Genomic DNA, 55,711 nt, shown 5'->3' with positions numbered 1-55,711 from the left:
ATAGACCGCCGTCCGCGAATCGTAGCCGAGGGCCGCAAGATCGGGCGCCTTGCCGAACAGGCCGCTGTCGGGCGTCAGCGAGGCCAGCTTGATCTTGTCGGTGAATTTTTCGAAGAAATTGCGGTTATCGACCCGTGAACCAGTGTCGGCATACGCTTGGCTGGATGCGATCTGGGAGGCGAGATCGGCCTGGACCGGACGCGAGCGCGGCATCGGGATGGTGTCGGCGCGCTGCGAGGGCCTCGCCTCCTCGGCCGCAGGCCGATCGTCTTCTTCGGTCAGGATCGAGCGCCAGTCGTCGCCCTGGAGCCTCTCAGCCAGCATGGCCTTGGCATCGCGAAGCTTGAGCTGGACCGCGTTCAGGGCGGAGCGCTCCAGCGTCCGGAGGCCGAGTTCGCGGGCCGGCGGATTGCCGGAGGCCGAAGCGAAACGATCCTCGAATGAAGGGGCATTGGCCGGCGGCAACGCGGCGGAGACCAGTGGGGACGAATCGCCCATATCCGCGACCCACGCGGCGGCGCCAAGCGCCAGCGCGATCGCTGCCAGAGACAGCAAAATCGCTTCGGCTCGCCCGACACGGCGGCGCGACAACAGCCTCCCGGCATGTGCTGCGTCGGAAACCATCAGATCCCCAAATCGACCCCGGGGGTGCCCAACCCCCACCCGGAGACTCTATACCAGCTACCACATTGGGAGCCAAAAGTTAGGCATAATCGCGGCCGGCAAGGGCTGGCAACGGGTCCGGCAAGGCTTTCCCAAGGTATCCAATGACCGATCCTTTCGATCTCGAGCGCTTTATCCGGGCCCAGGACCCGGTCTATCGCGACGTGCAGGGCGAGCTGGCCCGGGGCCGGAAGCAGACTCACTGGATGTGGTTCATCTTCCCGCAGGTCGCCGGCCTCGGCGTCAGCGCCATGTCGCAGCGCTACGCGATCGGCTCCCGCGCGGAGGCCCAGGCCTATCTCGCCCATCCCGTCCTCGGGGCGCGCCTGATCGAATGTACCAGGCTCGTGCTCGCCGTTCAGGGGCGGACCATCAACGCGATCCTGGGCGCGCCGGATGATACGAAATTCCGCTCGTCGATGACGCTGTTCGGTGCGGTTTCCAATGAGCCTATTTTCGGCGAGGCCCTCGCCCGCTACTTCGCCGGCGAACGCGATCGCGCCACGCTGGAGATCCTGGCGAAGCTCGACGGACGGGCATCCGGCTGAGTTGACGCGAGCGGCAGCGTAAACCCGAGATTAATACCGGCTGCCTATCTTCCGAGCAAAATAATTCTCCCCGCGCCAATTGCCGGACAGATCATGAAAATCGGTACGCTCCTGACCACCGCCATCGTCTCGCTCTCGACCGTCGGCGGCGGCCTCGCCGTCTACGTCGCCGTGACCAAATACCAGATGATGGAGCGGATCGGCGAGGCGCAAGGCCGCCTGGCGATCGTCCGAGCGGCCAGCGACATCCCGCGCTATCTCAACCCGGAGCGCGGCTTTTCCACCAACATTCTCTACGGCCCCGCCACGATCGACCCTGCGCTGCTTGCCGAACAGGACAAGCTGCGCAAGCAGACCGACGGTGCTCGCGACAGGATGAACGCGCTGCGCAAAGAGCTGCCCGGCTCCTTCGAGGACGGCAGCACCATCGGCAGCAACATCGACGGCATCAATGCGAAATTCACGGCGCTGCGCGAGGCCATCGATAAGGCGCTCGCAGGGCCGGCAGAGGCCCGCAAGGACGCGGCCAAGAAGATCGTCGCCGACAATGCCGTGCTCAACAGCGGCGTGACCGCGCTGCTCAACGAGCAGGTCCGCCGCATGGCGATTCTCAACGGCGACGCCTACCGGCAGGCCAGCTACGCCAACATCGCGATGACGCTGCGTGACATCGGCGGCTTCAATTCCAGCCTGCACAAGAATCTCGTCGGCGGCAAGAAACCGGCGACCGACGCCGAGAAGGCCGAGATCAGCCGCTCGCAGGGCCGCAACGATCAGATCGTGATGACGCTACAGGAACTGCGCGGCAATCCGGCGACTCCAAGGAACGTCGCCGCTGCGCTGGAGAAGTTCAACGCGGTCTATGTCGAGGAGTTCGGCCGCGAGCTCAAGCTGGTGAAGGACGGCGCGGTCAGCGGCAAGTACGAACACGACGTGGACACCTATTACGCCGCCACGCAGCGCGGCCTCGGCACCATCATCGACGTTCGCGACGCCTTCTATGATAACGCCGAGCAGATCCTTGCCGGCGCCTCCTCGGCCGCACGCACCAGCTTCACCTTCGCCCTCGTCGGCCTCCTTGCCGTGCTGGTCGCCAGCGTCGGCCTCATTGTGGTGGTTCGCCGCCGCGTCTGCGCCCCGATCGTCAGCCTGACGAGGCGGATGTCGCGGCTTGCCGATGGCGAGGTTGCCGACGGCATCCCCGGTGCCGAGCGCTCCGACGAGATCGGCGCGATGGCCGCGGCGGTTCAGGTGTTCAAGGACAACATGATCCGGGCCGACCGGCTCGCCGCCGAGAAGCAGGCCGAGAACGACGGCAAGATGCGCCGTGCCCAGGCGCTTGACGACCTCACCCGCGCCTTCGAGGCCAAGGTCACCGAGCTGGTCGGCGGCCTGTCCCGGGCCTCCGCGACGATGGAAAGCACGGCACAGTCGATGACCTCGACCGCGGCCCAGACCAACAGCCAGGCCGCAATCGTCGCCGCCGCCTCCGAACAGACCTCGACCAACGTGCAGACGGTTGCCAGCGCCACCGAGGAGCTGACCTCGTCGATCGCTGAGATCGGCCGTCAGGTCGCGCAATCCACCGAGATCGCCGCCCGCGCCGTCGACAATGCCCGCCGCACCGGCGATACCGCGCGCACGCTCGCCGAGGGCGCGCAGAAGATCGGCGACGTCGTCACGCTGATCCAGAGCATCGCCGAGCAGACCAACCTGCTGGCGCTGAACGCGACCATCGAGGCCGCCCGCGCCGGCGATGCCGGCCGCGGCTTTGCGGTGGTTGCTTCCGAAGTGAAGTCGCTGGCCGGCCAGACTGCCAAGGCCACCACCGAAATCTCCGAGCAGATCACCGCGATCCAGAGCGCGAGCGACGAGACCGTTGCCGCGATCCGCAACGTCGCCGACGTCATCGCCGAGATCGACCAGATTGGCGCTGCGATTGCCGCCGCGATCGAGGAGCAGGGCTCGGCCACCAAGGAGATCGCCCGCAGCGTCCAGGAGGCCGCCCGCGGCACCCAGGAAGTCAACAGCAACATCTCCGGCGTGCAACGCGCCGCGGATGACTCGGGAGCCGCCGCCCGGGAGGTGCTAGGCGCCGCCGAGCAGCTCTCGACCCAGTCGCGCGATCTCGCCGGACAGTTCGACCGCTTCCTTGGCGAGGTCAGGGCGGCGTAAGACGTCTCAATAAGGCGGCGCCTTGCGCGCCCGCTGCGCCTTGGCCGCCTCGATCCACCACGCAAGATCGTCGGCAAAGCGCGGGAACGAGCGTTCCAGCGCCTTGCCGCCGTCGCCGATCGGCTCTCCGTCGTCCGACAGCGTCTGCGCGATCGGGCCGACGCCGATCGTGCTCGACACCACCACCATGCCCATCTCCGACAGCGTGCCGTGCCAGGCGGTCGCGGCGCGCGCGCCCGAGAGCCGGCCGGCCGAGTAGCTCGCGATCGCAGCCGGACGCCAGAACCATTCTTCGAGGAAATGGTCGGTGAGGTTTTTCAGGCCGGGCTGGATGCCCCAATTGTATTCGCCGGTGACAAAGACAAAACCGTCGGCGCCGCGGATCTGTCCGGCCAGCCTTTCCAGCGCCTCCGGCGCGGTGCCTTTGGGATATTCCTTGTACATGCGGTCCAGCATCGGCAGGCCGATCGTCTTGGCGTCGATGAATTCGACCTCCTGGCCGCGACCGCGCAGACGATTGATGACGAAGTTCGCAAGGCGGATGCCCATGCGGTCGGAACGATAGGAACCGTAGAGGACGAGGATGCGATTGCTCATGATGGGCCGCATCCTAGCATGTCGCTGAGGCGCGGAGCGATTCTCTTTGTCGCGGCGCTTGAGTGTCGCGATACTTGAGCGTCGCGATGCTCGAGCGTCGCGGCGCTTCAGTGCGTCGCGCGATATCTGGCGCGGTGCGGAATGGACCGGCAGGCCATGCCGTCGGCCAGCAGCTTCATGTCCTCGTGCTTGCCACTGCGGATCAGCCGGCCGAGCTCCTCGGGTGTGAAAGGAAGACTTGGATCGTCATCGATCGGGCGCCGCATTCGCGGACCAAATAAACGTCGAACCAGGCTAGCCAGCCGCCGCATGTCAATTCCCTCGCGCCAGCAACAAACCTCTTAGTCTGCATATTGTTCCTCCCGCACCTTCGAGATTGCAAGAGGCCGCTAACGACTCCGCGCCAAAAAAATTCCGCCGGAGAATAATCTCCTTCACGTCGTGCTATTCGGCAAAACCCACGTAGCGCACGAACTCGTCGTTATGTTCGCGGTCCGAGCGAACTGCATTCGCGGCAAAGCTGTCGTCGGGATAGCTCAGCGCAACGCAGGTCATGATCACCTCGTCCTCCGGAATCTCCCTGCCCGTTCGACCGGTGTTGCGGCAGAGCGCCGGTTGCCGATGCGGCGCGCAAAATCTATGCTGACCCGCAAGCAAGACCAAGAACCCCGCGAGGAGATACGCCATGGCCGCGCCGCTAGATCCCGTCATCGCCCAGATCATTCCGCTCATGCCGATGCGCGATCCCGCCACGATGACGCCACAGAGCGCCCGCGACTCCTTGCGCGCACTGGCTGCCTCGCGTGCGGCCATCCCGCCACCGCGCGTTGATAGCGTGCGGGATATCAAGGTGAAAGGCGGCGCTGGCCCGCTCGACGCACGCGTCTATCGGATCGGCTCGACACCTGCACCCACGGTGGTGTTCTTCCATGGCGGCGGCTGGGTTGCGGGCGATCTCGAAACCCACGACCGGCAGGCGCGCAACCTCGCGATCGAGACCGGCGCGGTCGTCGTCTCCGTCGACTATCGCCGTCCGCCCGAGACGCGCTTTCCCGGCGCCTTCGAGGATGCCTTCGCCGCCGTCAGTGACATCTTCAACCGCGTCGCGGAATTTGGCGGCGATGCGAAGCGCGTCGGCGTGGCCGGCGACAGCGCCGGCGGCAATCTCGCGGCGACCACCGCGATCGCTTGCCGCGATGCCGGCATCAAGCTTGCCGCGCAATTGTTGGTCTATCCCGTAACCGACGTCCTCGGTGCTTATGCCGATGCGCGCGAGAACGCGCGCTATCCCTCGCGCGCCGAGAATGCCGATGGTTATTTCCTGACGCGTGCCACGATGGAATGGTTTTGCGGCCATTATCTCGCCGATCCCCGCCTTGCTTCGGACTGGAGGGTCTCACCCCTGCGCGCGGCATCTCTCGCCGGTGTCGCACCCGCGGTCGTGACCACCGCCTGGTTCGATCCCCTGCGCGACGAGGGCGCGGCCTATGCGCGGGCACTGGAGGCGGCCGGCGTCCGCGTCAAGCACCATGAGGGTCCCGGCCTGATCCATGGCTATTTCGGCATGGGCGATGCCTCGGACGTCGCGCGCGCCGAGGCGCAGCGTGCACGCGCCGACTTCAAGGCCCTGCTCATGCGCGGCGTCTGACAGCGCTAGATGCTCCGCGCCCGCTGCTCGCCAGTGTGCCCCCAGGTTTCGTCCCAATCCTGGCCGGCAGCGTCGACGACGCGGCCGTCGGCTTCGAAGAACTTGTTCGGCACCTGGAAGATCGCCAGGATCAGGGCGCCCTCCGGGCACCAGGCGGCGTGCCGGCTGCCTGCCTCGCGCCAGATGAATTCGCCGGCTTTGCAGGCGATCCCCTTGGCCGGCCCCTCCTTGTCGACGAGCGCGCCTTCGATGACGTAGCTCTGCTCGATGCCGACATGCTCATGATCGGGCAGCACCGATCCCGGGGCAAAGCGCATCAAGGCGGTCATCAGACCGCTGCTGCGGTCGAACAGCAGCGTCTTGGCTTCGCAGCCCGGAAGCGTGTCTTTTGCCAATCCATGTCTTGGGGACGAACCAGATGAGAATGCCGATCCGCGGCTGCCTGGTCTTCGGGGCTCACGGCGTCCATCACGATGCTCCCTCTCTCTCAACTGTTCGAAGCTAGCAGGATCGCCCCGCCCGGTCAGCGAGCAGTGCAACAAGTGGGGGCGTTTGCCGATCGCGCCCGAAAAATTGGCAGGCCGACCGGACGGCGCCCGCTCATCCTGCTTGATTGCGCCATGATTCCCGGCTCCAATCTTCCCGCCATTCTGGTTTAGGGAGACACCCATGATGAAGCGGATTTTGCTCGCAGCGGTCGTTGCCACCTTTGCAGCGGGTTCGGCCTTCGCCGAGGACACCTGCGAGAGCAAGGCGGTCGGCAAGGACGGCAAACCGCTGGCCGGCGCCGCCAAGACCTCGTTCCTGAAAAAGTGCAAGGCCGACGCCTGTGCACCCAAGGCCGTCGGCTCCGACGGCAAGCCGCTCGCCGGTGCCGCCAAGAACAGTTTTATGAAGAAGTGCGAGGTCGGCGCGTAACCGCGCGCTGCCTCTCCTCCTTCGCCCCTCTGAATCAGAGCTTCACCCCCGCTTGAAGCGATAATCAAACGCGCCGTCCAGCGGCTTGATCCATCCCGCCGTCGGCGCCGGAAAATGCACCGGCAGAATCAGCGTGTCGGTGTCCGCAACCGACGCGAAGAATTTTCGCCGCGACACTGCCGACTGCTTCGGATCCCAGTCCGGCTTCGCCGACCATTCCGGCTCGCGGCACTGGATCTGGTGATGCATGAGGTCGCCCGCGACCACCGCGCGCTGGCCCTTGGAGACAATGTTCACGCAGCAATGGCAGGGCGAATGCCCAGGCGTCGGCGTCAGCGTCACAGTGTCATCGAGCGCGTAGTCATCATCCACCAGCAGCGCCTGCCCGGCCTCGACGATCGGCAGGCAATTGTCGCGAAACACGGTGCCGGGCGGGTTGCTGCCCTTGGCATGCTCGGCCTCCCAGGCCGCATACTCGCCCTTGTGAAAGACGTATTTCGCGTTCGGAAAGGTCGGCACCCAGCGCCCGTCGCGCAAGGTCGTATTCCAGCCGGTGTGGTCGATGTGCAGATGCGTGCAGAAGACGTAGTCGATCTGCTCGAAGCCGATGCCGAGCGCGAACAGTTCGTTGCGCCAGCGCTCCTTGCCCGGAAAATCGAACGGCGGCGGATGGCCCTTGTCCTCGCCGGTGCAGGTGTCGACCAGAATGGTGTAGCGCGGCGTGCGCACCACGAACGTCTGGTAGGTGATCACCATCATGCCGCGCTCGGCGTCGAACACTTCGGGCTCCATGGTCGGCAGATGGCGCTTGAACACGCCCTCGTCATAAGCCGGGAAAAAGTCCTGCGGCCGCCGCCACGGCCCTTCCCGCTCGATCACCGCATCGATGGTGATGTCGCCGATCCGGAGTTGCTTCATGGTTGTTTCGCTCCCCTTTTTGAGAAAGCGTAACGCACGGACTCGATGCCTTCAACCCGGCTGCGCATAGGTCTCCCATGCCTGGATCGCCGCAAATCAACCCCAAACCCCGCGGATCATGATCACGGAATAGGAATACCTCGTGGGCAGGAAACTGAAATTCGCGACGGCGGCCATGATTGCCGTCGCTGCTAGCCTCTACATCAACAACACCAGTCTTCTGGCGCCCCATCGCGACGGCAAGCCGGTATTGCTTGCCCATCGTGGCATGGCGCAACGCTTCGACGAGCGCGACCTGAAGAGCGACACCTGCACCGCCGCGCGAATGTTGCGGACGACGCACGACTATCTGGAAAACACGCTGCGCTCGATGCGCGCGAGCTTCGAGGCCGGTGCCGATGTCGTCGAACTCGACGTGCACCCGACCACCGACGGCGAATTCGCCGTATTCCATGATTGGACGCTCGACTGCCGCACCGATGGCCACGGCGTCACGCGCGAGCAGAGCATGGCGAGGCTGAAAACGCTCGATGTCGGCTACGGCTACACCGCCGACGGCGGCAAGACATTCCCGTTTCGCGGCAAGGCGTCGGAATGATGCCAACGCTCTACGATGTGTTTGCCGCCTTCCCCGACCGGCAGTTCCTCATCAACGTGAAGAGCCGCGACGCAAGTGAAGGCGAGAAACTTGCCACCGTACTGAACGCGCTGCCGGCCGAGCGCCGCCGAACGATCATGGTCTATGGCGGCGACGAGCCGATCGACGCGATCCGGCGCCTCAGCCCCGACGTCCGCACGATTTCACGCGCCGCCATCCGAACCTGTCTGATCCGCTATATCGGTTATGGCTGGACCGGCCTGGTGCCTGCGGCTTGCCGCAACGCCATGGTGCTGGTGCCGATCAACGCTGCACCTTGGCTATGGGGCTGGCCCGATCGCTTCCTTGCACGGATGAACGAGGTCAACAGCGCGGTATTCGTGCTCGGTCCCTACAGCAGCGGCGAGTTCTCCACCGGCATCGATACGCCGGAAAGTTCGCGCGGCTGCCGCAAGGCTATTCCGGCGGCATCTGGACCAACGAGATCGAGACAATCGCCAAGCTCGCGGGCAAGAGCAAAGATTAGCTCCGCAATCCCGGGGCCTCCTGCCCGGTGCGTGCGACGTATTCCGTGTAGCCACCGCCATATTGGTGGATGCCCTCCGGCGTCAGCTCCAGCACGCGGTTGGATAGCGTCGCCAAAAAATGCCGGTCGTGCGAAACGAACAGCATGGTGCCTTCGAAATCCGACAGCGCCGTGATCAGCATCTCCTTAGTGGCGAGGTCGAGATGGTTGGTCGGCTCGTCCAGCACCAAAAAGTTCGGCGGATCGAACAGCATCTTGGCCATCACCAGGCGCGCCTTCTCGCCGCCGGACAACACCCGGCAGCGCTTCTCGACGTCATCGCCGGAGAAGCCGAAGCAGCCGGCGAGCGCGCGCAAGGAGCCCTGCCCCGCGGTTGGAAACGCGTCCTCCAGCGACTGGAACACGGTGCGCTCGCCGTCGAGCAAATCCATCGCATGCTGGGCGAAATAGCCCATCTTGACGCTGCCCCCGAGCGCCACCGTGCCTTTGTCCGGCTCGCTCGCGCCGGCAACCAGCTTGAGCAGCGTCGACTTGCCGGCGCCGTTGACGCCCATCACGCACCACCGCTCGCGGCGGCGGATCATGAAATCGAGACCATCATAGATGCGCTTGTTGCCATAGCCCTTGTGCACGTTCTTGAGCGCAACGACGTCCTCGCCCGAGCGCGGCGCCGGCGGGAAGTCGAACGCAACGCTCTGGCGGCGGCGCGGCGGCTCGACGCGTTCGATCTTGTCGAGCTTCTTGACCCGGCTCTGCACCTGGGCGGCATGCGAGGCGCGCGCCTTGAAGCGCTCGATGAACTTGATCTCCTTGGCGAGCATGGCCTGCTGGCGTTCGAACTGCGCCTGCTGCTGCTTCTCGTTCTGCGCCCGCTGTTGCTCGTAGAATTCGTAATCGCCGGCGTAGGTGGTGAGCAAGCCGGAATCGATCTCGATCACCTTGGAGATCACGCGGTTGATGAACTCGCGGTCATGCGAGGTCATCAGCAGCGTGCCTTCGTAATCGTGCAGGAATGTTTCCAGCCAGATCAGGCTTTCCAGATCGAGATGGTTGCTCGGCTCGTCGAGCAGCATCACGTCGGGACGCATCAAAAGGATGCGCGCCAGCGCCACGCGCATCTTCCAGCCACCGGAGAGCTTGCCGACGTCACCATCCATCATCTCCTGGCTGAAGCCGAGGCCGGAGAGCGCCTCGCGGGCGCGACCGTCGAGCGCATAGCCGTCGAGCTCCTCGAAGCGGTGCTGCACCTCGCCATAGCGGGCGATGATCTCGTCCATCGCGTCGGCCTTGTCAGGATCGGCCATCGCAGCCTCGAGCTCGCGCAGCTCGGCCGCGACCTCGCTGACGGGACCTGCGCCATTCATGACTTCGGCCACGGCGCTGCGGCCGCTCATCTCGCCGACATCCTGGCTGAAATAGCCGATGGTAATGCCGCGATCGGTCGAGACCTGGCCCTCATCGGGCAGTTCCTCGCCGGCAATCATGCGGAACAAGGTGGTCTTACCGGCGCCGTTCGGACCGACGAGGCCGATCTTCTCGCCTTTGTTGAGAGCGGCGGAGGCTTCGATGAACAGGATCTGGTGGCCGGCTTGCTTGCTGACGTTGTCGAGGCGGATCATGCTTGTCTTTGGGGGAATTTTTGCGTTGCAGCGTCATAGGCCATGCCGGCCGCCAGGGGAAGCCCGGCGGGGCTCGAATCCTGGCGCGTCGGCTAAGGCGCGTCCATCTCATTCGCCGCCGCTGCAAATCACTTGGCGATTTTGTGTCCACCTTGGAGACACCTCGGCACCCGAAATAATCGTCCTCGGTGCTGGTCGCATGAGCGTCAGAACGGAGCCACACGTCGCGTCCGGCGCTGGTTCGACAGATCAGAGATTTGTCCTGTGATTTTGTCCTGTGATATTGAGATTCGCTTTCCCGACACCAGGAACATCGCAGGGCCGGCGCGTATTGAAGGACCATCAGAATACGCTCGACGGAGGCCCTCATGATTGGGACAATGCTGAACGAAACAAGGCTGACCAATTTGGCGACAGCGTGCGCGGCCCTGGCCCTCGTGCTCGCCACGGTTCCGGCAACGGCGCAGGAGGCCGGACGACCGAGAGTCGGCACACTCACGTGCAACATATCGCCCGGAGTCGGCATGATTGTTGCCGGACAACGGCAGTTGAGCTGCATCTATGCATCGGCGAGAGGCAGGGCGCGCGAGGCTTATGAAGGCACCGTCAGCACGCTTGGTCTCGATATAGGGGCCACGTCCGGCGGTCAGCTCGTTTGGGCCGTTTATGCACCGACCGCGGTTCGCCACGCCGCGTTGGCCGGAACCTATGCGGGCGCGACCGCCGGCGGCACTGTTGGCGCCGGAGTTGGTGCCAACCTCCTTGTGGGCGGGTCGGATCGCACGATCGCCTTGCAACCGGTATCCGTTCAGGCGCAAACAGGTGTGAACATCGCGGCAGGCATATCGCGAATGGAATTGCGGCCGGCCGCTGCGCCAGTGCGCCGCAGGGTGCAGTGACGCCGTCGCAGGCGAGTTGAAGCAGCAGTGGCGCCTTATCGGTGAGTCCGGGTCTGCCATGGCCACCGGTGCTCTCAGGACGTCACTGCTGGCTCATCGCAAAGATGCCGGAAAGTTCGCTTCGCGCAAGCAGAGTGCTCTCCTTCCGGCGAGGTCCCACAAGCCACCAGCTTAGGAATTTGCCATTGAATTGACGGCTTGCACAATGGCGGCGGGATCTGCGTACGTGACCATATGCCCGGCATTCGGAATGAGGTGAAGATCGGACCGAAGCAGCGCCTGATGTAAATCTTGCGCTTGTTTGTGTTCGATCACCTGGTCCTCTGTTCCATGGAATATTTGCACTTGATGGGCCATGGTCGAATAATAGGATTGGAATTGTGTCGCAGTTGGAATGAGGAGTGCACTTTCCTCCGCAGCCGCCCTCAACTGTGTGGGTCTGAGAACGAGAGACGCTGGAAATTCATTCTTGAACGTCTGCGGGACAGAACGGGGCGCGAAGATCTTACGGAGAGCTCCCGGCAAGACGGCCCACGAAATGATCGGCGCGACAGTGTAACTGACCAAGTCGCCCAGGACCGGTATGGCTGGACCGGACATCAGCCACACGTCCAACCGGACGGTCGGGAAGTAATACCCGGACGCAAGCACAAGACCCCGGATCGGATAATCCTTCCGCACGCCGAGAGCGATAGCGACAAAGGCGCCCCAAGAATGGCCCAGCACCACAGGATCACGGATCCCGAGTTGATTGAGCGCCTTCACCAATAGAGCTGCTTGAGCTGCTGCGGTCCATATTCGGAGCCGCGGCCGCTGACTATAACCAAAGCCCGGACGGTCGAAGCACACCACGCGATTGCTGCGAGCAAGAAGATCGACCAGGCCACTGATCGTGAAGTCCTGAATCATGGATCCGTTGCCATGGAGCAGCACAACACAAGGAGCCGCGGGATCGCCCCGATCGATATAGTGGAGTACCACGCCGTCGCACTCGAGGAACTTGCCGATTGGTGGATTCCTCCACGCGGCCAGTTTGGAGAAGCCGACGTTGCCGATGATGAGAAGTGCTAATAACAAGGCGACGATGAGCCATACGGTTTCGGCGGTGGTCATTATAGAGCCTTGATGATCGATGGGTCAGAACACGAGACCCGCAGTGCCGAGCAGATCAACCAATCCATCAAATAATTGGAAGTTGAAGCGCTCGTTCCTGCGCGCAACGGCGGAGGATTGATTAAAACTTGCTCGCCCCGGAACGGTCCAGAAATGCCCACGTTTGCTCGCGTAGGATCGCACCTGTGACGGAGAGCATAGGATCCGACCTCACCAACAACAACGATGGAGCAACAAATGGCCAATCCACGCCAGGAGGAAAAGTCTACCCAAAGCCCCGAGGACACAATCCGCCGCGCCGCCGAGAGGACCGCGGAGCAGACCAGACGGATCGGCTTAGCTACCGCTGAGGCCGGCGAGGAGGTGGCCCAAGCCAGCAGCCACCTGCTGCGACAAAATGCCGAGATGCTGCAAAACACTTGGCGCTTCGGCGTCGACATGGCCACCGCGATGATGGGCCGTTCGACTGATCAGCTTGGTCGCACGTTCGGTTTGACGGGCAATGAAGCGCAGCGGGCAACGGAACGCTCGGTCCGCAACGCCGAAGCAATCATGTACTCGACGACCGCAGTCGCCAAAGGAATGAATGGCGTCTCACGCGAGTACTTTGATTTCGTCCGACAGCAGATCGAAAGGACTATGGACCGCATGAATGACCTCTGGCGCTGCCGAACTCCTCACGACTTGGCGGCCGTGCAGACTGATCTGATGCGCGACACGATCAGTAGCGCCTTGGATACCAGCCGCCGGATGGCGGACATGTCTCTGAAGGTGGCTGACGACGCCGGAAACCATATAACCCAGACTATCGAACGCATGCGGCAGGCTGCCTAGCACGCCGGCATAATCATGGCGCACGTGCGCGGCTGAACCTCAGCCGCTCATGTGCCTTGCTGGAACTGCGGCCTCACCGCTCCAGATTCCTCAACGCACTGCATCAGCGCGGAGTAGACGACCACGTCAGCGGCTAAATCGCCGCTAGTCGCCTTTGAATCCGTTGCTCGGTCAAACTGCCTCCGAGCGGCCAGACGAACCACGTCGCTCCTAGCACTTTGCCGCGGACTTGTGAGCCGTAGTCTAGGAGGATGTCCGATTTGGGAGCACGCGCCGCTGTCCAGGCACCGCAGCCCGCATCCCGTTGACCGTCAACAGCCGATATCGCAATAGCCTCAGTGTAGTTCGGCTTGGGGCCGTAAGCTGCCATTGAAGCCGAAGGCACATTGACTCGATCCTGACCGGCTTTCTTCCCGATGTCCTAAAGTCTATCTTGGTTGAAAGGCACGAGGGGCAGCGAAATGCTACCAGCACCCATCACTTATTGCTTCTACCGTTGTCGCGGGCTCTGCCTTCACACTTGGGTCGTCGCGACTTTCGCAATCATGATGGCCTCCGCTCCACTGCAGGCTTCAACAGCACCAAGAACCTCAGCGTGCGGATACCTCACTGGTCTAATTGATAAGGCACCGCCATCAGGGCCGTTGTTCCTGCCCAGCTATCCGACCGTCGAAACGGGGCCTCTGCATGGCGCCGCCTACCTCTATGACAATGCGGTAGCCGCCATCGCATTGGTCGGTTGCGGTGAGCAAGACAAAGCGTATCGGATTGGCTCGGCGATTCTCTGGGCCATCGATAACGACCGCACCTGGCATGATGGACGGCTCAGGAACGCTTACGCCGCGGGTTTGGTGGCGAATGGGCCCGTAAAACTTCCAGGTTGGTGGGACAATACTCAGAACAAATGGCTAGAGGATCGATATCAGGTGGGCAGCGATGTTGGTAACATGGCATGGGCCATGTTGGCGTTGCTGTCGATTGATGTGAACACCGGCTCTCGATTCCGCGATGGTGCCGCACGGCTTGGCGCCTGGGTCGCGCAATGGGCCGATACGCGCGGTACTGGCGGTTTCACGGGCGGTACGTTTGGGCACGAGCCGACGCCGGAAGTGCGGACATGGAAATCGACTGAACATAATACTGACCTCGCTGCCGCGTTTGGCCTTCTTGCCATCCGTACAGGCGATTCGCGCTGGCGCGATAAGGCGATGGTTGCTGAGTACTTCGTAAATACGATGTGGGATCCGGGGTGCGCCTGTTTCGCCGCAGGACTGCTGAAGACGGTGTCACGCATAATCCGATTTTGGCTCTGGATGCCCAGATCTGGCCTTTAACAGCGCTTCACGGAGCGGCCGGGAAATTTGCATCGGCAATAACTACCGCCGAACAGCGAATGAGTGTTGGCGGAGGCTTCTCTTACGGTGAAGACCGGGACGGTGTGTGGACCGAAGGGACGGGCCAAATGGCTCTCTTGATGAAATTGCTCGGCAGGACTGAGAGGGCAGAATCGTTGATCGCTATCATCGAATCCCAGAGGTCGCCCGATGGTGGGTTCTATGCGACGACTGTCCGCGCGTTACCGACGGGGTTCGTGTTGGACACCGACCCGACCAAGCCACGACATTATTTCCGATTGTCACATCTTGGCGCAGCTTCGTGGGCTGCCCTCGCGGGATGTGGGTTCAATCCCTTACGATGACGAAAGGACTTCCCTAGCTGAGCCGCAGTGCTTCTCGTCTCGGCCGTTTTGGTCTGTTTTGATTTCGATATGTCCGCAAACGGTCAAAGACGGCCTTGGCCAGCTTGCATGACCCTGTTCGGGTCACCTTCAGGAAGCAGACCTCGCGGCGCTCTGAGCTAAGGGCCCGGACACCAACAGGACGATGTCAAAGACATGACAGCTTGTCGTTGTCATAGTCCGGCGCGTTTTAGCCTTGCATTGATCCCCGCTACCTCAATCCATCCCGCCAATGACGCCAAGAAACGAACCGCCGAAGAAAGAGGCAACAAGCATCATGAGATAGGTCGTCGCGGTGGGAGCAAGTTCTGGCTCGTGTTGAAAATGATGAAATCCGAGCAGCCCCAGCAGACAAAACCCCGCGCAGATTGTCGGCCAAAACGCCCGCCGCCGTGCTGCGAGCCGCTGGGCCGGGCTAGCCCACTGAGGCTGTGATAGATTTCTGGACCGACGAAGCGATACCGCGGCACTCACGACTACCACGACCAGACAGGCAGTGAGGAAGTACATCAGACATGTCCTCAACGCCAACCGTGGGCATCTTTGAAGACCATAGGCTGAGCCTATAGCGTGAATTAATTGCCACAACCCTAAAGCGATCGAGAAAAACGTCAGGCGCGTCGGATTGCTATAGCTGGCGAACTATGAACAAGCCGTGTGTAGACTTCTTGACGCGCCGCTTTGGCCAACCTCTGCCGTGGGATCACCGCCCGGCAATGGTCTGTCGTCCCTCCGGTACCCGACATTCAGCTCTCGTTGCCGAACGTCAGCCTCGGGCCAAATGCAGACGCTTAACGTTTGCTGGCAAAGAGCTTGCGCTGCGCGAGATTTACGTAGGAATCGGGCCAGTCGACCTCTCTCTTGGATGCCGGAAGATATCGCTTCCGGTCCGCGTACTCGTAGTACAGCGTTCCGTGGATACCTTGCGCTTCGCGCTTCAAAATAGGGCGCTCCCATACGGGCGACAATATTCGCAAAGCCTGCTCTTCCCCTACGCGTTCGGTAAAGTCCTCGACCAACTCTATGTCTTGGCCCGCGCCGGAAAAGATGGCAGCGAACTCATCATCAGTCGCTTGAAACAAGCTGAACGTCGCGTTCACCGCGCGATCTATGATCTGAATGTTCTTCAAGCTCCGCTCCCCGGAATCCGCAACCATAGGCTCTCTAGTACCGATCTCCCAAAGTCCGCAATGGGTCAGAAGCACCCGTCAACGCAACCATCGTACAACGTCCGGTTTCCCGCAGACAGCCGACATGGGGCGGCCCTTTCGTTGTTCAACTGAGGGCCAACAGCGGAAGTCGCGCACATTCGATCAGCGTTGCCGCAGATAAGTCCTTGGCTCCGATTTCATTTCGGCAGCCCGGGGCAATGTGCCAGCATGCCGGTTGATGGAAACGCTGTTCGGGGATGAAAAAAAGGAGCTTCCGATTTCGGCGCAGCGGAGTTGATATCCCACGGGATCACCACGTGGTGCCCTGACCTTCCGCCGCCACTGTGGGGCCAAGTCGCTCGGGCGGTGGTCGCATGGTGGTCGGCGCACGAGACGGAAAGTTCCACTCCGGCGGCCTGCCTGTGACTGCGCCCGTACAGGCAAATCGCGGAGCGACGCTCCGACGTCGGCTTTTCGGGGAGCACAAGCATCATGGATGAAATCCTGCGTTGGGTGGCGACAGTCGGCACGATCGGCGCCGGGCTGATCCTAGCTGCCCGGGCGCGGCCACTCATTACCGGCTGGGCCTTCGTCGTGCTGAGCGGTGCATCGGTGATCTGGATCGTCGTCGGCTATCTAACAGCGGAATATGCGCTGATGGTGCAAAACGTGGTGGTGACACTTATCAACGTGTTCGGCGTCTACCGATGGCTGATCTGGAAAGGAAATGTGTGAAAACGGTCTGCCTGCGCGCTCTGCCGCCCTCGCGCGCACAGGTCAAGCTTAGCTCGGCGGCCTCTGTCCGGTCTACCTCGCACAGCCGACACGGCGACGGCTCACCCGGTGTTTCGGCTCGGGGCCACAAGCGGAGCTCATATGAGTGTCAACCTGATGGCAACCATAGGCAAGAGAGTATGCGAGTACAAACAGGTTGACAATCATAGATTGCCACCCCGTCTCGCGATAAGCTTGCCTCTAAAAAGGGATCTCAATGAGCAGCAGTCGCATCGCTGCGCTACTTCTGATGACAATCGCTTTGCTGGTGGTCGCAATGATGCTCGAGTCCTATTGGGATTGTCGCCTTCAGAAACGGCGATCCATGACAGAATGCATGCCCGGCCGCCCAGGACCGACAGGACTTTATTGACTAGACGGATTAGACCAGCGTGAATGCATTGACGGATGGTAGTCTCCACAACAGACCTGCACGTCTCGGCCAAAGTTTGATCGTCGCAGATGACCGCCCCCAATGGATGATGACATCGACGATAGTGGATGGCGATTAGCCAGTTCTGGCTTCCTCAGAGAAGAGTGACGCCGCTCGGGCCGGTGCAGCGCAAGCCTGCTTTGGGTCAAAAGCGCCGGTCGAGGCAAGCATGGCGCGGCGTCCGGTTTACCGCCCATAGCCGACATTACAACAGGATCAGCATGGCTCGGCTAAGGCCCAACACGGATGCCGAACAGGTTGCCGACTTGGCTGCGCCAAATTGCAGGTTACGATTGAACGCTTTTCAAGCCACCAAATGCTCGGAGGTTGCCCAATGACACGACAACTTGCTTTTTTGATGCTTTCAACAATTTTGGTCTCGGCTTCTGTAAATGCTCAGGACGGGCAGCGAGAAGCGGCCATTCGCGCAATCGTCTCAGATCAATCAGCCTCATGGAATGCTGGTAACGCCGCAGAGTTTTGCCAATCGGCCGCTCCTGATATCTCAGCGTTCAATACGTCGGGAGCGGACATGTCCGGCAAAGCGCGTTTTTGCCAACGGCAACAGCAAATTTTGACTGGCATTTTCAAAGGCACCACGAAGAAGCAAACAATTCGGCGGCTACGCTTCATCACGGACGACGTGGCAATTGTAGACATTGATAATGAAATACATGGTCTGATGACCACACCAAGCGGTGCGCCAGTGACAGGCGATGGTGTAAGTAAGACACTCTTGATGGAAGTCTTTGTTAAACGGGACGGTCGCTGGTTGATGGAGGCATTTCACAACGTCGACGTTGCGGCACCAAAATAAGCGCGGCGGTTGGTCACAAACAGACTGATTTTTCCGCCTTGGGTCACTTGCTGACATCGCTGGGAACGACACGTAAAGCTCGCTTCACCCGAGCAAACGGACATCCGATATTTGTGAGTAGACCCCCTACGCGCGCCGCATCAGCTTCAGCGAGGCGGCAAGGCGCAGGCTGCGCTTGCCGGCGAGCGCGATGCCTTCGAGCTCGCCGCTGTCTTCCGTGCAGGTCCCCGAGAAGCCGATCCCCACCTCCAGGCCGCCAAACACGGGATTGTCGTCTTTCGCCGGCGTATGCTCCTGGTTCAGCATCTCGCCCTTCCAGCGGCCATCCGCCGAGGAGTAGGAGCCGAGATAGTAGAAGAACGCATCGCCTCCGAGGATACGCCCGTCCATCAGCAGCATCACGCCGGAGAGGCCGGCCTCGACGCCGTCGAGCGCGCGAAGGTGAATGGAGTACAGCCCGTTGACGATACCGCCGGGACCGACGGTGCCGCGCGGCGGCAGCGCCCCATCATCGAGCGGCGCGAGGTTGGCCCAGAACACGCTGCCCGGCATCGGATCGGCCTTGCCCTCGAACAGGATCGTCGATCCCTCCGTCCTGCCGCGGACCTTGATCGCGGCGATATCAGCGCCCATCAGCGGCTTGTCATTGGGATCGTCGTTGTGGCGCTCGGTGATGACATTGGCTTCGATCGCGCCATCCCTGACGTCATAGGTCCCAAGATGCGCAAAGGCGGAATTGCCGCCCAGCAGCTTGCCGTCATGCATGCACATGATGCTGCGGCCGAAGGCACCGTTGATGCCGTATTCAACCTTGTAGAGCCCGTTGAGCAACGTCTTGAACCCAAAAACCGAAAAAGATTTACGGGCTAGCTAGCATCGTCGCCGCATTGAAGTCATCGGCTTTTCCGCGCAGGCCCGTCCGCGACCGACCGCCGTCATGATGCCATTATGCACCTGTTTTGCCCGACGGAGCAAGTCGCCTTCGGAGTAGCCGAAATTCCACAAGCTTTTCAACCCCATCGCTACTGTGCATGGGGTTGTTTTCGCATGTTTTGTCTTGCCGGCTCCTGGACGGCATTCGCCGGCCATCAATGCCGCTTGAAGTATTGCACCTCGCGCTCGTGCTTCTCGGCCGCCGCGCGGCTCTTGAAGGTGCCGAGATTACGCCGCTTGCCGGTCTTCGGGTTCACCTTGCGCGAATAGAGGCGATATTCACCGGATGCCAGTTTGCGGATCATGGTTGCATCTCCCAGTCTGCCCATGGCAACGACCGGCGCATGGTCCAGTTCCCGGGCACCCGGCTGTCTCGAGACCGCCTGTCACGACGCCCGCAACGATCTCGCCGACCACTTGAATGAGCCGAGCCCCCTAATCACATCGCGGTCCGCCGGAGCGCTCGAATCTTCCGAAGGGAGAGGCAAATTAGAAGCACAGTGTGGTGACGAGCTTGCCCTGCTTGTCCTTGATCGCATAGGGACAGCGCAGCCGCTCCAGCGCCTTCTTGGCGTCATCGTCGCCGAGGGCTGCGGCGCGTTCGTAATAGGCCTTTGCGGCGTCGTTGTCCTTCGGCCCGCCGCGGCCTTCCTGGGCGAAGGCGCCCATTCGCTCCAGCGCGCCGGGATGATTTTGCGCGGCCGCCTTCTCGAACATTGCGCGCGCAGCGACATCGTCCCTCTCCCCGCCATTGCCGCTCGCCAGCATCAGACCGAGTTGGTACTGCGCCTCCGCATTGCTTTCGGCGGCCTTGCCCAGCAGCGCACGCGCCCGCGCAGGATCGGCGGGCGCGCCGCCACTTGCGCCGCCGAGCGCGGCGAGATTGCTGACGCCGCGAGGATTGCCGGCCTGCGCCGCCCTCTCGAACAGTTTGCGCGCTTGTGCTTCGTCCTTCGCGACGCCAGAGCCTGTCCCGTAGGCGACGCCGAGTTCGACCATCGCTGCGCTCGATCCCTTGTCGGCGGCCTTGCGCAAGGCAGTGATCGCCTCGCTCGTCTGCCCGTTGGCCGCATAGGCGCGGCCGAGCGCGAACATGGCGCGGCGCGAGGAGGATGCGGCCTGCTTGCAGAACTTGATGGCCGTCCCGACGTCGGAGGAAGCGATCTCCGTCACGCCCTTCACGTCGGCCGGCTTGTCGGGATCACTGGGATCGGCCGCCACCCGGTCGCACAGCACGAGATCGGCCGACTGCGCCTGTGCCGCCAGCGGCACGGCGAGCGTCAGGAGAGTTGCGAGGAGATAAGCGCGCATGGCCACTACGTTGCGTCCCCGCGCCGGCACATTCAAGGCTCCAGCCCCGATTGGCGGAGGACAGGAACGGCCTCGGGCGATGCCAGATAGCGCAGCAGCCTATCGGCAGCTTCGGCATGTGTCGCATTCGTCATGCGGCCGGCGGAGAACACCGCCGGCGTCTGCAAATCATGAGGGATCGGGCCGACCACCTCGATGCCGCCAACCTGCTTCAGTTCGCTGATCTGCTGCACGGCGAGATCGGCCTCGCCACTGACGAGCCGCTCCGCTGTAAAGCCCTGCTGCACGATAATGGCTTTGGCGTTGATCTCCGGCGCGATGCCCAGCCGCTGGATCAACTGCGCAAAGTAGATTCCGCTGGCGCCAAGCCGCGAGTAGGCGACGCACTGCGCCGCAAGCAGCGTCTTGCGCAGCGCGGCTTCGGTCGCGATATCGGGATGCCTCTGTCCTGCGCGGACGGCGATGCCGACATAGGAACGCGCGAGGTCAGCCGCGCTATCGGCGACCACGCGGCCCTCAGCGATCGCTGCGTCGAGCCCCTCGCGGGTGAGGATGACGAGATCGGCGGCCTCGCCGTCGCGGAGCCGCTTCAGCAGCGCCTGGGTCGGCGCGAAGTCGGCGTCGATGCGGACGCCCGTCGCAGTCTCATACGCAGACGACAGGCTGCGCATCGCGCCCATCAGGCCGAGCGTCGAGAGCAGGCGAACGAAATTGTCCATGTGCTTATCCCGTGGCGCTCAGGCGCGGTGCATCAGCTTGAGCGCGGCGGTCAGGCGCAGGCTGCGCTTGCCGGCGAGCGCCGTTGCCTCCAGCACCGCCTCTTCCGCATGGTAGCGGCCGGAGAAACCAATGCCGACTTCGTGGCCGCCGAAGATCGGATCGTCCTTGGCCTGCGTGTGTTCCTGATTGAGGATCTGGCCCTTCCAGCGGCCGTTCGCGGCGGTGTAGCTGCCGAGATAATAGAACGCCGCATCGCCGCCGAGGATGCGACCCTTGTTGAGTAGCATCACGCCGGTGAGGCCGCCATCGAGACCGTCGAGCATGCGCAGATGCATCGAATAAAGACCATCGATGATGCCGGCTTCGCCGACGCCGCCGGCGACCGGCACCTCGTCTGCGGTGATCGGCGTCATGACCGACTGGAAGGGTACGCCCGGGAGCTCTTTCAGCTCGCCCTTGAAGCGATAGAGATTGCCGTCGGCCCAGCCCTTCGCGATCAGGGTCGCATCGTCGGTGCCGGCCATGGCGCGATAGTTCGGATCGGGGTTGTGGCGGACGGTCTTGATGACGACGTCGACGCCGCCATCGGTCTTGTCGTAGGTGCGGATATGGGCGAAGGCCGAATTGCCGCCGAGCATCTTGCCATTGCCCGCGTGCATCACGCTCCGGCCGACCGCGTCGCCGAGCTGAAATCTCACCTTGTAGAAGCCTTCAAACACCAGCCGTGTCCCCGGCTCTGCGCATCCGGGCGCACTCTCCCGCATTCCAACGCGATCGACAAGCTTGACGCAGGAAGCGGCCGGCAGGCCACAGGAGAGCTGTCATCAAAAATGCAGAAATCCGCCGGAGCCCTGCAGCTCCGGCGGATTTGAGACCAACCCGGGCCAGCCCCCTAGCCCGGGGCGGAAGGATCTTAGGCCGCGGCCTTCTTGTTGGTCGGCACGGATGAGATCGTCTTCAGGATCTGTGAAGCGATCTGGTAGGGGTCGCCTTGCGAATTCGGACGACGGTCTTCCAGATAGCCCTTGTAGCCGTTGTTGACGAAGGAGTGCGGAACGCGGATCGAGGCGCCGCGGTCGGCCACGCCGTAGCTGAACTTGTTCCAGGGCGCGGTCTCGTGCTTGCCGGTCAGACGCTTGTCGTTGTCCGGGCCGTAAACGGCGATGTGGTCCATCAGGTTCTTCTCGAACGCCGCCATTAGCGCCTCGAAATACTCCTTGCCGCCGACTTCGCGCATATAGGCGGTCGAGAAGTTGGCGTGCATGCCCGAGCCGTTCCAGTCGGTGTCGCCGAGCGGCTTGCAGTGGAACTCGATGTCGATGCCGTACTTCTCGGTGAGACGCAGCATCAGGTAGCGGGCCATCCACATCTGGTCGGCAGCGGTCTTGGAGCCCTTGCCGAAGATCTGGAATTCCCACTGGCCCTTGGCGACTTCCGCGTTGATGCCTTCATGGTTGATTCCGGCAGCGAGGCAGAGGTCGAGATGCTCTTCGACGATCTTGCGGGCGACGTCGCCAACGTTCGAGTAGCCGACGCCGGTGTAATACGGACCCTGCGGGGCCGGATAGCCCGAGGACGGGAAGCCGAGCGGACGACCGTCCTTGTAGAAAAAGTACTCCTGCTCGAAGCCGAACCAGGCGCCGGGATCGTCGAGGATGGTGGCGCGCTTGTTGGATGGATGGGGGGTCTTGCCATCGGGCATCATGACTTCGCACATCACGAGCACGCCGTTGGTGCGCGCGGCGTCCGGGAAGACGGCGACCGGCTTCAGCACGCAATCGGAGCTATGACCTTCGGCCTGCTGGGTCGAGGAGCCATCGAAGCCCCAGAGCGGAAGCTGCTCGAGCGTCGGGAACGACGCGAATTCCTTGATCTGAGTTTTGCCGCGCAAATTCGGAGTCGGCGTATATCCGTCGAGCCAGATGTACTCGAGCTTGTACTTGGTCATTGAGCCTCTCTGTAGATGATGCGAAAGGTTGGGGGCCCTGGGGGTCCCCGCACGTTTGTACCCGGCCACCATCGGCCGGCCCCTTACAAGCATTTTACGTGCCAAAAGGCCGCACTGCGGCGTATTTTCCAGCGCGGTCGGCGCCGGCTTGGAGCTGACAGACCGGCCCCAACAATCTGCGTCATAGCCGCGCACCTTAGCGTGAAGCTGCACCGCAAAAATCCCGGCAAAAGCGCCCGATTCTGAAGCAGGCGCCACAATGCTGAACGCTGCCGATGAAACGCGCATCAAGGCCCAGCAACTTTCGTAAAGTCCTACCCCACTGCCTAGCAACCTTTGGAATAGCCCAGCCGTTGGTCAGCGACGCCGTGCCTTAGGAGATGCAGCAGACCATCTGCCTAGAAATTGGGCGGCAACTGATTTCCTTTTCAGCACTTTCCAATTCGGGGGGCGCCGCCGATATGGAGATTTCAGTAACCACAATCGAACGAGTCGGGCGCACCATGGAGGCCAAGGCGCTTTGACCAAGGAGAAATCGCAATGATGAACAATGGTCTGAGTCACGGAACTGCGAAGATCTACCAATTCCCTGCCGGGGGCCGCGCAGCTCTTGGGGGACGCCGCTATGGCGAGACCCGTCTTCCCGCGGATCATGCTTCGCTTCCCACCAACGTCTCGATATGCAGCGACAGTTGGTATCACCAGGACGCGGTGGACGAAGCCAAGCCGAAATGGGATCGCTGACGATACCGTCGCGCTCTCGCAAACGCCGGCGGCAGTTCAAAAATGGGTCGAAGCCACGGTGTTTCGGCCCTTTTTGATTCCTGCAGATACAAGGCCGTTCAGATCACCGCGCAGGCCGTGACCGGCCGCTTCAGATGTCTGATCGTCATGGCCCCGGTCCTGGCCGACAGCATGGCGATGGCCAAAACAATGGCCTTGTGTCGGCCCATGATCGGCCTCTGTAGTATCCTCAAGGCCGCCGCAGCGCGTCCGGTGGAACCACAACCCAAGCTGATCTCATGTCCGACTCCCCTGCCCGCCACCTCGCCCTGCAAGGCGCCAGCAATTTTCGCGATCTCGGCGGCTATCCGACCACCGACGGCCGCATCACGCGCTGGCGGCAGATCTTCCGCTCCAACCATCTCGGCGACCTCACTGCAGCCGACATCGAGATCGTCCGAGCGCTGGGGGTGCGAAGCGCCTTCGATTTCCGTGGGCTGGAGGAGCGCGCGGCCGGCGTCTGCGTCGTGAACGAGATCACCGTGCACTCACTGCCGATCGAGCCGACCGTCGTCGCTGCGCTGCGCGCCGAACTCGCTCGGGGCACGCTGACGGCACCGGTCGCGCTGGAGATCATGCGCGAATCCTATCGCAACTACGTTCGTCACAACACGCACAGCTTTCGCAACCTGTTCGGCCATCTCCTGGAAGATCGCGCGCCGCTCGTGATTCATTGCACGGCGGGCAAGGACCGCACCGGGTTTGCCAGCGCGCTGATCCTGCATGCCCTCGGCGTACCCGATGACGTCATTGCCGAGGACTACCTGCTCACCAACCAGCACTACAAGCGCGATGCGACAGCTGCGATCGATCTGCCTGAGGACGTACGCAATGCCATCGGCAGCGTCGAAGCCTCTTACCTTGCTGCAGCGTTCGAAGCCGTCGGCCAGGAATATGGCGATATCGAAACCTATTTGCGCGACGGGCTCAAACTCGGCGCGGCCGAACGGACTGCACTGAAGGCGCGTTATCTGCAATCGTAGGCGGCGTGCCGGGAGAACCATGATGCAAGGCAGGGTTCTGATCGTGACTGGCGCGCGCGGCGCGCTCGGCAAGGTCGTTGCGGAGATTGCGCAGTCGCGCGGCGCGCGCACGGCCCGGATCGATCACGCGGCTTCACAAGGCTCCGCAACGCCTGAAAGCATCGAGATCGGCGGCGTCGACCTGACCGATGCGACACAGGCGAAGACGGCGATCGAGGCGGCGGCAAAGCACTTCGGCAAGCTCGATGCGCTGATCAACATCGCCGGCGGCTTCGCCTTCGAGACCGTCGGCGACGGCGATGTTGCGACCTGGCAACGCATGCATGCGCTGAATGTCCTGACCACGCTCAACACCTCGCGCGCGGCGCTGCCGCATCTCGCCGCCTCCAAGGCCGGCCGCATCGTCAACATCGGGGCGATGGGTGCGCTCCAGGCAGGCTCCGGCATGGCCCCTATGCGGCCTCGAAAGCAGGCGTGCATCGCCTCACCGAGGCACTCGCCAATGAGTTGAAAGGCAGGGTCACCGTGAATGCGGTGTTGCCGTCGATCATCGACACCAATGCCAACCGCGCCGACATGCCGAAAGCCGACTTCTCCAAATGGGTGACGCCGCAGGAGCTCGCCGAAGTCATCCTGTTTCTCGCCAGCGACGCCGCGAGCGGCGTCACCGGCGCGCTGATTCCGGTGGCTGGGCGGGTGTAGGCGGATCGCGTTCCGAGGCTCTGCCAGATGGCAATGATTCAATCGGAGCCGAGAAGGCTCTAAACTGCCTGCAACTGATTCTCCGATCGGACGTCACACACGGAACTTGTCTTTGGAAACCGCGCTCTATCTGCCCGTCAAACGCTTCCTCGAAGAGCTCGGCTTCACCGTGAAGGGGGAGATCGGCGGCTGCGATCTCGTGGGCCTCAGCGCCGGCGATCCACCTGTCGTGGTGATCGGCGAGCTCAAGCTCGCCTTCAATCTCGAGCTGATCCTTCAGGCGGTCGACCGCGCGCCGGCCGGCGACGAGATCTGGATCGCCGGCAAAATGTCGGCCCGCGGCAAAGGGCGCGAGAGCGATGCGCGCTACCGCAACCTGTGCCGCCGGCTCGGCTTCGGCATGCTCGGGGTCACCGATCGCGGCCAGGTCGAGGTGCTGGTGAAGCCGCCGACGGCGGCGCCGCGCCGCGAGCCGAAAGTGCGCTCGCGCCTTGTCGCCGAACATCAGCGCCGGCAGGGCGATCCCGTGCTCGGCGGCAGCACTCGTGCCCCGATCATGACGGCCTACCGGCAGCAGGCGCTGGCCTGCGCCTCCGCCCTCGCCGAAGGCCCCCGGCGAGTGAGCGAGTTGCGCGAACGCTGTCCCGATGCCGGCAAGATCTTGCTTAACAATGTGTATGGCTGGTTCGCACGTGCTGAACGGGGAATCTACGGGCTCACCGAAGCTGGGCACGCGGCGCTGAAACGCTGGCCACAGCAAGGGATTGAACTCGGTGCAGGTATCGCGTCACCGCCCTGACGTGCATAGCTGAGATGCCACACCGATTCCATATTGCAATGCAACATTCGCGGCACTAGGTATCCCGGCATCAAACGAGGCCGTTATGAGCGCAGACTGGAACACCAAATATGGCACGCGGCGCGTGCGTCACGATCCGCCCACCCTGGACGAGGCGATCTTCGCCGCCGTCGGCATCACCGACGACCAGGAGCAGCAGGCCGAGATCGCAGCAGCGCTGATGGGCATGCCGCTCGATGTCGTGCAGGCCGAGGTCAAGAAGCAGGCCCGCACCAACAGCCGCATCACCGCAACCCGCGTGATCGCCGGTGAACAGGGCGCGCAACGTTCCGTGGTGGTCGAGCGCCGCGTCGTCCGCCGTTTCGGCAACGACAAGCGCACCGGCACCTGAGCGCTCGTTTCCTACCCAGACTGTGAAAAGCGGACCGGCCTTGCCGGTCCGCTTTCTGTCTTATGCGGCGCGACTGCCGTACATGCTGGAGATGATCTTCCAGCAGGTCGAGTTGAAGCTGAGCAAGGCCCGGCCGGCTGTGAAGGGCGAAGCCGCGAGATCGGCAAGCTCGGCCTCGGTTGTCTTCGTGAGGTCGATCGTCCCAGTCGATTCGCCGTGGCGGAAAGCCAGATGCGCACCGAACTTCCTGGCGAGCGCCCGCATGGCGTGGTTCTCGGCGCCGGTGGTGATGCGCAGGCGCTTATAGCCCTTCCAGCGCGCTTCCGCGATCAGACGGCGGAACAGTACGGTGCCGACGCCCTGACGGCGCGCGGAAGCCTCCACGCTGAAGGCGACCTCAGGCAGCGAATCATCCTCCGGCGGATGCAGCTCGGCCGCACCGCGGACCATGCCATCGACAATGTAGGCGACGATCACGGTGCCGTCGTCGGCGCAGCGGGCGGCATAACGCTCGATGAAGCTGTCGTCGAGAAAACCGTTGAAACGGTCGTGCCGGCTTGCGGGATCCAGTCTCAGCAGATGGTCGCGCAGGAGCGGCAATTCTTCCTGCTGGATCAAGGTCCGCACATAGCCCGGAGCGGTGCGGACGGTCTCTTCAAGTACCACGTCAAAACTCCTCTTGGTGTCCCTCGAGGAGGCGTTCGAATCCCTAGGCCGCCTATATTGTGCATCGCAACAAGCTTTTCAAGATGCGAGACTGCCCAAGTAAGTGGCACCGGATGCGACTATTTCGTTAACAAAATCAAGGCCCCCCATTCATAGGAGGATGAGCTGCGTCTGGGTCACGATGGCCACAAGCTTGCCGTCCTCGGTTTCCAGCCGGGTGGTCCAGACCTGGGTCCGCCGGCCTCGGTGGACCGGGGTGGCGGTCGCGATCACCGTGGTTCCCTCCCTGGCCCCACCGATGAAGTTGGTCTTGCTTTCCAGCGTCGTGGTGCCTTTGGCGTCGTCCGGCAGGTTGATCACGGTCGCAGCCGCACCGACGGAATCCGCCAGCGCCATCACCGCGCCGCCATGAATGGTGTGATGAAGCGTGCAGAGGTCGGGCCTGACCGTCATCCGCGCCACCACGCGGTCCTTGTCGGCCTCGACGAACTCGACGCCTTTGAGCTCGGCGAACGGCATCTTCATGACTTTAAGTTTCTCGAGCGGCGTCATCGGATCTCCTTCCAATTCCTTGTTGTCTCAACGTGAATTGCTTCGTGCGGCAAAGCAATGACGTCCAAGGTAATGGGCGGGCTGACATCGGCGCCGACATTGTGCATAGGCTGCTCGCATGCGCCACTTCCCCCCGCACCGCATCGTCTGCCTGACCGAGGAGACGGTCGAAACACTCTACCTGCTCGGCGAGCAGGACCGCATCGTCGGCGTCTCCGGACATGCCGGGCGCCCGCCCCAGGTGCGACGGGAGAAGCCACGGGTGTCGGCGTTCGTCTCGGCCGACATCCCAAAGATCCTGGCGCTGGAGCCAGAGCTGGTGCTGGCCTTCTCCGATCTGCAGGCCGGCATCGTCGCAGATCTCGTCCGCGCCGGTGTCGACGTCCACGTCTTCAACCAGCGTGACGTCGCCGGAATCTTGGCGATGGTCCGCACGCTTGGTGCGCTTGTCGGTGCGGCCGAGCGCGCGGAGAACCTCGCGCAAGGTTTTGAGCGACGCCTCGCCGCGATCGCGGCAACGCCCCGGCCCTCGGCGCGGCCGAGAGTCTATTTCGAGGAGTGGGACGATCCGCTGATCTCGGGCATCGGTTGGGTCTCCGAGCTGATCGAAATCGCCGGCGGCGCGGATGTGTTCCCGGAGCTGCGATCGCGGCAGGCGGCGAAGGACCGCATCGTATCGGCGGAGATGGTGCGCGAGGCAGCGCCCGATGTGATCCTCGCCTCGTGGTGCGGCAAGAAGGTCGTCCCTGCCCGTATCCGCGCGCGCGACGGCTGGGGTGAGATTCCGGCGCTGCGCAACAGCCGCATCGTGGAAATCAAGTCGCCGATCATCTTGCAGCCGGGACCGGCAGCGCTGACGGATGGGCTCGATGCGATCGTGATGGCATTGTGGGGGACGTGATCCCTCCGCCGTCATTGCGAGCCAACGGGTCCGCGCGCAGCGCGGCCCGATGACAGGCTCCGCGAAGCAATTCAGGCTGCCTCTGTGGAAGGATTCTGGAATGCTTCGTCGCAAGGGCTCCTCGCGATGACGCCTGTGGAGGCGCCTTTCCTCACGTCACCGCATTGACGACCTGATATTCCGGCCGGCGCCACACTTCGCCTACGATCACCTCCTCGATGATCTCGGCGGCTCGGACGATCTCGTCCTCTCCGACATAAAGCGGCGTGATCCCGAACCTCATGATATCTGGTGCGCGGAAATCACCGATGACGCCTCGGGCAATCAGCGCCTGCATGGCGGCGTAGCCGCCGTCGAAGACAAAGGAGATTTGCGAGCCGCGGCGCTCGTGCGCGCGCGGGGTCACCAATTTCAGAGATGGGCAGCGACGCTCAACTTCGGCGATCAGGAGATCACCGAGCGCCAGCGAACGCGCACGGACCTCACGGATGTCAATCCGATCCCAGATGTCGAGTGAGGCCTCCAACGCCGCCATCGCCAGCACCGGCGGCGTTCCGACACGCATGCGCTCGACGCCGCCGGCCGCCGCATAGGCAAGCTCGAACCCAAACGGTTTGGCATGGCCCATCCATCCCGACAGAGCGGCGCGGACATTGTCGGCGTGGCGCGGCGCAACGTAGAGGAAGGCCGGCGCGCCGGGACCGGCGTTGAGATATTTGTAAGTGCAGCCCGCGGCAAAATCCGCGCCGCAGCCGGAGAGATCGACCGGCAGCGCGCCGGCGGAATGGGCGAGATCCCAGACGGTGACGACGCCGAGCGCACGCGCTTTCGCAGTGAGCTTCGCCATGTCGTGGCGGCGGCCGGTGCGGTAGTCGACCTCGGTGATGTAGAGGACGGCGACCTCCTCCGACAGCGCGGCCTCGATCTCCTCCGGCGCCACCAGACGTAATCGATGGCCGCGCCCAAGCGTTTCGATCAGGCCTTCGGCCATGTAGAGGTCGGTCGGGAAATTGCCGGTGTCCGACAGGATCACCTTGCGCGACGCGTTCATATCGAGCGCAGCCGCGAGTGCCTGGTAGACCTTGAGCGAGAGCGTGTCTCCGACCATCACGGAGCCAGCCTCGGCGCCGATCAGTCGCGCAATGCGATCGCCGACATGACGCGGTTGGGCATACCAGCCTGCGGTGTTCCAGGCACGGATCAGCTCATTGCCCCATTCGGCCGTGATGACGCGATTGACGCGCTCGGCAACGCCGAGCGGCAGCGCGCCGAGCGAATTGCCGTCAAGATAGATCACACCGTCGGGCAGATGGAACAAAGCCTTGGTGTCGTCGTAGACGCGTAGCTTGGTCATGGCCATCTCTACAAAATCGTACGCACGCGCCAGAGCTCGGGGAATAGCTCGATCTCCAGCATCCGTTTGAGATAGCTGACGCCGCCGGTACCACCGGTGCCGCGCTTGAAGCCGATCACGCGCTCGACCGTTGTCACGTGGTTGAAGCGCCAGCGGCGGAAATAGTCCTCGAAATCGACCAGCTTCTCGGCAAGCTCATAAAGCATCCAGTGCGTCTCCGGCGCCTCGTAGACGATACGCCAGGCCTGGAGTACGCCTTCATTGAAGCTGTGGGTTTCGCGGACGTCGCGGGCCAGCACGGCCGCAGGCATCTTGAGCCCACTACGGTCGGCAAGCCGCAGCACCTCGTCATAGAGGCTTGGGGTCGCGAGCTCGGCTTCGAGCAGCTTCGTCGTTTCCGCATCGTGCGCGTGCGGCTTGAGCATGGCGTGGTTGCGGTTGCCGAGCAGGAATTCGATCAGCCTGTATTGACGTGACTGGAAGCCCGAGGACTGCCCGAGCTGCGAGCGGAAGCGCGTATACTCGCTCGGCGTCATCGTCCGCAGCACGTCCCAGGCGCCATTGAGCTGCTCGAAGATGCGCGACACCCGCGCCAGCATCTTCATCGCGGGCTGCACCTCATCCCCGGCGATGGCGCGGCGGGCGGCGCTGAGCTCGTGGATGGCAAGGCGCATCCACAGCTCCGTGGTCTGATGCTGGATGATGAACAGCATCTCGTCATGGGCTTCCGAGAGCGGAAGCTGCGCGCCGAGAATCGCATCCAGCGCCAGGTAGTCGCCGTAGGACATGCGCCGGACGAAATCCGTCTCCGCGCCTTCGCTTGCAGGATCGTAATCGCTGGACGTCATGATAAGTCCTCTCGATCCATCTTCCCTCGCCTCGTCAGTCGAGGCCGATCAGACGCGCGGTGATCGGCGACGACGGATCCTTAAGCCCGTCGATCACGGTAAAATGGTTGAGCCCGGGATCGATGACGAGGTGCGTCGGCACGTCGAAACCGGTCCAGACGTTGGCCATCAGGTCGGATTGGCGGATGAATTCAGGGCGCTCGTTACCGCCGACCCAGGCCGTCACAGGCGACTGCCCCCGCGGCAGATGCAGCGCCGCGCTCTCGAGCGTCGCCTCCTGCATGGTCATGCGCAGCGTCTCGTTCATCCTTGTCTTCAAAAGCGGCCGCAGATCGTGCAGGCCGCTGATCGAGAGCGTGCCGGCAATACGATCGTAGACGGCGGGCTCGAGCCGGCTGTCGTCGCACAGCATGCGCGTGACGAGATGGCCGCCGGCGGAATGGCCGGCGAGCCGGATCGGCCCTGGCACCAGCGAGGCCGCCTTTGCGACCGCGGCGGTGATCTCGGCAGTGATGTCGGAGATGCGTGCGGCCGGTGTCAGCGTGTAGCTCGGCAGCGCCACGGCCCAGCCATGATGCCTTGCGCCTTCGGCAAGATCGGTCCAGGCTGATTTATCAAAGCGCATCCAGTAGCCGCCATGCACGAACACGACGAGGCCCTTGCTGTCGCCGTCGGGCAGGATCAGGTCGAGGCGCTGCCGCTCACCGGCGCCGTAGGCGACGTCGGGACGAAAATCCCTCAATCCCGCACGGTAAGCCGCCGCCCGCTCCGCCCACAGCGCCGGCATTTTGTCCGAGCCGGGGATATGGGTCGAATTGGCATAAGCATCATCCCAATCGCGCATCGTAATTTCCTCGGCGGATTTAAGGCCCCTGCAACGGACCCCAGTCTGCCACCGGCAAGGCCGCCATCCTAGCCTTTATTTTAAGCTTAAAGGATTGATCCGCGCCCGTGTCTCGGACAGCGGACCGCATCGGCAAGGTATGTCCTTTGCCCTGAGGAGCCGCCGTCACATTAAGTGACTGCGAGCGCAGCGAAGCGAATCCAGAATCGCTCCGCGGCGGCAGTCTGGATTGCTCCGTCGCTTCGCTCCTCGCTGACGGCAGAGAGGGCAAGCGGTTGCTTACGCCTTCTCCACTCCGCACCACTCCGCGATGAACAGCGCCATCGCCTTGGTGGACTTCTTCAGCGACTCCAGCTCGACAAACTCGTTGAAGCCGTGCATCTCGCCGCCGCTCGCGCCGAAGCACAGGCTCGGGATGCCATGATTGAGGCCGTAGAAGCGGGTATCGGTAAGTGCAGTGAAGACGAGGTCCTCGACTGCGCCACCGTAGACCTTATTGAAGGCCTTGCCGAACGCGGCCTCGGGTGCGGCAGCGTCAGTCAGTTCATACCCCTCCGACAGGAAGCCCGACCATTCGATCTCCGGCGGGTTGTTGGCGAGGAAGCGGTGGTTGCGCGCAGCGGCCGCGACGCATGCCAAAATCTCCTTCTGGTGCTCGGCGATCGACCAGCCCGGCAACACGGCAATCCGGCAGTCGACGTCGCACCAGGCCGGCACGCTAGAGGCCCAATCGCCGCCCTTGATGATGCCGGGATTGAAATTGATTGGATGGTTGAGCGTCCTGAAGTGACGGTCGGCTTTGGCGCGCTCGTTCCATTCGATCTCGAGTTTTTGTAGGGCCTGGATCAAATGATAGGCCGCCATGATTGCGTTCGCGCCGGAACCGGCGAAGGCAACGTGGGTCGGATGGCCCTTCACGCGCAGGCGAAACCAGATCACGCCAACCTGAGAGCGCACCATCTTGCCGCCGGTCGGCTCCGGGATGAAGCAGGCATTGGCGCGGTAGCCGCGCTGAAGCGTCGAGAGCGCGCCGACGCCCGTGCTCTCCTCCTCGATCACGGACTGGAAGTGGATCCGCGCCGTAGGCTTCAAGCCCGCGGCTTTGATCGCATCCAGCGCGTAGAGCGCACCGATCGTGCCCGACTTCATGTCGCAGGCACCCCGGCCGAACATCTTGCCGTCCTTGATGACGGGCGAGAACGGCGGCGTATCCCACAATTCCAGCGGACCTGCCGGCACCACGTCGCAGTGCCCCTGGAGGATCAGCGATTTTCCAACGTTGGTTTGCGGACGGTAGGTGCCCACCACCGAACGCGCTTTCGAAAAATCATGCTCGATCGGGCCAAAACCGCGCAGATCCTTGAGATCGTCGACATTGATGTGCCAGTCGTCGACCTCATAGCCGCGTTCGCGCAGGAGATCGCCGATCATGTCCTGGCACGGTCCCTCCGCTCCGCGGGTCGAGGGGATCGCGACGAAATCGCGGGTGGTCGCAAGCTGGGCTTCGAAGCCGGCGTCGACGGCGTCAAGAATCCTCTGCTGCGTCTCGGCGTTCATCAGGCAACTCCAATCGGGCGTTCAGATCATCGATGGAGCGCAAGCTAGCCGATTTCAGCCGTTCGGGTACTGTACAAAATAAGCATCCCGCAATGCATCTTCGAGCAGCCGGCCTTCGAAGTAGCCATTCAACGTCGCAGGCCGGCTGACGCCGTCGAGCAAACGCGGACACGGCTCGGGCGCGCCGAGCACCGTGCGCACCGGGATGCGCTCGGCATAGATCGGGAGTTCGTAGTCCTCATCGTCATCGGCCACGCCCTTGGCACGGATCTTGGCCGAGGCCTCCTCGATCGCCATCGCGATGAAGGAGGTCGCCCTGGTCTCCTGCGCGGTGCTCTGACGCAGGCCCGCGGTGCGGCCCGGGAAGAAGCGGTCGACCATCGCGATCACGGCGCGCTCCTTCTCCTCGCGGTCGGTGACGAGATAGGCGGTGCCGAACGCCATCACCGCGCGGTAATCGGCGGAGTGATTGAAGCCGCAGCGCGCCAGCACGAGACTGTCGAGATGGGCTACCGTCAGGCAGACGCGCTCGCCCCTGGTCTGATTGCGCAGCATGCGGCTGGCGCTGCTCCCATGCCAGTACAGCTTCGTTCCTTCGCGCCAGAAGAAGGTCGGCGTGCAATAGGGCTGACCGTCGATCACATAGGACACGTGGCAGAGCATCGAGGAATCCAGGATGCGGTGAACGGTCGCGTGATCGTAGAAGCCGCGGTCATGACGGCGCTTCACCTGGTTGCGCGCTGATGTCGGATAGGAGTTTGAGTTTTCAACCTGGCTCACGGCCACACCTCGGAGATTGGAACAATTCGGAGAGTTGTAGCCGTGGATTTGGTCTGCGATAGTGCCAATTCCATGCGAAAATTTCCGACCAATTCTCCCTCGCCGGCCAAGGCCGAGCTGCCGCTCGACCTTACCGGTCCGCACATCACGGCCAGGGCCTCCGCGGCGCACCGGCTCTACCAGGCGCTGTGCGAGACGATCGTCTCCGGTCTCGTCAGGCCTGGCGAGCCATTGCCGCCCTCACGGACACTGGCGCAGCAGACCGGCTTGCGCCGCAACGCCGTCGTCACTGCCTATGAGCGGCTGATCGCCGACGGTTTTGCCGAGGCAACCGTCGGCTCCGGCACCTTCGTCGCCGCGCGCATCCCTGCACGAGCAGCCGAGGCGAACAAACCCAAGGCGGTTGTCGAAGCGCCGCAGCATGGCGCGTTCGCGCTCGGCTGCACCCATATCGACGAGCGCGCCGTGCAGCGCTTCCGCGCCTTCGTGGGCCGGCGCATGCGCGCATTCGGATCCGAGCATCTGCATTATGGCGATCCCCGCGGCAGTCGCGAGCTGCGTGCGGCAATCGCCGATCACCTGTTGTCGACGCGAGGGCTGCGCTGCGATCCCGATCAGATCATGCTCACGTCCGGCACGCTGCATGCGCTGCGCATCGTGCTGAGCGCGATCCTTAGGACGGGCGACCAGGTCTGGTGCGAGGACCCCGGCTATCCGATCGCGCGCCGGACGATCGGACATTGCGGATATCGCACCGTACCCATTCCGGTCGACGCGCACGGGCTGCACGTCGCCAAAGGTCGTTCGGCGGCGCCGTCTGCGCGCGCGGCCTATGTCACGCCGTCGCACCAGTTTCCGCTGGGCGTCCAGATGTCGATGCCACGGCGGCTCGAACTGCTGCACTGGGCAAAGCAGGCCGGCGCCTTCGTGTTGGAGGACGATTACGACAGCGAGTTCCGCTATGACGGCGCGCCGCTGATGTCGCTCGCCGGGATCGATCACCTCCAGCGCGTGATCTACCTGGGCACCTTCGCCAAGACCTTGTTTCCGGGCCTGCGCATCGGCTATTGCGCGCTGCCCGAGCGCCTGATCGCGGACGTGACGGCTGCACGGGCTGCGCTCGACCGCTTTCCCGGCACGCTGATGGAAGGCGCGGTGGCCGACATGCTCAATTCCGGCGCCTTCGCCGCGAACCTGAAGCGGGTGCGAAAGCTCTATCGCGAGGCGCGTGATGCGTTGGCGGAGACATTGGAAGCGAAATCGGACAGGACGCTATCGGTGCCGGTGCCGTCGCAAGGGTTGCATCTTGTCGCACGGTTCGATCCCTCGGTCGATCCGTCGCGCGCGGCCGAGGCCAAGCGGGCCGCCGGCGCGGAAGGCTGGCTCCTGGCCGACACCTATTCGCTCGCGCGTCCCCTGCCCGGTTTCGTGCTTGGATTTTCAGGGCATACGGTTCCGCAACTGGTGGCCTCTGCCGAACGGCTGGCGCGCGAGTCGCGCGCTATCTTGTGCGCGAGGAGCTCAGCCCGGCAGGCGTAACGAAGCTTCGCCTATCAGAATCGCCTCCAGCTCCCTAGATTGCGGCATCGACGCCGGACTTCAATCATGCTGCTACACCGCGCGACCTGCCTTTCGCTCCTGATGTCCCTCGCGCTCGCCTCCACGGCGCGCGCAACAATGGTCGGCCGCGAACAGGACATCGTGGACCTCAAGCTCGGCCAGCGCGTGCAAGTGGATGACGGAACTTGCCCCGCCGGACAGGTCAAGGAAGTGCGCGGCGCGAGGATGACCGACAAAGGCGTTTCACGGACCAGCACCTGCGTGCCACGATACGGTCCGAAAACCAAATAATCTGAACGTCACTTCGCCGGATCGAACATGCACTGCAAGGTCGGCTTGGCGATTTTGGTGAAGGTCGGGCCGATTTCGCCCTGCTTGGACGTCGGCACCCAGTCGGTCTCGATCGTCGGCACGCCGGTCTCGCTGATGCCGCGCAGCAGCGCCTCACGCAAGTCGCGGTCCTCGACGACGGCAGCGGCATGGTCGTGCAGGCAACCGCAGACCTCCTCCGGGTGCTCCCAGCGCCCGAGCATGCGCGGCGCACACTGACGCACGAATTCGGCACGGGCATCCGGCAGCCTGGAGGGAGCGCGCACCTGCGCCGCAGCGGCGCTGAGCGTCAGAACGGACATGAACGCTGCGGCGCAGAAACGAGCAATCATGATGGCCTTTGCCGGCAATTTTTCTTGTTGGCGATCAGAAGCGCGTGGCGACTACGATCGGCTGCGGTGCCGTGATCGTCAGCGACGAACCGGTGTACTGGAAGGTGCCGACACCGGGAACACTGCCATCCGGCGAGCCCGCGAACGAGGAACCGGCAAGCACGAAGCCGAAGGCAAGGATGAAGCTGAGCGCGCGCATGGTCTTGTCTCCGAATCGGTGGCCGCCGGTGCCGTCGTTGTGAAGCTGATAACCATGGGTGGTTTCGTGCGTGATGCGCCAAAAGCGGAAAATGGTTTCATCTTTCGTGAGAATTGTTTCGTCGTGTCCGGCACGACGAAACATTCGCCGGAAAATCCCAATCTTTTCAGGTGGGTCGCGCCATGGCCCAGACCTCGCAGTCGTCAGTGAGTGAAGAACTCACCGCACTTCTGGACGCTTGCGTCCGCTGGTCCCCACGGCATGATCGGCACGGTCGAGGTCGAGTTCTTCGGTGAACCCTCGATTAGTTTGTCCGAATAGACCATGTAGACCAGCACGTTGCGCTTGGCGTCACAGCCGCGCACGATCTGCATCTTCTTGAAGAATAGCGAGCGGCGCTGGCGGAACATGTCGTCGCCCTGCTCCATCTTGTTCTTGAACTTGATCGGGCCGACCTGGCGACAGGCCAGCGAGATGTCCGAGACCTCCTCGGCAAGGCCGAGCCAGCCCTTGAAGCCGCCCTTCTCCGGCACGGTGAAGTGACAGGCGACGCCCTCGACCTCGGGGTCGTCGAGGCCGTACGTCGCGAGCTTGTCGTTCGGGCTCATCCATTTGAATACGGTCGAGCGGCGGAAGATCAGATCCGGCTCGTCGGCAGCAAGGGCGGGCGCCGCGCAAACCGTCAGAGCCAGGAGGAATAAAGCGAGGCCCTTCAAACGGATGCCGAAAAGACCGTCGAAACGAGATGACATGAAGTTCTCCGGTAACAAGTCCCCGCAATGTAGGCATCAGGCGGCCGGTCAGGAAGACGAGCGGCCAGTTGGCACGGCCGCCGTTTACCGCTCTGTGAGGCTTTTTTGCTACGCGTTGAACAAAAGTAGCTGACGGCAGAACCACCTTAAGGGTGAACGCGTATCCCTTTTGCGAGACTAACGATTGATTTGGGTTGTGGATTCGAGGATGAACAGCGTGAACGGGTCCGGTTTTGCTGCCAAGCCAACGCGGATTTGGCGGATCGCCATTTTGACGGCGGCGGGTGCGATCGGGACGGCAAGCCAGGCTGACGCAGCGTTTTATTATTGGACGGATTATTCTGATGGGTCCTATTACGCCCGACAGGATCGGCTTCCCGAAATACCGCGCCAGAAGCCGCCGAAGCGCGGCACGGCGGGCAAGAAGGAGATCGTCGCTGAGAAGGAAGCCGGCACCAAGCCGCAAGGACCGCTCGTCATCGTCGTCTCGATCGACCGGCAGAAGGTGACGGTCTACGACAGCAAGGGCGTGTTCGCGGAATCTCCGGTATCGACGGGCATGAAGGGCCATTCGACGCCGATGGGTGTGTTCAGCGTCATCCAGAAGCACAAATTCCACCATTCCAACATCTACAGCGGCGCCCCGATGCCGTACATGCAGCGGATCACCTGGTCTGGCGTCGCCATGCATGCCGGCGTGCTGCCGGGCTATCCGGCCTCGCATGGCTGCATCCGCATGCCAATGGCGTTCGCGGTGAAGATGTGGAACTGGACCAGGATGGGCGCGCGTGTGATCGTCGCGCCCGGCCAGATGTCGCCGCAAAGCTTTTCGCATCCGCTGCTCGCCTCGGTGCGCGTAGCGCCGCAACCCGCCGCCAGCCTCGCGCCGCAGATCAACGCCAGCGACAAAGCCGATAAGGGCGCGGCGCAAACCAAAGTCAGCGAAGCCAGGCCGGCCGAGACGAAGACCGCGAGTGCAGACAGCGTGCTCGAGCTGCGCGCGTCCGTCGGCCACACCGTGATGTCGGATGTGACTACCGGCAATGCGCCCGCCCGCGAGGAAGCGGCTGCGCCGGCCGACAAGATCACGACCAAGACCGCCGAGGCATCTGACGCGGCCAAGCCGCAGTCCGAAGAAACCGCCAAGCCCGCGAACATGGACGCAAAGCCCATTGAGGCCGCAGAAGCGCCCAAGGCTTCGACAGTGAGCGACGACAAGCTCGGCGCTGCCAAGACCGAAGCTGCCGATTCCCGGAAGAAGCCTGATGCTCCGGCACTCGCCACCTCGGCGGACGCGGACAAGGACGAGACCCGCGTTGCCGATCCGGCACCTGCGGCGAAGCCGGATGCGCCGCGGCGGGCCGGCCAGATCGCCGTTTTTATCAGCCGCAAGGATTCCAAGCTCTACGTGCGACAGAACTTCGCGCCGTTGTTCGAGGTGCCCGTCGTGATCGCCCCGAGCGACCGGCCGCTCGGCACGCACGTCTTCACAGCCGAAGTCGATAAGACCGATTCCAACGCGCTGCATTGGTCGGTGGTGTCGCTGCCGATCTCCGTCCGCGCCGCTGCGCGCGATGACGACGGACGCGTGTCACGCCGCCAGCGTGGCGCTGCCCTGATCCCCGTTGCCGCAAGGCCGGTGGTCACGCCGGACAGCCCGACTGAGGCCCTCGACCGCATCTCAATTCCGGCCGACACCATGGCGAAGATCAACGAGATGCTGACATCAGGTGGCTCGATCATCGTCTCCGACCAGGGCATCAACCAGGGCGAGACCGGCGAAGGCACCGACTTCATCGTCCGCCTTTACTAGCGCCTTCACTAGCGAGAGCGTTTTGAGCGAAGTGGAGACCGCTTCGCGCAAAGCAAACGCGTCAAACGTCTAGTGCTTCGCCGCGACCGATAACACGGGTGTTGACGAGTGAGATTGCAGCGGCGGAGTAACATGCACCCCTGATCATTTCGGGGGACGGCGTCATGATGAACCGCAGGACCATGCTCGGCGCGCTTGCAGGCGCACTCGTGCCAATGACGCGCGCGTTTGCCGACGGCGGCATGAGCCGGATCTCGGCCTATGCCTTCTCCTTCCCCGCATTGTCCGGCGAGAACATCCGCCTTGCCGCGTACACCGGCAAGCCGCTGCTGGTGGTGAACACCGCTTCGCTCTGCGGCTATACCCCGCAATATGCAGGCCTTCAGGAGCTCTGGGACGAGTTTCGCGAGCGCGGGCTCACCGTGATCGGCGTGCCCTCCAACGATTTCGGTGGCCAGGAGCCCGGCGGCGCCAGCGAAATCTCCGAGACGGCCCACCACCAATACGGCGTTTCCTTCCCGATCACAGCCAAGTCCGTCGTGATCGGATCGAAAGCGCACCCCTTCTACAAATGGGCCGCCGACGCGCGGCCGCGAGAAGTTCCGAAGTGGAACTTCCACAAATATCTGACCGGCCGTGACGGCTATATCGCCGAGGTCTTTGCGTCCGCCGTCGCGCCGACCGATACGCGGGTCAAAATGGCCATTGCCAAGGCGCTGGCCGACACTTGATGCCAGTTGCGCCCCATCCCGTTGGGCACAATTGTGGCGGGGCATCAAACAGCCGTTGCAATGGCGAGGGCCCACCCTCTAGGCTAGGATCGTTTGGGGCGGGACGGTTTTGCCGCGGAAAAGGCGCGGCGGAACAACGGGATCAATCTCGAGGACAACACCATGCGTGTGGCGGCAGGACTGATTTTGGCAAGCGCGATGTCTCTAGGCATGACCGGCGCGGCGTGGTCGCAGACCGCCGCAAAACCGGCGGCCACCACCCAAGCAGCACCGGCGATACCGGCCGCTTCCGCGCCGGCGGCTGCGCCGGCACCCGCTCCCGCAGTAGCTGCCGCGCCAGCGGGCTTCGTTAACCCGCCGCCACCGAAACAGGCGCCGCAGCCGCCGCGTGCAGCCTGCAGCACGCCGGGCGCGCTCGGTGTCGCCCGCACCGTCGAGATCGACACCACCGGCGGCCCCGGCTTCGGCTTCGAGCATTTCAAGGAGCTCGACTTCCTGCGCGACCACGAGGTGGTGCTGACCTTCGACGACGGCCCCTGGCCCAAGAACACGCCCGCCGTGCTGAAGGCACTCGCCGACGAGTGCACCACCGGCATCTTCTTCTCCATCGGCAAGCACGCGACCTACGAGCCGGAGATCCTGAAGCAGGTCTATGCGGCCGGCCATACCGTGGGCAGCCACACCTGGTCGCATGCCAACCTCAACAACAAGAAGCTCAACGAAGCGCAGCGCAAGGAAGAGATCGAGAAGGGCCTCTCCGGGGTGAAATGGGCGCTCGGCGGCATCTCGCCTTCGCCTTTCTTCCGCTTCCCTGCGCTCCAGCATCCGCCGGAGATGGTCACCTATCTCGGCAACCGCAACATCGGAATTTTCTCCTGCGACATCGATTCGTTCGACTTCAAAGCCTCCAAGCCTGAGAAGGTGGTCGAGACCGTGATGAAAAAGCTCGACACCAAGGGCAAGGGCATCATCCTGATGCACGACTTCCAGAAGCACACCGCCGAAGCTTTGCCCGAGCTGCTCAAGCGCCTGAAAGCCGGCGGCTACAAGGTTGTGGCGATGCGCGCAAAATTCCCGGCCTCGACGCTGCCCGAATATGACCAGGAGCTGCTCAAGGACGTCAAGCTGCCGACGGTGAGCCAGCGCCCGGTCAATTCCGTGGTGACGACCGTTTCCGAATAGACGGCAATTGTCTTTCCGGTTTGAAGGCTACGTCATCGTCTCCGCGGACGGCATGCTCGCCGACGCCGCGCATGTGATGCCGGACAGCCTGAAGTTCGAGGGCGACAAGCTGTTCTTCGAGCAGGCGCTCGATCGCGCGGCGCTGATCGTGCACGGCCGCAACTCGCACGAGCACCAGCCGAACTCGCCCAAGCGCAAGCGACTGATCCTGACCCGCAAGATCAGGGCACTAACCGCCGATCCTGAAATGCCGAACGCGACATTGTGGAATCCTGGTCACGCCAGCTTCGCGGAAGCTTGCGCCTTCGCCGACGTCGCTTCCGGCACGGTCGCGATCATCGGCGGCCCGATGGTGTTCGACATGTTCATGGACCGCTACGACACGTTCTGGCTGTCGGAAGCGCCGCATGTCCGACTGCCCGGCGGCGAAGGCTGTTTTAGCAGCGTGCCCCAGCGGACGCCGCACGAGGTGCTCGCCTCGCACGGAATGAAGCCCAGCGCGCCGTATCTGCTCGATGCGGCACATGATGTCACCGTCACGCCGTGGCGGCGGGGATAGCTCAAGATCAAGGTGCGCATCGCCGCTGTGAGCCAGGCCTGCCCTCAGGGAACAACAATCGCCGCGGCCCGTGCCCGTCATCGCGCCCGCTCCTGCGTCTCTGGCGATGGCTCAATGTGCCAAGAGTTTCAACAATCCGGAAATCGGCTTGCGCGGCAGATTCGCGTGCGCGAGTGTTGGAGTCTGAGAGAGCAGCGCCGAATGGCGACGGTGCGGCGGAGTTACGACGTTCCTCATCCCGAGCCTGTTTAATGCGGCGTGAACCGGCGAGGCCAAAGCTCCTTCCCACACGAGCGAAAAATTAGAACTTCTCTGTTATGCAGATCGCATATGGCGACTTCATTCCGCTCTCTGGCGATACCCCGGCCCTTCATTAAGGACAAAGAGATCATGAGTTCGATTTTTTCTCCCCTCTCCTGCCGGAAGTTTCTCGGCGCCATCGCGCTCCTGGTGTCGCTGACCTTTCTGTCAGTGATGTCGCCGTCATCGGCCTACGCGATCGATCTGCCGACCGACGACGAGCAGGACGTGCTGGTCCGCACGACGCTGATGACCTTCAACGATGCCAACATCACTGGCAACTACTCGGTCCTGCTTGCCAAGGGCTCGAGGCAGTTCCAGGAACAAATGACGGCCGAGAAACTGGGGGCCGCGTTCGAATCCTTCCGCAGCAAGAAGCTGTTCTTCGAGGGGATCGTCACCGACGACTACGAATCACAGCAGAAGGCCAAGCTCGATTCGGAAGGTGCGCTCGTCCTCGCCGGCGAGTTCAAGAACGACGAGGTCCGGGTCAAGTACAAGCTGCGTTTTGCCCAGAACGACAATGCCTGGAAGGTCATCGGCATCGACGTCGATGCCAAGAAACACCGACAAGAAACACTGACAAGAAACACTGACAAGAAACCCCTGACAAGAAGCCGAGACGGGAAATCCTGAGCGGCGATCCGGCGCGGCTGCCAAGAGGAGGCTGCTTCGATGTCGACGAGCGATACTCCATCGACGTCCAAATCCTTTTGGCGCCGTGGCCTCGCCGGCTTTCTCGACTTCCTGACGGTGTTCTTCGTCGGCGGCTACTCCATCGGGGCCGCCACTGGCGAAACGACGACGGACGGTTTCAGCCTGCACGGCGCATCCGCTCTTGTGCTGTTTGCCCTGATCACCCTGTACTTCTATCTTGGCTGGAAGGTGCTGGGTGGCACGCTCTGGCAGCGCATCCTTGGGGCGCGTTAGGACATAGTCTGGAAAAGTGCGAAGCGGTTTTCCGAAAAGATCATGCTTAAACGACAAGCTAAAGCGCGGTGATGATTCATCCCAATCTCATCACGCTTTTAGGGTGCGGGTTGGCGTCAGCATAATCCACCCTACAGCACCGCGCGGAGCGGCGGTCATACCCTGCCCTACACGTCCCCGTAGGCCGCTTCGGCCGGACGTGTGGTTCGGCCGTAGCCGATGATCATGCACAGTGCGCCGATGATCGACAGGTTCTTCAGCGCGTCGATCACCACCTTGGCGTTGTCGGGCGGCGCCTGGTTCCAGAAGTCATCGAACAGCACGGTCGCAACCGCGATGTAGATGATCAGCAGCATCGCGAAGAATCGCGCGCCAAAATTCAGCGCAATCATCAGCCCGGCGATGACCTCAAGTCCTCCGACCGCGATCGCCAAAAGTTGCGGCGTGGTCATGGCGGTCGCGGTCTCGACCTGCTTGGCGTAAGGCGCAATCATATCGGGCACCATGATCTTGGTGGCGATGAAGTCCGCCGTCGCCTGGATGGCGAACAGCTTGGACGCGCCCGTGTAGATGAACAGTACGGCGAACAGGATCCGCCCGAAAGTCACGAACGCTGGCATGATCGGCCTCTTGGCAAGAGCGCTAAGCACGGGATGCGCGAGGGATTATGAAGAGTCCGCTTGAGGTTTTCAAACAGGGAAATGGAGAACCGCGACGAATTCAAATAAGCCGCGCGACCGGTGCCCCTCCTCCCCTGTCGGAGAAGGATGTGCATCTTTCGCGCAGATCGACCCTTACGTAAACAACGTTGGCTGCTGCCTCGCCGCGCGCTCCTGCGCTTCCACCACCGCGACCGCGGTCATGTTGAGGATGCCACGTGCGGTCACCGACGGCGTGAGGATATGCGCCGGCCGTGCCGGGCCGATCAGGATCGGGCCGACCGGGAGCGCGTCCGCCAGCGACTTGATCATCTGGTAGGCGACGTTGGCGGTATCCAGGCTTGGCATGATCAGGATGTTAGCCTCGCCCTCGAGCTTGGAGTGCGGAAGTACCATTTTCCGCGCAGCCGCTGAAAGCGCGGTGTCGCCCTGCATCTCGCCATCGGCCTCGATCTCGGGATGCTTCTCCTTGAGAAGCTGGGTCGCCCGGCGCATCTTGCGCGAGGAATCGGTATCGTAACTGCCGAAATCCGAATGCGAGACGAAGGCGATCTTCGGCTTGATGTTGAAACGCTGTACGTGGACCGCCGCGAGCGAAGCGATCTCGGCAAGCTCTTCCGCGCTCGGATTTGGGCGCACCTGCGTATCCGCGATGAAAAATGCGCCCTTGCTGGTGATCAGCAGTGCCAGCGCGGCGTAGTCGCTGACGCCGGCTGAGAAGCCGATGATCTCGCGGACATGGCGCAGATGACTCATATAGCGACCTTCGACGCCGCAGAGCATGGCGTCGGCCTCCCCGCGCACCACCGCAAGTGCCGCGATCACCGTGTTGTTGGTGCGCACCACCGTGCGCGCCGCGTCGGGTGTCACACCGCGGCGGCCTGCGACCTCGACATAAGACTGCACATAGGAACGGTAGCGCGGATCGTCCTCGGGATTGATGAGGTCGAAATCCTTGCCGGCCTTGATCAACAGGCCGAACCGCTTGATGCGCGCCTCCACCACCGAGGGGCGGCCGACCAGGATCGGCCGCGCCAGCTTCTCCTCCAGCACCACCTGGGTGGCGCGCAGCACACGCTCGTCCTCGCCTTCGGCGTAGATCACGCGCACCGGCTGAGTCTTGGCCTTGGCGAACATCGGCTTCATGACGAGGCCGGAGCGGAAGGCAAAGCGCTCGAGCAGCGCGGTGTATTCATCGAAATTGGTGATGGGCCGCGTTGCGACGCCCGATTGCATCGCCGCCTTCGCCACCGCCGGCGCGATGCGCAAGATCAACCGCGGATCGAACGGGCTCGGGATCAGCGAGCCCGGGCCAAAACCCTGCGTCTCGCCGGTGTCAAAACCCTGCGCGACTGCATCCGACGGCGCCTCGCGCGCGAGCTGCGCAATCGCCTCGACGGCCGCGTGCTTCATCTCCTCGTTGATGGCGCTGGCACCGACGTCGAGCGCGCCACGGAAGATGAAGGGAAAGCACAGGACGTTGTTGACCTGGTTCGGATAATCGGAGCGGCCGGTGCAAATCATGGCGTCAGGGCGCACCTTGCGCGCCTCCTCCGGCATGATCTCCGGCACGGGATTGGCGAGCGCCATGATCAACGGCTTGTTGGCCATCGCCTCGGCCATCTCCGGCTTGAGCACGCCGGGCGCGGACAGGCCGATGAAGATGTCCGCGCCGCCGATGACGTCGGCAAGCGTTCGCTTGTCGGTCTTCTGCGCATAGACGGCCTTCCAGCGGTCCATCGAGTTGTTGCGGCCCTCGTGCACCAGGCCGTCGATGTCGCAGACCCAGATGTTCTTGCGCTGCGCGCCCATCGACACCAGGAGATTCAGCGTCGCGATTGCCGCGGCCCCTGCTCCCGAGGCCACGATCTTGACGTCGGACAGTTTCTTGCCGTTCAACCTGAGGCCGTTGGTGATGGCGGCAGCGACGATGATGGCGGTGCCGTGCTGGTCGTCGTGGAAGACCGGGATCTTCATGCGCTCCTTCAAGCGCGTTTCGATCTCGAAGCATTCCGGTCCGCGGATGTCTTCCAGATTGATGCCGCCGAAGGTTGGCTCGAGCGCCGCCACGGTCTCGACCACGCGGTCGATGGTATCGGCGGCGATCTCGATGTCGAACACGTCGATGCCGGCGAATTTCTTGAACAGGACCGCCTTGCCCTCCATCACCGGCTTGGAGGCCAGGGGGCCGATATTGCCGAGGCCGAGCACGGCGGTGCCGTTCGAGACCACGGCGACCAAATTGGCGCGGGTGGTGAGCGAGGCGGCCTCGGCGGGATTCTTGGCGATTTCGGTGCAGGCGGCGGCGACGCCCGGAGAATAGGCCAGCGCGAGATCGCGCTGGTTGGCAAGCGGCTTGCTCGCCTGGATCTCGAGCTTTCCGGGCCGCGGCAGACGGTGATAGGCGAGCGCCGCCTGGTGGAGATCATCAGAATAGGACGACATGCGGTGTCTCGCCTCGCGTTACCGGCCTCAAACCAAATTGTCCCGACCGGCCGCCTCGGGCGGTATTCCGGGTCGTGGAAACCGGATGAAGCACGGCCGGCGCCTCAGTGGCAACATCCGATTGCAACCTTACTCTTTCGCCCGACGAATCGCCGGCTACGCCGCCATCGGCGTTCTCTATGCAAGGCTCCAAGACAAGGCTCCAACACGCGGATGCCCGGGACAAGCCCGGGCACCCGAAGTTGTAGACGTCGATCGACTCACTTCTGCGGCAGGTTTACCCGGATGTGCAGCTCGCGCAGCTGCTTGGTGGTGGCCTCCGACGGCGCGCCCATCAGGAGGTCCATGGCCTGCTGGTTCATCGGGAACAGCGAGATCTCGCGCAAATTCGTGGTGCCACAGAGCAGCATCACGATGCGGTCGACGCCCGCGGCCATGCCGCCATGCGGGGGCGCGCCGTACTGGAAGGCCCGGTACATGCCGCCGAAGCGGTCGACGACTTCCTGCTCGCCGTAGCCGGCGATCTCGAACGCCTTCACCATTGCTTCCGGCACGTGGTTGCGGATGCCGCCCGAGGCGATCTCGTAGCCGTTGCAGGTGATGTCGTACTGGAACGCCTTGATGGTCAGCGGGTCCTGGTCCTTCAGCGCGTCGAGGCCGCCCTGCGGCATCGAGAACGGGTTGTGCGAGAAGTCGACCTTCTTGTCGTCCTCGTTGTACTCGTACATCGGGAAGTCGACGATCCAGGCGAGCTCGAACCGCTCCTTGTCCGTGAGGTTCAACTCCTCGCCAACCTTGTTGCGGGCAAGACCCGAAAACTTCCAGAACTTGTCGGGATCACCGGCGACGAAGAAGGCGGCATCGCCTTCCTTCACGCCGAGCTGCGCGCGGATCGCGGCGGTGCGTTCGGGACCGATGTTGTTCGCGAGAGGACCGGCGCCCTCGCCGCCCTCACGCCACATGATGTAGCCGAGGCCGGGCTGGCCTTCGCCTTGCGCCCAGGAATTCATGCGATCGCAAAACGCGCGGCTGCCGCCGCCCGGCGCCGGGATCGCCCAGACCTGGCTCTTGCGGTCCTCGAGCATGCGCGCAAAGACCTTGAAGCCGGAGCCGCGGAAATGTTCGGAGACGTCCTGCATCTCGATGGGGTTGCGCAGGTCCGGCTTGTCGCTGCCGTATTTGCGCAAGGCTTCGGCGAACGGAATCCTGCGCCAGCCCTTGGTCACCGGCTTGCCCTTGGCAAATTCCTCGAACACGCCGGTGATGACCGGCTCCATCGCAGCGAACACGTCGTCCTGCGTGACGAAGCTCATCTCGACGTCGAGCTGGTAGAACTCGCCGGGCAGACGGTCGGCACGCGGGTCCTCATCGCGGAAGCAGGGCGCAATCTGGAAGTAACGGTCGAAGCCGCTCATCATCAGCAGCTGCTTGTACTGCTGCGGCGCCTGCGGCAGCGCGTAGAATTTTCCCGGATGAATGCGCGAGGGCACCAGGAAGTCGCGCGCGCCTTCCGGCGAGGATGCGGTCAGGATCGGGGTGTTGAATTCGAAGAAGCCCTGCTCCTTCATGCGACGTCGCATGGAGTCAATGATCGACACGCGCGTCATGATGTTCTGGTGCAGCTTCTCGCGGCGCAGATCGAGGAAGCGGTACTTCAGGCGGATGTCTTCAGGATATTCCTGGTCGCCGAACACCGGCAGCGGCAAGTCGCCGGCCGGACCCAGCACCTCGATCTCGCTGACGTAAACTTCGATCTTGCCGGTCGGCAGATCGTCATTGTCGGTACCTTCGGGGCGCCGGCGGGCCTTGCCGTCCATCCGCACCACAAATTCCGAACGCAGCTTCTCGGCCAGCGAGAATGCCGGCGAGTCCGGGTCGACCACACACTGGGTCAGACCGTAATGGTCGCGCAGATCGATGAACAGCACGCCGCCATGGTCGCGAACGCGATGGACCCAGCCCGAGAGGCGAACCGTTTCGCCGATGTTGCTCTCGCGGAGCGCGCCGCATGTATGTGACCGGTAGCGATGCATGGTCGTCCCAAATTCAATGTCGGAGGAAGCGAATCGAACGGCCTGTAACTGCCGGTCCGAAGTTGCGGCAGGGTTTACCCGACGAGGCCCAAAGCGGCAACCAAGGGAACGGCCTGATTCGGACCAGATGCGCCCATTTTTGGCTTATCTGGGGTCCAACCTTTGCCATCAGGCGTTCCAGCCCTATCTTGAGGTCATGACGGTTCATTTCCCCTTCCAGAACTCCTATTCGGCGCTGCCGGACAGCTTCTTCGCCCGCGTCGCGCCGACCCCAGTGGCGGCGCCCCGGCTGATCAAGCTGAACCGGCCGCTGGCGGTCCAGCTCGGGCTCGACCCGGATATGCTGGAGACCCCGGAAGGCGCCGAAATCCTGGCCGGCAAGACGGTTCCCGTGGGCGCCGATCCCATCGCTATGGCCTATGCCGGCCACCAGTTCGGGCATTTCGTACCCCAACTCGGCGACGGCCGCGCCATCCTGCTCGGCGAGGTCATCGACAAAGACGGCATCCGCCGGGACATCCAGCTCAAGGGAAGCGGCCCAACCCCGTTCTCCCGCCGCGGCGACGGCCGTGCCGCGCTCGGGCCGGTCTTGCGCGAATACATCGTGAGCGAGGCGATGTTCACGCTCGGCATTCCGACCACGCGCTCGCTCGCCGCGGTCGTCACCGGCGAGCATGTGATCCGCGAGACCGCCCTGCCCGGCGCGGTGCTGACGCGCGTCGCCTCCAGCCACATCCGCGTCGGCACCTTCCAGTTCTTTGCCGTCCGCCGCGACACCGAGGCCATCCGCCGGCTCGCCGACCACGTCATCACCCGTCATTACCCGGATTTGCTTCGAGCGGAGCGGCCCTATCACGCGCTGCTCGCAGCCGTCGTTGCGCGGCAGGCTGAGCTCATCGCGCGCTGGCTCCTGGTCGGCTTCATCCATGGCGTGATGAACACCGACAACACGTCCATTTCCGGCGAGACCATCGACTACGGCCCCTGCGCCTTCATGGATGCCTACAATCCCGCGCAGGTGTTTTCCTCGATCGACGAGATGGGCCGCTACGCCTACGCCAACCAGCCGCGCATTGGCTTGTGGAATCTGACCCGGCTCGCCGAATGCCTGCTGCCGCTGTTCTCAGACGAGCAGGAAAAGGCGGTCGCCGAAGCTCAGGACATTCTCGGCGCCTTCGCCGAGACGTTCAGTGCGGCCTATCAGGCCGGCCTGCGCAGGAAGATCGGCCTGTTCACGGAGCGCGACGGCGACGAGGCGCTGATCCAGGACCTGCTCGATGCCATGGCGAAGAACCAGGCGGACTTCACCCTCACCTTCCGCAAGCTCGGCGATGCCGCAGGCGACGCAGGCGCAGACGTGCGCGCGCAGTTCATGGAGCCCGCGGCGTTTGACGAATGGGCCGGACGCTGGCGCGAGCGCATCGCGCTCGAGCCGCAGAGCGCGGCCGAGCGGCAAGCCACCATGCACGCCGTGAACCCGATGTTCATCCCGCGCAACCACCGCGTCGAAGCCGTGATCCAGGCCGCCGTCAACAATGACGATTACGCCCCGTTCGAGGAATTGGTGAAGGTGCTGGCCAGGCCCTACGAGGACCAGCCGGAGTATGCAGATTATGCCGATCCGCCGCTGCCGGACCAGCGGGTGCTGCAGACGTTCTGCGGGACGTGAAGCGGTTCGGCCGCGCACCACCATCTCTGATTGACGCATTGCATGGGTTGCGCCTTGCGCTGGTCGGCGCCTGACTCGCGGGCGTTGTGGACACGTCCCATTCGTGGAACCGCTGTCATCAAACTGAAACACACGCGCTCTAACGGGCTGCAGGGTTGTCTTGTCGGAGGCGCCCGTCCTCCAATCACAAAAGCGCGCCATGCCCTTCAAATTCATCCACCTCACCGACACGCACCTGGCGAACCCCGGCTTGAAGCTTTACGGCCTCGATCCGCGCGCGCGGCTGGATGCGGCGATTGCGGACATCAACGCCCATCAGTCCGACGCGGCGTTTGCGGTCGTGACCGGCGATCTCACCCATTGGGGCGAGCTTGAATCCTACGCCAATTTCGCCGAGGCGATGGCGGCGCTGAAGATTCCCTACATCGCGATGGTCGGCAATCATGACAAGCGCGTCATCTGCCTCGACGCGCTGAAGGCCGCGCCGCGCGATCCCAACGGCTTCGTGCAGGGCACACGCACCACCGAGCACGGCCTGTTCGTCTTCCTCGACACGCTGGACGAGACCAGCCATGCCGGCGAGATGTGCGCAAAGCGCCTCGGCTGGCTGGCGAACACGCTCGCGGCCGCGCCCGACGACCAGGAATTCGTCGTGTTCATGCACCATCCACCCTTTCCCGGTCGGCGTGCTCGCAATGGACGAGATCGCGCTGAAGCAGAGCGCCGAATTCGCCGAGGTGATAGCGCCTTACCGTTCGCGCATCCGCCACCTCTTCTTCGGACATGTGCACCGGCCGATCTTCGGCAGCTACGGCAAGACTCCCTTCTCCACGCTGCGCGGCACCAACCACCAGGTCTGGTTCGAGCTGAATGCCAACGCGCCGCATCTGGCGAGCCACGAGCCGCCGGCCTACGGCGTGGTGCTGATCGACGATGAGAACCTGGTCGTGCACAGCCACGACTTCCTCGACCAAAGCCCACGCTTCCCCTTCGCCGCGCCAGCGGGAATCGGCGACCGCGACTATGCGCTCAATTTCCCGGCGCGGTGACATGAGCCTCGCTGGACCCGCGGCTCTCCCGGTCGCGACCTCGGCAGCACCGCGCCTGCACGTCCTGACGCGTTTCACCGCCGGCTTCACGGCGTCGCTGCCGGCCTATCTGCTGCTGCTGCCCTCGCTGGTCTTCCTCGCGCTGTTCACGTATGGCGCGATGGGCCGCGTGTTTATCGATGCGCTCTATCAGCGCACGACGCCGAAAGCGCCCGTCCGCTTCGTCGGCATCGACAATATCAGCGCAGTGCTTGCCGACCCCGCCTTCACCGGCGCGGTCGTCAACAATCTCATTTATGCCCTCGGCACAGCGATCCCGAGCATCGGCCTCGCGCTGTTGTTCGCGCTCGCGCTGGCGCGCACCAGCGCGGTGACCAGCGCGCTGCGCGCCGCGCTGTTCCTGCCGGTGCTGATCCCGATGGTCGCGGCCTCCGCGCTGTTCCTGTTCATCTTCCTGCCCAATGTCGGCCTGCTCGATTACTACATCGGTCGGCTGCTTCCGGTGCTGCCGAACTGGCTCGGCGATCCCGACATCGCGCTATCCGCGATCATGGTGATCACGATCTGGAAGAACGCCGGCTATTACATGCTGTTCTTCCTCGCGGCTTGCAGGCGGTGCCGGAGGACGTCATGGAGGCCGCCCATCTCGACGGCGCCGGTCCGATCCAGCGCCTGCGCTACATCATCCTGCCCGAGCTCAAGCCCACCTTCCTGTTCGTCACCGTGATCGCGACGCTGAATGCGGTGACGCAAGTCGACCACGTCTTCGTCCTGACCCAGGGTGGCCCGTCCAACTCGACCAATCTCGTGCTGTTCTACATCTATCAGCAGGCCGTCGAGCATTATGACGTCGGCAAGGCATCGGCGGCGACGCTGCTGACGCTGGCGGCGTTGATGGGCCTCACCGCGCTTTCGTTCCGGACGCTGGCGAACCGCGAGAGCGGCCCATGAATTTGATCGACCGTCTGTTCAGGGATGCTCCGCTCGCCACCCGCCGCGAGATTACGCCAAAGCTCGGTTTCGTACTGACCGTGCTGCTCGCACTGGTCTGGCTGATCCCGTTCGTCTGGATGGGCGTGGCGACCTTGCGCCCGGCTTCCGATTGCATCAACCTGATGGCCGAACTGATGCCGAGCCTGAAGCCGACGCTCGACAACATCAGGGATGCCTGGGAGATCGGCGACTTCCCGCGCTACACCCTCAACACCACCATTATCTGCACCGGGATCCTGCTGGTGCAGTTCGTCACGATCACGCTGGCGGGCTTTGCTTTTGCGCGCCTCGCCTTCGCCGGCAAGACGCTGATCTTCTACCTGTTCCTGATGCAGCTGATGCTGGTGCCGGTGCTGCTGATCGTGCCCAATTTAAGCCTGATCGCGCAGCTCGGCCTCTACGACACGCTCACTGGCGTGATGATGCCTTTCTTTGCCTCCGCCTTCGGCACCTTCCTGATGCGGCAAGCGTTCGAGGCCATTCCAACCGAGCTGGAGGATGCCGCCCTGATCGACGGCGCCGGCCTATTCCAGCGCATCCGCCACATCTACGTGCCGCTGTCGCTGCCGAGCTTCTCGGCCTTCGCCATCATCTCTGTGACCAGCCACTGGAACGACTTCCTGTGGCCGCTGATGGTGATCAACTCGCCGGACAAGCGGCCGCTCACGGTCGGGCTCTCCGTCTTCACCAAGACGGCCGAGGGCACGCAGGCCTGGGGCACCATCGCCGCGGGAACGCTGATGGTGATCGCACCACTGCTCGTGACCTTCCTGATCTTCCAGAAGCGCTTCATCAGCTCTTTCGTCACCTCAGGCATCAAATAGGAGATTTTCCGATGCTGTTCTCCCGCAGGCTCATGCTCGGCCTTGCCATCGCAGGCACGATGGCCGGCGCCCTCGCTTTTCCAGCCATCGCCGGCGAAGGCCCGACCGAGATCGATTTGTTCTTCCCCGTCCCGGTCGACGGCAAGCTCGCCCGCGACATGGGGACCTTGATCAAGGAGTTCAACGAGACCCACCCCGAGGTCAAGGCGACCGCGGTCTACACCGGTTCGTACGATGACACGCTGATCAAGACGCGCGCCGCGATCAAGGCCGGCAAGCCGCCGTCAGCCGTGATCATGTCGGCCAACTTCCTGCTCGACATGCAGATCGAGAACGAGCTTACCAATCTCGATCCTCTGATCGCCGCTGACGGCACCACCAAGGAAAAGTTCTTGGGCCAGTTCTTCCCGGCGCTGCAAGGCAATGCGGTGATCAACCGCTCGGTCTACGGCGTGCCTTTCCACAACTCGACGCCGCTGCTCTACATCAATGCCGATCAGGCCAAGGAGGCCGGCCTCGATCCGAACAAGCCGCCGCAGACCTGGGCCGAGCTTACCGAATGGGCCAAGAAGCTCACCAAGCGCGAGGGTGACAAGGTCATGCGCTGGGGCATCGCGATCCCATGCGCCTATGATTATTGCGGCTGGATGATGGAAACGCTCACGATGTCCAACGGCGGGCGCTACTACAACGAGGAGTTCGGCGGCGAGGTCTATTACGACACGCCTTCGATGCTCCGTGCGCTCACCTGGTGGAACGACCTTATTTATAAGCACAAGGTGCATGCGCCCGGCGCGACGCCCGGTCCGGCCGTCAGCACCTCCTTCATCTCCGGCAATGCCGCGATGATGATGCTCTCGACGGGGTCGCTGACCTATGTCCGCGACAACGCCAAGTTCAGCTACAAGGTCGCCTTCATTCCTCGCAACGTCCGCAATGCCGTGCCGATCGGCGGCGCATCGCTGATCATTCCGGCAGGACTCGAAGCCGACAAGCAGAAGGCCGCCTGGACGCTGATCAAGTGGATGACTTCGCCCGAGAAGAGCGGTTGGTGGAGCCGCGCCACCGGCTATTTCGCGCCCAATATGGCCGCCTACAAGACGCCCGAAATGGTGGACTTCCTGAACAAGAACCCGGACGCCAGGACCGCCGTCGAACAGCTCGACGTCGCAAAGCCGTGGTTTGCGACCTACAAGACCGTGCCGGTGCGCAAGAACCTCGAGGACGAGGTGATGCTAGTCCTCAACGGCAAGAAGCAGCCGAAGGACGCCCTCGCCGCCGCTCAGAGAGCCGCCGACGAGACGCTCAAGCCGTACAACGCTGAGACGTCGCTGAAACTGCCGTAAGGCCGGCAACTCATCGCACGAACAAACTTCGGCGCGCCGTCACGCGGGGCGCCGAATGCGTTTCGACGGGCCCCGCCCGTTAACCCCTCGTCCACCATCCGGCCCGCCCCGCGGCCGGTAACCACGAGAATTAACAGACCCTCAATTCGCCCCGGACAAGTTTAGCAATGCTTCTGAGGGGTTTTCACCGTGGACCTGTTGGTTTTCGAGTTCCTGGGACTGGCTCTGGTCGCCATGTGCGTGCTTGTGGTGGCACTGCCGTGTGCCCGGAAATCCTCGCAGCGGGTCCGCTACGAATAGGATTTTTGTCGGAAAAGGCGATTCCGGCCCAAATGCAAGGCTCGAATTCGCATCGAGCCCCTTGACATCACTGCACTTTCGGCAGAACGGCTGATGGTCTCGTCATGGGCCGTTCATGGATTTGATTACCACCACCGCTGACCTTGCGGCTGCCTGCAGCCGGCTGGCCAAGCACCCCGTCATCACTGTCGATACCGAGTTCCTGCGCGAAACCACCTATTACCCGCTGTTGTGCGTGGTGCAGATGGCGAGCGCCGAGGAAGCTGTCGTCATCGACGCTCTGGCCGAGGGCATCGACCTCAAGCCGTTCTTCGAGCTGATGGGCAACGAGGCCGTGCTGAAGGTCTTCCACGCCGCTCGCCAGGACATCGAAATCATCTGGCACCAGGCCGGCATCATTCCCCACCCGGTGTTCGACACCCAGGTCGCGGCCATGGTGCTCGGCTATGGCGACAGCATTGCGTACGACCAACTGGTCGAGAAGGTCACCGGGCACCGCCCGGACAAGACCCACCGCTTCACCGACTGGTCACGCCGGCCGCTCTCCAAGGAGCAGATGCACTACGCGGTCTCCGACGTCACCCACTTGCGCGACGTGTTCGCGGCGCTCGATGCCGACCTGAAGAAGCGCCGCCGCAGCGAATGGGTCTCCATCGAGATGGAGGTTTTGACCTCGCCCAGAACCTACGACTTCCACCCCGAGCGCGCCTGGGAGCGGCTGAAGACCCGGGTGCGCAAGCCGAAGGATCTCGCCGTGCTGATGGAGGTGGCGGCCTGGCGCGAGCAGGAGGCGCAGAGCCGCGACGTGCCGCGCGGCCGCGTGCTGCGCGATGAAGCGGTCAGCGACATCGCAACGCATGCGCCGACTACGCTTGAGAAGCTCGCCCATCTGCGCTCGGTGCCGAAGGGATTTGAGAAATCCAAATGGGGCGCGGACATCGTCGCCGCCGTCGAGCGCGGACTGGCGCGGGATTTCTCGACGCTGCCGAAGCTGGAGAAGCCGCGCAACAATTCCAATGGCGCGGCCATCGTCGAATTGTTGAAGGTGCTGCTGCGCATGACCGCGGAGCGCCATGCCGTCGCCAGCAAGGTGATTGCCACGGTCGACGATCTCGAAGAGATCGCAGCCAGTGACGAGGCCGACGTGCCGGCTTTGCGTGGCTGGCGCCGCGAGCTGTTCGGCGATGCCGCGCTGAAACTGAAGCGGGGCGAGCTGGCGCTCGCAATCGAAAAAGGCCGCGTGGTCGGGGTGCAGCGGGCGTAGGCCCGCGAAAGCCTGTGGCTGGCGCACTGCCAGCCGCATCGTCTGTGCGAGCCAACGGGTCCGCGCAAAGCGCGACCCGTTCACAGGCTCCGCGAAGATTCCATGGGGGTGGATAGCGACCAAGTCTGAGGCCAGACTGAGGTTGCATCCATTCAACCTGGAGACGACGATGTTGCTCGATCATCCTATCGACGGACCGGCCGCTATCCGCACGCAGTTTGGCGCAATTTTCGTGTCGTTGGAACTGAGTCGTTCGACATGGCTGGTGACCTCGCTCTCGCCGGGCAAGGGCGAGAAGATGTCGAGAGCCACGTGGTGGATCCGGCCTCCATCGCGACGCCGCGCCGGCGCCGGCGAGCCAAGACGGACAGGCTGGACGGCGAGACGTTGTTGCGGACGC

Annotated in this window: 56 protein-coding genes and 6 pseudogenes (1 of these 62 cut by a window edge); 33 read left to right on the top strand and 29 right to left on the bottom strand. The window is 63.2% G+C overall.

Features of this window, described 5'->3' with window-relative positions:
• Positions 1-555 carry the 5' portion of a DUF2778 domain-containing protein gene (locus IVA98_RS02980; protein WP_247297300.1) on the bottom strand. It extends 399 nt beyond the left edge of the window, so the window shows 555 of its 954 coding nt (coding positions 1-555); it begins with the start codon at positions 553-555; the stop codon falls past the left edge of the window.
• A gap of 212 nt (positions 556-767) precedes the next feature.
• Here IVA98_RS02980 and IVA98_RS02975 point away from each other — a divergent pair, with 212 nt between their 5' ends.
• Together IVA98_RS02975 and IVA98_RS02970 are read left to right on the top strand one after the other, a co-directional pair.
• Entirely contained in the window at positions 768-1,211 is a 444-nt protein-coding gene (locus IVA98_RS02975; RefSeq protein ID WP_247297258.1) for a DUF1810 domain-containing protein, read from the top strand.
• 93 nt (positions 1,212-1,304) lie between these two features.
• Positions 1,305-3,386 (top strand): methyl-accepting chemotaxis protein, encoded by a 2,082-nt coding sequence (locus IVA98_RS02970; protein ID WP_247334683.1) that lies wholly within the window; start codon positions 1,305-1,307, stop codon positions 3,384-3,386.
• A gap of 6 nt (positions 3,387-3,392) precedes the next feature.
• Here IVA98_RS02970 and IVA98_RS02965 read toward each other — a convergent pair whose 3' ends face one another.
• From IVA98_RS02965 to IVA98_RS02955, 3 genes are all read right to left on the bottom strand, one after another.
• Positions 3,393-3,983 (bottom strand): NADPH-dependent FMN reductase, encoded by a 591-nt coding sequence (locus IVA98_RS02965; RefSeq protein ID WP_247297262.1) that lies wholly within the window; start codon positions 3,981-3,983, stop codon positions 3,393-3,395.
• Positions 3,984-4,090: 107 nt separating this feature from the next.
• Complete coding sequence (locus tag IVA98_RS02960) at positions 4,091-4,249, bottom strand: hypothetical protein (RefSeq protein ID WP_247354265.1); 159 nt, start codon at positions 4,247-4,249, stop codon at positions 4,091-4,093.
• A gap of 178 nt (positions 4,250-4,427) precedes the next feature.
• Entirely contained in the window at positions 4,428-4,670 is a 243-nt protein-coding gene (locus IVA98_RS02955; RefSeq protein WP_247297266.1) for a nitroreductase family protein, read from the bottom strand.
• Here IVA98_RS02955 and IVA98_RS02950 point away from each other — a divergent pair.
• Positions 4,669-5,631 carry an alpha/beta hydrolase gene (locus IVA98_RS02950; RefSeq protein WP_247297268.1) on the top strand — a complete coding sequence of 321 codons (963 nt, stop codon included), beginning with the start codon at positions 4,669-4,671 and terminating at the stop codon, positions 5,629-5,631. The two genes, IVA98_RS02955 and IVA98_RS02950, sit on opposite strands and share 2 nt — an antisense overlap.
• 5 nt (positions 5,632-5,636) lie before the next feature.
• Here IVA98_RS02950 and IVA98_RS02945 read toward each other — a convergent pair.
• Positions 5,637-6,100, bottom strand: a pseudogene (locus IVA98_RS02945) (cupin domain-containing protein).
• A gap of 200 nt (positions 6,101-6,300) precedes the next feature.
• On the opposite strand from IVA98_RS02945, the gene IVA98_RS02940 reads away from it, so the two are divergent.
• A complete protein-coding gene (locus tag IVA98_RS02940) occupies positions 6,301-6,549 on the top strand; it encodes a hypothetical protein (protein WP_247277308.1) in 249 nt (82 codons plus the stop codon).
• Positions 6,550-6,591: 42 nt separating this feature from the next.
• On the opposite strand, the gene IVA98_RS02935 is transcribed toward IVA98_RS02940, so the two are convergent.
• Positions 6,592-7,467, bottom strand: coding sequence for an MBL fold metallo-hydrolase (locus IVA98_RS02935; RefSeq protein ID WP_247297276.1), 876 nt, complete (start codon positions 7,465-7,467; stop codon positions 6,592-6,594).
• A gap of 142 nt (positions 7,468-7,609) precedes the next feature.
• Here IVA98_RS02935 and IVA98_RS02930 point away from each other — a divergent pair.
• Positions 7,610-8,591 (top strand): annotated as a pseudogene (locus tag IVA98_RS02930) (glycerophosphodiester phosphodiesterase family protein).
• On the opposite strand, the gene IVA98_RS02925 reads toward IVA98_RS02930, so the two are convergent.
• Entirely contained in the window at positions 8,588-10,210 is a 1,623-nt protein-coding gene (locus tag IVA98_RS02925; protein WP_247297277.1) for an ABC-F family ATP-binding cassette domain-containing protein, read from the bottom strand. The pseudogene IVA98_RS02930 and the gene IVA98_RS02925 sit on opposite strands and share 4 nt — an antisense overlap.
• Positions 10,211-10,590: 380 nt before the next feature.
• On the opposite strand from IVA98_RS02925, the gene IVA98_RS02920 reads away from it, so the two are divergent.
• A complete protein-coding gene (locus IVA98_RS02920; RefSeq protein WP_247297278.1) occupies positions 10,591-11,109 on the top strand; it encodes a DUF992 domain-containing protein in 519 nt (172 codons plus the stop codon).
• A 171-nt stretch (positions 11,110-11,280) separates the two neighbouring features.
• Here the strand turns inward: IVA98_RS02920 and IVA98_RS02915 are convergent, their stop codons facing one another.
• Complete coding sequence (locus tag IVA98_RS02915; protein ID WP_247334676.1) at positions 11,281-12,222, bottom strand: alpha/beta fold hydrolase; 942 nt, start codon at positions 12,220-12,222, stop codon at positions 11,281-11,283.
• A 237-nt stretch (positions 12,223-12,459) separates the two neighbouring features.
• Here IVA98_RS02915 and IVA98_RS02910 point away from each other — a divergent pair, with 237 nt between their 5' ends.
• Positions 12,460-13,056: a phasin family protein gene (locus tag IVA98_RS02910; RefSeq protein WP_247297280.1), complete on the top strand. Its 597-nt coding sequence runs from the start codon at positions 12,460-12,462 to the stop codon at positions 13,054-13,056.
• A gap of 644 nt (positions 13,057-13,700) precedes the next feature.
• On the top strand, positions 13,701-14,390 hold the full coding sequence (locus IVA98_RS02905) for a hypothetical protein (protein ID WP_247334673.1): 690 nt from the start codon (positions 13,701-13,703) through the stop codon (positions 14,388-14,390).
• A gap of 620 nt (positions 14,391-15,010) precedes the next feature.
• Here the strand turns inward: IVA98_RS02905 and IVA98_RS02900 are convergent.
• Together IVA98_RS02900 and IVA98_RS02895 are read right to left on the bottom strand one after the other, a co-directional pair.
• The gene (locus tag IVA98_RS02900) at positions 15,011-15,304 is read right to left on the bottom strand and encodes a hypothetical protein (RefSeq protein WP_247297287.1); all 294 of its coding nucleotides are present in this window, start codon (positions 15,302-15,304) and stop codon (positions 15,011-15,013) included.
• 281 nt (positions 15,305-15,585) lie between these two features.
• Positions 15,586-15,924, bottom strand: a complete 339-nt coding sequence (locus IVA98_RS02895; protein WP_247334667.1) for a DUF8220 family protein — start codon at positions 15,922-15,924, stop codon at positions 15,586-15,588.
• A gap of 513 nt (positions 15,925-16,437) precedes the next feature.
• Here IVA98_RS02895 and IVA98_RS02890 point away from each other — a divergent pair.
• Positions 16,438-16,680, top strand: a complete 243-nt coding sequence (locus IVA98_RS02890) for a hypothetical protein (protein WP_051056887.1) — start codon at positions 16,438-16,440, stop codon at positions 16,678-16,680.
• Positions 16,681-17,486: 806 nt separating this feature from the next.
• Entirely contained in the window at positions 17,487-17,969 is a 483-nt protein-coding gene (locus tag IVA98_RS02885) for an SgcJ/EcaC family oxidoreductase (protein ID WP_247303505.1), read from the top strand.
• A 126-nt stretch (positions 17,970-18,095) separates the two neighbouring features.
• Here the strand turns inward: IVA98_RS02885 and IVA98_RS02880 are convergent, their stop codons facing one another.
• The 6 genes from IVA98_RS02880 to IVA98_RS02855 form a co-directional block, all read right to left on the bottom strand.
• Positions 18,096-18,800 carry a GrlR family regulatory protein gene (locus tag IVA98_RS02880; RefSeq protein WP_247334665.1) on the bottom strand — a complete coding sequence of 235 codons (705 nt, stop codon included), beginning with the start codon at positions 18,798-18,800 and terminating at the stop codon, positions 18,096-18,098.
• A 257-nt stretch (positions 18,801-19,057) separates the two neighbouring features.
• On the bottom strand, positions 19,058-19,207 hold the full coding sequence (locus IVA98_RS02875) for a hypothetical protein (protein ID WP_007609497.1): 150 nt from the start codon (positions 19,205-19,207) through the stop codon (positions 19,058-19,060).
• Between the two features lie 184 nt (positions 19,208-19,391).
• Complete coding sequence (locus IVA98_RS02870) at positions 19,392-20,213, bottom strand: tetratricopeptide repeat protein (protein ID WP_247303510.1); 822 nt, start codon at positions 20,211-20,213, stop codon at positions 19,392-19,394.
• Positions 20,214-20,245: 32 nt separating this feature from the next.
• Entirely contained in the window at positions 20,246-20,932 is a 687-nt protein-coding gene (locus IVA98_RS02865) for a substrate-binding domain-containing protein (protein WP_247303512.1), read from the bottom strand.
• An 18-nt stretch (positions 20,933-20,950) separates the two neighbouring features.
• Positions 20,951-21,652, bottom strand: coding sequence for a GrlR family regulatory protein (locus IVA98_RS02860; RefSeq protein ID WP_247354264.1), 702 nt, complete (start codon positions 21,650-21,652; stop codon positions 20,951-20,953).
• A 194-nt stretch (positions 21,653-21,846) separates the two neighbouring features.
• A complete protein-coding gene (locus IVA98_RS02855; RefSeq protein ID WP_247334663.1) occupies positions 21,847-22,881 on the bottom strand; it encodes a glutamine synthetase beta-grasp domain-containing protein in 1,035 nt (344 codons plus the stop codon).
• Between the two features lie 380 nt (positions 22,882-23,261).
• Between IVA98_RS02855 and IVA98_RS02850 the strand changes: the two genes are divergently transcribed.
• The 6 genes and pseudogenes from IVA98_RS02850 (at position 23,262) to IVA98_RS02825 (ending at position 26,539) form a co-directional block, all read left to right on the top strand.
• A complete protein-coding gene (locus tag IVA98_RS02850) occupies positions 23,262-23,405 on the top strand; it encodes a hypothetical protein (RefSeq protein WP_247303519.1) in 144 nt (47 codons plus the stop codon).
• A gap of 16 nt (positions 23,406-23,421) precedes the next feature.
• Entirely contained in the window at positions 23,422-23,625 is a 204-nt protein-coding gene (locus tag IVA98_RS02845; protein WP_247303565.1) for a DUF2735 domain-containing protein, read from the top strand.
• 278 nt (positions 23,626-23,903) lie between these two features.
• Positions 23,904-24,647: a tyrosine-protein phosphatase gene (locus IVA98_RS02840; protein ID WP_247303521.1), complete on the top strand. Its 744-nt coding sequence runs from the start codon at positions 23,904-23,906 to the stop codon at positions 24,645-24,647.
• A 22-nt stretch (positions 24,648-24,669) separates the two neighbouring features.
• A pseudogene (locus tag IVA98_RS02835) lies at positions 24,670-25,349 on the top strand (SDR family oxidoreductase).
• 112 nt (positions 25,350-25,461) lie between these two features.
• Positions 25,462-26,148, top strand: coding sequence for a DUF2161 domain-containing phosphodiesterase (locus IVA98_RS02830; RefSeq protein ID WP_247303524.1), 687 nt, complete (start codon positions 25,462-25,464; stop codon positions 26,146-26,148).
• A gap of 85 nt (positions 26,149-26,233) precedes the next feature.
• A complete protein-coding gene (locus IVA98_RS02825; RefSeq protein ID WP_015686575.1) occupies positions 26,234-26,539 on the top strand; it encodes a hypothetical protein in 306 nt (101 codons plus the stop codon).
• 60 nt (positions 26,540-26,599) lie between these two features.
• On the opposite strand, the gene IVA98_RS02820 is transcribed toward IVA98_RS02825, so the two are convergent.
• Together IVA98_RS02820 and IVA98_RS02815 are read right to left on the bottom strand one after the other, a co-directional pair.
• Positions 26,600-27,205, bottom strand: a complete 606-nt coding sequence (locus IVA98_RS02820; RefSeq protein ID WP_247303525.1) for a GNAT family N-acetyltransferase — start codon at positions 27,203-27,205, stop codon at positions 26,600-26,602.
• A gap of 150 nt (positions 27,206-27,355) precedes the next feature.
• Positions 27,356-27,757: a PaaI family thioesterase gene (locus IVA98_RS02815; protein WP_247303527.1), complete on the bottom strand. Its 402-nt coding sequence runs from the start codon at positions 27,755-27,757 to the stop codon at positions 27,356-27,358.
• A 118-nt stretch (positions 27,758-27,875) separates the two neighbouring features.
• Between IVA98_RS02815 and IVA98_RS02810 the strand changes: the two genes are divergently transcribed.
• The gene (locus IVA98_RS02810; RefSeq protein WP_247303529.1) at positions 27,876-28,658 is read left to right on the top strand and encodes a cobalamin-binding protein; all 783 of its coding nucleotides are present in this window, start codon (positions 27,876-27,878) and stop codon (positions 28,656-28,658) included.
• Positions 28,659-28,809: 151 nt separating this feature from the next.
• Here the strand turns inward: IVA98_RS02810 and kynU are convergent, their stop codons facing one another.
• From kynU to IVA98_RS02785, 5 genes are all read right to left on the bottom strand, one after another.
• Positions 28,810-30,012 carry a kynureninase gene (gene kynU, locus IVA98_RS02805; RefSeq protein ID WP_247334661.1) on the bottom strand — a complete coding sequence of 401 codons (1,203 nt, stop codon included), beginning with the start codon at positions 30,010-30,012 and terminating at the stop codon, positions 28,810-28,812.
• Positions 30,013-30,020: 8 nt separating this feature from the next.
• A complete protein-coding gene (gene kynA, locus IVA98_RS02800) occupies positions 30,021-30,860 on the bottom strand; it encodes a tryptophan 2,3-dioxygenase (protein WP_247354263.1) in 840 nt (279 codons plus the stop codon).
• Positions 30,861-30,894: 34 nt separating this feature from the next.
• Entirely contained in the window at positions 30,895-31,704 is an 810-nt protein-coding gene (locus IVA98_RS02795) for a hormone-sensitive lipase (RefSeq protein ID WP_247303533.1), read from the bottom strand.
• A gap of 279 nt (positions 31,705-31,983) precedes the next feature.
• Positions 31,984-33,261, bottom strand: coding sequence for an ArgE/DapE family deacylase (locus tag IVA98_RS02790; protein WP_247354262.1), 1,278 nt, complete (start codon positions 33,259-33,261; stop codon positions 31,984-31,986).
• A 54-nt stretch (positions 33,262-33,315) separates the two neighbouring features.
• On the bottom strand, positions 33,316-34,041 hold the full coding sequence (locus IVA98_RS02785; RefSeq protein ID WP_247303536.1) for a pyridoxamine 5'-phosphate oxidase family protein: 726 nt from the start codon (positions 34,039-34,041) through the stop codon (positions 33,316-33,318).
• A 72-nt stretch (positions 34,042-34,113) separates the two neighbouring features.
• Between IVA98_RS02785 and pdxR the strand changes: the two genes are divergently transcribed.
• A complete protein-coding gene (gene pdxR / locus IVA98_RS02780; RefSeq protein ID WP_247303538.1) occupies positions 34,114-35,580 on the top strand; it encodes a MocR-like pyridoxine biosynthesis transcription factor PdxR in 1,467 nt (488 codons plus the stop codon).
• 66 nt (positions 35,581-35,646) lie between these two features.
• On the top strand, positions 35,647-35,892 hold the full coding sequence (locus tag IVA98_RS02775; protein WP_247281560.1) for a DUF6719 family protein: 246 nt from the start codon (positions 35,647-35,649) through the stop codon (positions 35,890-35,892).
• Positions 35,893-35,900: 8 nt separating this feature from the next.
• On the opposite strand, the gene IVA98_RS02770 is transcribed toward IVA98_RS02775, so the two are convergent.
• From IVA98_RS02770 to IVA98_RS02760, 3 genes are read right to left on the bottom strand one after another with little or no spacing between them, the layout of a single operon-like run.
• The gene (locus tag IVA98_RS02770) at positions 35,901-36,263 is read right to left on the bottom strand and encodes a hypothetical protein (protein WP_247303540.1); all 363 of its coding nucleotides are present in this window, start codon (positions 36,261-36,263) and stop codon (positions 35,901-35,903) included.
• Between the two features lie 34 nt (positions 36,264-36,297).
• Positions 36,298-36,606, bottom strand: a complete 309-nt coding sequence (locus IVA98_RS02765; RefSeq protein ID WP_247334659.1) for a hypothetical protein — start codon at positions 36,604-36,606, stop codon at positions 36,298-36,300.
• 59 nt (positions 36,607-36,665) lie between these two features.
• Positions 36,666-37,214, bottom strand: a complete 549-nt coding sequence (locus IVA98_RS02760) for a CreA family protein (protein ID WP_247303542.1) — start codon at positions 37,212-37,214, stop codon at positions 36,666-36,668.
• A 208-nt stretch (positions 37,215-37,422) separates the two neighbouring features.
• Here IVA98_RS02760 and IVA98_RS02755 point away from each other — a divergent pair, with 208 nt between their 5' ends.
• The 6 genes from IVA98_RS02755 (at position 37,423) to IVA98_RS02730 (ending at position 42,729) form a co-directional block, all read left to right on the top strand.
• On the top strand, positions 37,423-39,027 hold the full coding sequence (locus tag IVA98_RS02755) for a L,D-transpeptidase (protein ID WP_247354261.1): 1,605 nt from the start codon (positions 37,423-37,425) through the stop codon (positions 39,025-39,027).
• Positions 39,028-39,191: 164 nt separating this feature from the next.
• A complete protein-coding gene (locus tag IVA98_RS02750) occupies positions 39,192-39,758 on the top strand; it encodes a glutathione peroxidase (RefSeq protein WP_247303546.1) in 567 nt (188 codons plus the stop codon).
• Positions 39,759-39,920: 162 nt separating this feature from the next.
• The gene (locus tag IVA98_RS02745; protein WP_247354260.1) at positions 39,921-40,940 is read left to right on the top strand and encodes a polysaccharide deacetylase family protein; all 1,020 of its coding nucleotides are present in this window, start codon (positions 39,921-39,923) and stop codon (positions 40,938-40,940) included.
• A 7-nt stretch (positions 40,941-40,947) separates the two neighbouring features.
• Entirely contained in the window at positions 40,948-41,499 is a 552-nt protein-coding gene (locus IVA98_RS02740; RefSeq protein WP_247303550.1) for a dihydrofolate reductase family protein, read from the top strand.
• Between the two features lie 390 nt (positions 41,500-41,889).
• A complete protein-coding gene (locus IVA98_RS02735; protein WP_247303552.1) occupies positions 41,890-42,435 on the top strand; it encodes a hypothetical protein in 546 nt (181 codons plus the stop codon).
• Positions 42,436-42,474: 39 nt separating this feature from the next.
• Positions 42,475-42,729 carry a hypothetical protein gene (locus IVA98_RS02730; RefSeq protein WP_247303554.1) on the top strand — a complete coding sequence of 85 codons (255 nt, stop codon included), beginning with the start codon at positions 42,475-42,477 and terminating at the stop codon, positions 42,727-42,729.
• Between the two features lie 167 nt (positions 42,730-42,896).
• Here IVA98_RS02730 and IVA98_RS02725 read toward each other — a convergent pair whose 3' ends face one another.
• The 3 genes from IVA98_RS02725 to aspS form a co-directional block, all read right to left on the bottom strand.
• Positions 42,897-43,349 carry a DoxX family protein gene (locus IVA98_RS02725; protein ID WP_247281570.1) on the bottom strand — a complete coding sequence of 151 codons (453 nt, stop codon included), beginning with the start codon at positions 43,347-43,349 and terminating at the stop codon, positions 42,897-42,899.
• Positions 43,350-43,523: 174 nt separating this feature from the next.
• The gene (locus IVA98_RS02720; protein WP_247354259.1) at positions 43,524-45,833 is read right to left on the bottom strand and encodes an NADP-dependent malic enzyme; all 2,310 of its coding nucleotides are present in this window, start codon (positions 45,831-45,833) and stop codon (positions 43,524-43,526) included.
• 260 nt (positions 45,834-46,093) lie between these two features.
• Positions 46,094-47,866: an aspartate--tRNA ligase gene (aspS, locus tag IVA98_RS02715; protein ID WP_247303557.1), complete on the bottom strand. Its 1,773-nt coding sequence runs from the start codon at positions 47,864-47,866 to the stop codon at positions 46,094-46,096.
• 196 nt (positions 47,867-48,062) lie between these two features.
• On the opposite strand from aspS, the gene IVA98_RS02710 reads away from it, so the two are divergent.
• The 8 genes and pseudogenes from IVA98_RS02710 to IVA98_RS02675 form a co-directional block, all read left to right on the top strand.
• Positions 48,063-49,535, top strand: coding sequence for a protein adenylyltransferase SelO (locus IVA98_RS02710; RefSeq protein WP_247303567.1), 1,473 nt, complete (start codon positions 48,063-48,065; stop codon positions 49,533-49,535).
• A 199-nt stretch (positions 49,536-49,734) separates the two neighbouring features.
• A pseudogene (locus IVA98_RS02705) lies at positions 49,735-50,181 on the top strand (metallophosphoesterase); the annotation flags it as partial.
• A 49-nt stretch (positions 50,182-50,230) separates the two neighbouring features.
• The gene (locus IVA98_RS02700) at positions 50,231-50,584 is read left to right on the top strand and encodes a metallophosphoesterase family protein (protein WP_247303570.1); all 354 of its coding nucleotides are present in this window, start codon (positions 50,231-50,233) and stop codon (positions 50,582-50,584) included.
• Position 50,585: 1 nt separating this feature from the next.
• Positions 50,586-51,535, top strand: a pseudogene (locus IVA98_RS02695) (carbohydrate ABC transporter permease).
• A complete protein-coding gene (locus IVA98_RS02690) occupies positions 51,532-52,401 on the top strand; it encodes a carbohydrate ABC transporter permease (protein WP_247303559.1) in 870 nt (289 codons plus the stop codon). Before IVA98_RS02695 ends, IVA98_RS02690 begins: the two are co-directional and overlap by 4 nt.
• Positions 52,402-52,412: 11 nt before the next feature.
• Positions 52,413-53,747, top strand: coding sequence for an ABC transporter substrate-binding protein (locus IVA98_RS02685; protein ID WP_247334653.1), 1,335 nt, complete (start codon positions 52,413-52,415; stop codon positions 53,745-53,747).
• A 415-nt stretch (positions 53,748-54,162) separates the two neighbouring features.
• Positions 54,163-55,311 (top strand): ribonuclease D, encoded by a 1,149-nt coding sequence (gene rnd, locus IVA98_RS02680; RefSeq protein WP_247334652.1) that lies wholly within the window; start codon positions 54,163-54,165, stop codon positions 55,309-55,311.
• 169 nt (positions 55,312-55,480) lie between these two features.
• Positions 55,481-55,711, top strand: a pseudogene (locus IVA98_RS02675) (IS110 family transposase); the annotation flags it as partial.

Source organism: Bradyrhizobium sp. 160, assembly GCF_023073735.1.
GTDB lineage: Bacteria > Pseudomonadota > Alphaproteobacteria > Rhizobiales > Xanthobacteraceae > Bradyrhizobium.
The sequence above is the reverse complement of the archived record's forward strand: the minus strand, read 5'-3'. Positions and strand labels throughout refer to the sequence as shown.

Bases quoted from the DNA above. Each gene is read 5' to 3' on its own strand.
- IVA98_RS02975 (WP_247297258.1), top strand. From the start codon at position 768: ATGACCGATCCTTTCGATCTCGAGCGCTTTATCCGGGCCCAGGACCCG.
- IVA98_RS02970 (WP_247334683.1), top strand. From the start codon at position 1,305: ATGAAAATCGGTACGCTCCTGACCACCGCCATCGTCTCGCTCTCGACC.
- IVA98_RS02965 (WP_247297262.1), bottom strand. From the start codon at position 3,983: ATGAGCAATCGCATCCTCGTCCTCTACGGTTCCTATCGTTCCGACCGC.
- IVA98_RS02960 (WP_247354265.1), bottom strand. From the start codon at position 4,249: ATGCGGCGCCCGATCGATGACGATCCAAGTCTTCCTTTCACACCCGAG.
- IVA98_RS02950 (WP_247297268.1), top strand. From the start codon at position 4,669: ATGGCCGCGCCGCTAGATCCCGTCATCGCCCAGATCATTCCGCTCATG.
- IVA98_RS02955 (WP_247297266.1), bottom strand. From the start codon at position 4,670: ATGGCGTATCTCCTCGCGGGGTTCTTGGTCTTGCTTGCGGGTCAGCAT.
- IVA98_RS02940 (WP_247277308.1), top strand. From the start codon at position 6,301: ATGATGAAGCGGATTTTGCTCGCAGCGGTCGTTGCCACCTTTGCAGCG.
- IVA98_RS02935 (WP_247297276.1), bottom strand. From the start codon at position 7,467: ATGAAGCAACTCCGGATCGGCGACATCACCATCGATGCGGTGATCGAG.
- IVA98_RS02925 (WP_247297277.1), bottom strand. From the start codon at position 10,210: ATGATCCGCCTCGACAACGTCAGCAAGCAAGCCGGCCACCAGATCCTG.
- IVA98_RS02920 (WP_247297278.1), top strand. From the start codon at position 10,591: ATGCTGAACGAAACAAGGCTGACCAATTTGGCGACAGCGTGCGCGGCC.
- IVA98_RS02915 (WP_247334676.1), bottom strand. From the start codon at position 12,222: ATGACCACCGCCGAAACCGTATGGCTCATCGTCGCCTTGTTATTAGCA.
- IVA98_RS02910 (WP_247297280.1), top strand. From the start codon at position 12,460: ATGGCCAATCCACGCCAGGAGGAAAAGTCTACCCAAAGCCCCGAGGAC.
- IVA98_RS02900 (WP_247297287.1), bottom strand. From the start codon at position 15,304: ATGTACTTCCTCACTGCCTGTCTGGTCGTGGTAGTCGTGAGTGCCGCG.
- IVA98_RS02890 (WP_051056887.1), top strand. From the start codon at position 16,438: ATGGATGAAATCCTGCGTTGGGTGGCGACAGTCGGCACGATCGGCGCC.
- IVA98_RS02885 (WP_247303505.1), top strand. From the start codon at position 17,487: ATGACACGACAACTTGCTTTTTTGATGCTTTCAACAATTTTGGTCTCG.
- IVA98_RS02875 (WP_007609497.1), bottom strand. From the start codon at position 19,207: ATGATCCGCAAACTGGCATCCGGTGAATATCGCCTCTATTCGCGCAAG.
- IVA98_RS02870 (WP_247303510.1), bottom strand. From the start codon at position 20,213: ATGCGCGCTTATCTCCTCGCAACTCTCCTGACGCTCGCCGTGCCGCTG.
- IVA98_RS02865 (WP_247303512.1), bottom strand. From the start codon at position 20,932: ATGGACAATTTCGTTCGCCTGCTCTCGACGCTCGGCCTGATGGGCGCG.
- IVA98_RS02855 (WP_247334663.1), bottom strand. From the start codon at position 22,881: ATGACCAAGTACAAGCTCGAGTACATCTGGCTCGACGGATATACGCCG.
- IVA98_RS02850 (WP_247303519.1), top strand. From the start codon at position 23,262: ATGCAGCAGACCATCTGCCTAGAAATTGGGCGGCAACTGATTTCCTTT.
- IVA98_RS02845 (WP_247303565.1), top strand. From the start codon at position 23,422: ATGATGAACAATGGTCTGAGTCACGGAACTGCGAAGATCTACCAATTC.
- IVA98_RS02840 (WP_247303521.1), top strand. From the start codon at position 23,904: ATGTCCGACTCCCCTGCCCGCCACCTCGCCCTGCAAGGCGCCAGCAAT.
- IVA98_RS02825 (WP_015686575.1), top strand. From the start codon at position 26,234: ATGAGCGCAGACTGGAACACCAAATATGGCACGCGGCGCGTGCGTCAC.
- IVA98_RS02815 (WP_247303527.1), bottom strand. From the start codon at position 27,757: ATGACGCCGCTCGAGAAACTTAAAGTCATGAAGATGCCGTTCGCCGAG.
- IVA98_RS02810 (WP_247303529.1), top strand. From the start codon at position 27,876: ATGCGCCACTTCCCCCCGCACCGCATCGTCTGCCTGACCGAGGAGACG.
- kynU (WP_247334661.1), bottom strand. From the start codon at position 30,012: ATGACCAAGCTACGCGTCTACGACGACACCAAGGCTTTGTTCCATCTG.
- kynA (WP_247354263.1), bottom strand. From the start codon at position 30,860: ATGACGTCCAGCGATTACGATCCTGCAAGCGAAGGCGCGGAGACGGAT.
- IVA98_RS02795 (WP_247303533.1), bottom strand. From the start codon at position 31,704: ATGCGCGATTGGGATGATGCTTATGCCAATTCGACCCATATCCCCGGC.
- IVA98_RS02790 (WP_247354262.1), bottom strand. From the start codon at position 33,261: ATGAACGCCGAGACGCAGCAGAGGATTCTTGACGCCGTCGACGCCGGC.
- pdxR (WP_247303538.1), top strand. From the start codon at position 34,114: ATGCGAAAATTTCCGACCAATTCTCCCTCGCCGGCCAAGGCCGAGCTG.
- IVA98_RS02775 (WP_247281560.1), top strand. From the start codon at position 35,647: ATGCTGCTACACCGCGCGACCTGCCTTTCGCTCCTGATGTCCCTCGCG.
- IVA98_RS02770 (WP_247303540.1), bottom strand. From the start codon at position 36,263: ATGATTGCTCGTTTCTGCGCCGCAGCGTTCATGTCCGTTCTGACGCTC.
- IVA98_RS02765 (WP_247334659.1), bottom strand. From the start codon at position 36,606: ATGTTTCGTCGTGCCGGACACGACGAAACAATTCTCACGAAAGATGAA.
- IVA98_RS02760 (WP_247303542.1), bottom strand. From the start codon at position 37,214: ATGTCATCTCGTTTCGACGGTCTTTTCGGCATCCGTTTGAAGGGCCTC.
- IVA98_RS02755 (WP_247354261.1), top strand. From the start codon at position 37,423: ATGAACAGCGTGAACGGGTCCGGTTTTGCTGCCAAGCCAACGCGGATT.
- IVA98_RS02750 (WP_247303546.1), top strand. From the start codon at position 39,192: ATGATGAACCGCAGGACCATGCTCGGCGCGCTTGCAGGCGCACTCGTG.
- IVA98_RS02745 (WP_247354260.1), top strand. From the start codon at position 39,921: ATGCGTGTGGCGGCAGGACTGATTTTGGCAAGCGCGATGTCTCTAGGC.
- IVA98_RS02735 (WP_247303552.1), top strand. From the start codon at position 41,890: ATGAGTTCGATTTTTTCTCCCCTCTCCTGCCGGAAGTTTCTCGGCGCC.
- IVA98_RS02730 (WP_247303554.1), top strand. From the start codon at position 42,475: ATGTCGACGAGCGATACTCCATCGACGTCCAAATCCTTTTGGCGCCGT.
- IVA98_RS02725 (WP_247281570.1), bottom strand. From the start codon at position 43,349: ATGCCAGCGTTCGTGACTTTCGGGCGGATCCTGTTCGCCGTACTGTTC.
- IVA98_RS02720 (WP_247354259.1), bottom strand. From the start codon at position 45,833: ATGTCGTCCTATTCTGATGATCTCCACCAGGCGGCGCTCGCCTATCAC.
- aspS (WP_247303557.1), bottom strand. From the start codon at position 47,866: ATGCATCGCTACCGGTCACATACATGCGGCGCGCTCCGCGAGAGCAAC.
- IVA98_RS02710 (WP_247303567.1), top strand. From the start codon at position 48,063: ATGACGGTTCATTTCCCCTTCCAGAACTCCTATTCGGCGCTGCCGGAC.
- IVA98_RS02700 (WP_247303570.1), top strand. From the start codon at position 50,231: ATGGACGAGATCGCGCTGAAGCAGAGCGCCGAATTCGCCGAGGTGATA.
- IVA98_RS02690 (WP_247303559.1), top strand. From the start codon at position 51,532: ATGAATTTGATCGACCGTCTGTTCAGGGATGCTCCGCTCGCCACCCGC.
- IVA98_RS02685 (WP_247334653.1), top strand. From the start codon at position 52,413: ATGCTGTTCTCCCGCAGGCTCATGCTCGGCCTTGCCATCGCAGGCACG.
- rnd (WP_247334652.1), top strand. From the start codon at position 54,163: ATGGATTTGATTACCACCACCGCTGACCTTGCGGCTGCCTGCAGCCGG.